65 protein-coding genes and 2 pseudogenes (2 of these 67 running past the window's edge) are annotated in these 57671 nt (G+C 38.2%); 60 read left to right on the top strand and 7 right to left on the bottom strand.

Going from position 1 to position 57671, the window contains the following annotated elements; translation table 11 throughout:
- The 32 genes from HXT29_RS03230 to HXT29_RS03075 form a co-directional block, all read left to right on the top strand.
- Nucleotides 1-89 carry the 3' portion of an S-adenosylmethionine synthetase N-terminal domain-containing protein gene (locus tag HXT29_RS03230; RefSeq protein ID WP_422118260.1) on the top strand. It extends 697 nt beyond the left edge of the window, so only the last 89 of its 786 coding nucleotides appear in the window; the start codon falls outside the window, past its left edge; it ends in the stop codon at nt 87-89.
- Nucleotides 90-103: 14 nt separating this feature from the next.
- Nucleotides 104-1339, top strand: a complete 1236-nt coding sequence (locus HXT29_RS03225) for a site-specific DNA-methyltransferase (protein ID WP_422118259.1) — start codon at nt 104-106, stop codon at nt 1337-1339.
- 98 nt (nt 1340-1437) lie between these two features.
- The gene (locus tag HXT29_RS03220) at nt 1438-2088 is read left to right on the top strand and encodes a virulence protein (RefSeq protein WP_065189400.1); all 651 of its coding nucleotides are present in this window, start codon (nt 1438-1440) and stop codon (nt 2086-2088) included.
- Entirely contained in the window at nt 2072-2236 is a 165-nt protein-coding gene (locus HXT29_RS03215) for a hypothetical protein (protein ID WP_180946780.1), read from the top strand. The genes HXT29_RS03220 and HXT29_RS03215 overlap by 17 nt, the downstream gene beginning before the upstream one ends.
- A 164-nt stretch (nt 2237-2400) precedes the next feature.
- Nucleotides 2401-2685 carry a transcriptional regulator gene (locus HXT29_RS03210; RefSeq protein ID WP_065189401.1) on the top strand — a complete coding sequence of 95 codons (285 nt, stop codon included), beginning with the start codon at nt 2401-2403 and terminating at the stop codon, nt 2683-2685.
- A gap of 148 nt (nt 2686-2833) precedes the next feature.
- Nucleotides 2834-3058, top strand: coding sequence for a DUF7678 domain-containing protein (locus tag HXT29_RS03205; protein ID WP_065189402.1), 225 nt, complete (start codon nt 2834-2836; stop codon nt 3056-3058).
- Between the two features lie 124 nt (nt 3059-3182).
- A complete protein-coding gene (locus HXT29_RS03200) occupies nt 3183-4775 on the top strand; it encodes a terminase large subunit (RefSeq protein ID WP_422118258.1) in 1593 nt (530 codons plus the stop codon).
- A gap of 11 nt (nt 4776-4786) precedes the next feature.
- Entirely contained in the window at nt 4787-6034 is a 1248-nt protein-coding gene (locus HXT29_RS03195) for a phage portal protein (protein ID WP_422118257.1), read from the top strand.
- Nucleotides 6035-6372: 338 nt separating this feature from the next.
- A complete protein-coding gene (locus HXT29_RS03190; protein WP_016815963.1) occupies nt 6373-6855 on the top strand; it encodes a DUF7689 domain-containing protein in 483 nt (160 codons plus the stop codon).
- A gap of 21 nt (nt 6856-6876) precedes the next feature.
- Nucleotides 6877-7644 carry a hypothetical protein gene (locus HXT29_RS03185; RefSeq protein ID WP_004104990.1) on the top strand — a complete coding sequence of 256 codons (768 nt, stop codon included), beginning with the start codon at nt 6877-6879 and terminating at the stop codon, nt 7642-7644.
- Nucleotides 7645-7760: 116 nt separating this feature from the next.
- Nucleotides 7761-8504: a head maturation protease, ClpP-related gene (locus HXT29_RS03180; protein ID WP_192382072.1), complete on the top strand. Its 744-nt coding sequence runs from the start codon at nt 7761-7763 to the stop codon at nt 8502-8504.
- Nucleotides 8505-8506: 2 nt separating this feature from the next.
- Nucleotides 8507-9691 (top strand): phage major capsid protein, encoded by a 1185-nt coding sequence (locus HXT29_RS03175; RefSeq protein ID WP_101888708.1) that lies wholly within the window; start codon nt 8507-8509, stop codon nt 9689-9691.
- 30 nt (nt 9692-9721) lie between these two features.
- A complete protein-coding gene (locus HXT29_RS03170) occupies nt 9722-10000 on the top strand; it encodes a head-tail connector protein (RefSeq protein WP_016815967.1) in 279 nt (92 codons plus the stop codon).
- Entirely contained in the window at nt 10001-10333 is a 333-nt protein-coding gene (locus HXT29_RS03165) for a phage head closure protein (protein WP_065189405.1), read from the top strand.
- Entirely contained in the window at nt 10330-10710 is a 381-nt protein-coding gene (locus HXT29_RS03160) for an HK97 gp10 family phage protein (protein ID WP_004104983.1), read from the top strand. The genes HXT29_RS03165 and HXT29_RS03160 overlap by 4 nt, the downstream gene beginning before the upstream one ends.
- Complete coding sequence (locus HXT29_RS03155) at nt 10703-11041, top strand: hypothetical protein (RefSeq protein ID WP_422118256.1); 339 nt, start codon at nt 10703-10705, stop codon at nt 11039-11041. Before HXT29_RS03160 ends, HXT29_RS03155 begins: the two co-directional genes overlap by 8 nt.
- Nucleotides 11025-11597: a major tail protein gene (locus tag HXT29_RS03150; protein WP_422118255.1), complete on the top strand. Its 573-nt coding sequence runs from the start codon at nt 11025-11027 to the stop codon at nt 11595-11597. The genes HXT29_RS03155 and HXT29_RS03150 overlap by 17 nt, the downstream gene beginning before the upstream one ends.
- Before the next feature lie 18 nt (nt 11598-11615).
- Nucleotides 11616-11981: a hypothetical protein gene (locus HXT29_RS03145; RefSeq protein WP_422118254.1), complete on the top strand. Its 366-nt coding sequence runs from the start codon at nt 11616-11618 to the stop codon at nt 11979-11981.
- Nucleotides 11982-12269: 288 nt separating this feature from the next.
- Entirely contained in the window at nt 12270-12926 is a 657-nt protein-coding gene (locus tag HXT29_RS03140) for a hypothetical protein (protein ID WP_032812428.1), read from the top strand.
- 491 nt (nt 12927-13417) lie between these two features.
- Nucleotides 13418-15985 (top strand): hypothetical protein, encoded by a 2568-nt coding sequence (locus HXT29_RS03135; protein ID WP_422118253.1) that lies wholly within the window; start codon nt 13418-13420, stop codon nt 15983-15985.
- A gap of 265 nt (nt 15986-16250) precedes the next feature.
- Nucleotides 16251-16649, top strand: a complete 399-nt coding sequence (locus tag HXT29_RS03130) for a hypothetical protein (RefSeq protein WP_422118252.1) — start codon at nt 16251-16253, stop codon at nt 16647-16649.
- A gap of 12 nt (nt 16650-16661) precedes the next feature.
- Nucleotides 16662-19469, top strand: a complete 2808-nt coding sequence (locus HXT29_RS03125; protein ID WP_422118460.1) for a phage tail spike protein — start codon at nt 16662-16664, stop codon at nt 19467-19469.
- A 71-nt stretch (nt 19470-19540) separates the two neighbouring features.
- Nucleotides 19541-19705: a hypothetical protein gene (locus HXT29_RS03120; protein WP_019260890.1), complete on the top strand. Its 165-nt coding sequence runs from the start codon at nt 19541-19543 to the stop codon at nt 19703-19705.
- Nucleotides 19705-20037 carry a toxin gene (locus HXT29_RS03115; RefSeq protein WP_422118251.1) on the top strand — a complete coding sequence of 111 codons (333 nt, stop codon included), beginning with the start codon at nt 19705-19707 and terminating at the stop codon, nt 20035-20037. The genes HXT29_RS03120 and HXT29_RS03115 overlap by 1 nt, the downstream gene beginning before the upstream one ends.
- Nucleotides 20038-20201: 164 nt before the next feature.
- The gene (locus HXT29_RS03110; RefSeq protein ID WP_422118250.1) at nt 20202-20621 is read left to right on the top strand and encodes a phage holin family protein; all 420 of its coding nucleotides are present in this window, start codon (nt 20202-20204) and stop codon (nt 20619-20621) included.
- Entirely contained in the window at nt 20614-21534 is a 921-nt protein-coding gene (locus HXT29_RS03105; protein ID WP_422118249.1) for a GH25 family lysozyme, read from the top strand. Before HXT29_RS03110 ends, HXT29_RS03105 begins: the two co-directional genes overlap by 8 nt.
- Before the next feature lie 149 nt (nt 21535-21683).
- On the top strand, nt 21684-22094 hold the full coding sequence (locus HXT29_RS03100; protein ID WP_421781511.1) for an RNA polymerase subunit sigma-70: 411 nt from the start codon (nt 21684-21686) through the stop codon (nt 22092-22094).
- Entirely contained in the window at nt 22081-22293 is a 213-nt protein-coding gene (locus tag HXT29_RS03095; RefSeq protein ID WP_004114729.1) for an SHOCT domain-containing protein, read from the top strand. The genes HXT29_RS03100 and HXT29_RS03095 overlap by 14 nt, the downstream gene beginning before the upstream one ends.
- Nucleotides 22294-22354: 61 nt before the next feature.
- Nucleotides 22355-23950, top strand: a complete 1596-nt coding sequence (locus tag HXT29_RS03090; protein ID WP_422118248.1) for a recombinase family protein — start codon at nt 22355-22357, stop codon at nt 23948-23950.
- The gene (locus HXT29_RS03085) at nt 23920-24324 is read left to right on the top strand and encodes a recombinase family protein (RefSeq protein WP_020757299.1); all 405 of its coding nucleotides are present in this window, start codon (nt 23920-23922) and stop codon (nt 24322-24324) included. The genes HXT29_RS03090 and HXT29_RS03085 overlap by 31 nt, the downstream gene beginning before the upstream one ends.
- A gap of 1 nt (nt 24325) precedes the next feature.
- The gene (locus HXT29_RS03080) at nt 24326-25903 is read left to right on the top strand and encodes a recombinase family protein (protein WP_422118247.1); all 1578 of its coding nucleotides are present in this window, start codon (nt 24326-24328) and stop codon (nt 25901-25903) included.
- Between the two features lie 478 nt (nt 25904-26381).
- Nucleotides 26382-26645 (top strand): hypothetical protein, encoded by a 264-nt coding sequence (locus HXT29_RS03075; RefSeq protein WP_422118246.1) that lies wholly within the window; start codon nt 26382-26384, stop codon nt 26643-26645.
- A 127-nt stretch (nt 26646-26772) separates the two neighbouring features.
- Here HXT29_RS03075 and HXT29_RS03070 read toward each other — a convergent pair whose 3' ends face one another.
- Entirely contained in the window at nt 26773-27954 is a 1182-nt protein-coding gene (locus HXT29_RS03070; RefSeq protein ID WP_061102594.1) for an alpha/beta hydrolase, read from the bottom strand.
- A 38-nt stretch (nt 27955-27992) separates the two neighbouring features.
- On the bottom strand, nt 27993-28514 hold the full coding sequence (locus HXT29_RS03065) for an HXXEE domain-containing protein (RefSeq protein WP_422118245.1): 522 nt from the start codon (nt 28512-28514) through the stop codon (nt 27993-27995).
- Between the two features lie 129 nt (nt 28515-28643).
- Here HXT29_RS03065 and HXT29_RS03060 point away from each other — a divergent pair, with 129 nt between their 5' ends.
- From HXT29_RS03060 to HXT29_RS03015, 10 genes and pseudogenes are all read left to right on the top strand, one after another.
- Nucleotides 28644-29201 carry a TetR/AcrR family transcriptional regulator gene (locus tag HXT29_RS03060; RefSeq protein WP_061102596.1) on the top strand — a complete coding sequence of 186 codons (558 nt, stop codon included), beginning with the start codon at nt 28644-28646 and terminating at the stop codon, nt 29199-29201.
- 206 nt (nt 29202-29407) lie between these two features.
- Entirely contained in the window at nt 29408-30313 is a 906-nt protein-coding gene (locus tag HXT29_RS03055) for an exonuclease domain-containing protein (RefSeq protein ID WP_422118244.1), read from the top strand.
- Between the two features lie 25 nt (nt 30314-30338).
- The gene (locus HXT29_RS03050) at nt 30339-31142 is read left to right on the top strand and encodes a KilA-N domain-containing protein (protein ID WP_004111730.1); all 804 of its coding nucleotides are present in this window, start codon (nt 30339-30341) and stop codon (nt 31140-31142) included.
- Between the two features lie 122 nt (nt 31143-31264).
- Nucleotides 31265-31699, top strand: coding sequence for a cytidine deaminase family protein (locus tag HXT29_RS03045; protein WP_004111727.1), 435 nt, complete (start codon nt 31265-31267; stop codon nt 31697-31699).
- Nucleotides 31700-31708: 9 nt separating this feature from the next.
- Complete coding sequence (locus tag HXT29_RS03040) at nt 31709-31828, top strand: CD1845 family protein (protein WP_219335409.1); 120 nt, start codon at nt 31709-31711, stop codon at nt 31826-31828.
- A gap of 26 nt (nt 31829-31854) precedes the next feature.
- Nucleotides 31855-32439 carry a DUF7010 family protein gene (locus tag HXT29_RS03035; RefSeq protein WP_004111725.1) on the top strand — a complete coding sequence of 195 codons (585 nt, stop codon included), beginning with the start codon at nt 31855-31857 and terminating at the stop codon, nt 32437-32439.
- Between the two features lie 132 nt (nt 32440-32571).
- Nucleotides 32572-32835 (top strand): integrase, encoded by a 264-nt coding sequence (locus tag HXT29_RS03030; protein WP_422118459.1) that lies wholly within the window; start codon nt 32572-32574, stop codon nt 32833-32835.
- Between the two features lie 512 nt (nt 32836-33347).
- Nucleotides 33348-33527: a hypothetical protein gene (locus HXT29_RS03025; RefSeq protein WP_422118243.1), complete on the top strand. Its 180-nt coding sequence runs from the start codon at nt 33348-33350 to the stop codon at nt 33525-33527.
- Nucleotides 33528-33710: 183 nt separating this feature from the next.
- A pseudogene (locus HXT29_RS03020) lies at nt 33711-33989 on the top strand (hypothetical protein).
- 148 nt (nt 33990-34137) lie between these two features.
- Nucleotides 34138-34749, top strand: a complete 612-nt coding sequence (locus HXT29_RS03015; protein WP_016788774.1) for a CadD family cadmium resistance transporter — start codon at nt 34138-34140, stop codon at nt 34747-34749.
- A gap of 740 nt (nt 34750-35489) precedes the next feature.
- Here HXT29_RS03015 and HXT29_RS03010 read toward each other — a convergent pair.
- Nucleotides 35490-36293, bottom strand: a complete 804-nt coding sequence (locus HXT29_RS03010; protein ID WP_421789387.1) for a sulfite exporter TauE/SafE family protein — start codon at nt 36291-36293, stop codon at nt 35490-35492.
- 129 nt (nt 36294-36422) lie between these two features.
- On the opposite strand from HXT29_RS03010, the gene HXT29_RS03005 reads away from it, so the two are divergent.
- The 8 genes and pseudogenes from HXT29_RS03005 to HXT29_RS02970 all read left to right on the top strand — a co-directional run bounded on the left by HXT29_RS03005 (nt 36423) and on the right by HXT29_RS02970 (nt 41150).
- Entirely contained in the window at nt 36423-36761 is a 339-nt protein-coding gene (locus HXT29_RS03005; protein ID WP_004573940.1) for a hypothetical protein, read from the top strand.
- A gap of 46 nt (nt 36762-36807) precedes the next feature.
- Nucleotides 36808-37299 (top strand): NUDIX hydrolase, encoded by a 492-nt coding sequence (locus HXT29_RS03000; RefSeq protein WP_004573943.1) that lies wholly within the window; start codon nt 36808-36810, stop codon nt 37297-37299.
- Nucleotides 37300-37566: 267 nt separating this feature from the next.
- Entirely contained in the window at nt 37567-37746 is a 180-nt protein-coding gene (locus HXT29_RS02995; RefSeq protein WP_004104935.1) for a hypothetical protein, read from the top strand.
- A pseudogene (locus HXT29_RS02990) lies at nt 37742-38110 on the top strand (hypothetical protein); the annotation flags it as partial. The gene HXT29_RS02995 and the pseudogene HXT29_RS02990, both read left to right, overlap by 5 nt.
- Before the next feature lie 91 nt (nt 38111-38201).
- Entirely contained in the window at nt 38202-38486 is a 285-nt protein-coding gene (locus tag HXT29_RS02985) for a hypothetical protein (RefSeq protein ID WP_004114737.1), read from the top strand.
- Between the two features lie 107 nt (nt 38487-38593).
- Nucleotides 38594-40072 carry an Lsa family ABC-F type ribosomal protection protein gene (locus HXT29_RS02980; protein WP_422118242.1) on the top strand — a complete coding sequence of 493 codons (1479 nt, stop codon included), beginning with the start codon at nt 38594-38596 and terminating at the stop codon, nt 40070-40072.
- 459 nt (nt 40073-40531) lie between these two features.
- Nucleotides 40532-41017: an NUDIX hydrolase gene (locus HXT29_RS02975; protein ID WP_422118241.1), complete on the top strand. Its 486-nt coding sequence runs from the start codon at nt 40532-40534 to the stop codon at nt 41015-41017.
- On the top strand, nt 41004-41150 hold the full coding sequence (locus tag HXT29_RS02970) for a hypothetical protein (protein WP_162720527.1): 147 nt from the start codon (nt 41004-41006) through the stop codon (nt 41148-41150). The genes HXT29_RS02975 and HXT29_RS02970 overlap by 14 nt, the downstream gene beginning before the upstream one ends.
- 236 nt (nt 41151-41386) lie before the next feature.
- Here the strand turns inward: HXT29_RS02970 and HXT29_RS02965 are convergent, their stop codons facing one another.
- Entirely contained in the window at nt 41387-41641 is a 255-nt protein-coding gene (locus HXT29_RS02965) for a type II toxin-antitoxin system Phd/YefM family antitoxin (RefSeq protein WP_004104916.1), read from the bottom strand.
- A gap of 769 nt (nt 41642-42410) precedes the next feature.
- Between HXT29_RS02965 and HXT29_RS02960 the strand changes: the two genes are divergently transcribed.
- The 7 genes from HXT29_RS02960 (at nt 42411) to HXT29_RS02930 (ending at nt 49889) form a co-directional block, all read left to right on the top strand.
- Entirely contained in the window at nt 42411-42845 is a 435-nt protein-coding gene (locus tag HXT29_RS02960; protein ID WP_174164109.1) for a hypothetical protein, read from the top strand.
- A gap of 100 nt (nt 42846-42945) precedes the next feature.
- Nucleotides 42946-45837 (top strand): ATP-binding cassette domain-containing protein, encoded by a 2892-nt coding sequence (locus tag HXT29_RS02955; protein ID WP_422118240.1) that lies wholly within the window; start codon nt 42946-42948, stop codon nt 45835-45837.
- A gap of 149 nt (nt 45838-45986) precedes the next feature.
- Nucleotides 45987-46283 (top strand): type II toxin-antitoxin system RelB/DinJ family antitoxin, encoded by a 297-nt coding sequence (locus HXT29_RS02950; RefSeq protein WP_422118239.1) that lies wholly within the window; start codon nt 45987-45989, stop codon nt 46281-46283.
- Between the two features lie 398 nt (nt 46284-46681).
- Nucleotides 46682-47326, top strand: coding sequence for a helix-turn-helix transcriptional regulator (locus HXT29_RS02945; RefSeq protein ID WP_004573989.1), 645 nt, complete (start codon nt 46682-46684; stop codon nt 47324-47326).
- A 200-nt stretch (nt 47327-47526) separates the two neighbouring features.
- Nucleotides 47527-48033 carry a GNAT family N-acetyltransferase gene (locus HXT29_RS02940; RefSeq protein WP_004573993.1) on the top strand — a complete coding sequence of 169 codons (507 nt, stop codon included), beginning with the start codon at nt 47527-47529 and terminating at the stop codon, nt 48031-48033.
- Between the two features lie 115 nt (nt 48034-48148).
- The gene (locus tag HXT29_RS02935; protein ID WP_032835260.1) at nt 48149-49108 is read left to right on the top strand and encodes a hypothetical protein; all 960 of its coding nucleotides are present in this window, start codon (nt 48149-48151) and stop codon (nt 49106-49108) included.
- Nucleotides 49109-49643: 535 nt separating this feature from the next.
- Complete coding sequence (locus HXT29_RS02930) at nt 49644-49889, top strand: hypothetical protein (RefSeq protein ID WP_004573997.1); 246 nt, start codon at nt 49644-49646, stop codon at nt 49887-49889.
- Between the two features lie 39 nt (nt 49890-49928).
- On the opposite strand, the gene HXT29_RS02925 is transcribed toward HXT29_RS02930, so the two are convergent.
- Together HXT29_RS02925 and HXT29_RS02920 are read right to left on the bottom strand one after the other, a co-directional pair.
- Entirely contained in the window at nt 49929-50150 is a 222-nt protein-coding gene (locus HXT29_RS02925; RefSeq protein WP_217428672.1) for an IS3 family transposase, read from the bottom strand.
- A 389-nt stretch (nt 50151-50539) separates the two neighbouring features.
- Nucleotides 50540-50818: a type II toxin-antitoxin system RelB/DinJ family antitoxin gene (locus HXT29_RS02920; protein WP_004573998.1), complete on the bottom strand. Its 279-nt coding sequence runs from the start codon at nt 50816-50818 to the stop codon at nt 50540-50542.
- 431 nt (nt 50819-51249) lie between these two features.
- Between HXT29_RS02920 and HXT29_RS02915 the strand changes: the two genes are divergently transcribed.
- The 3 genes from HXT29_RS02915 to HXT29_RS02905 are packed head-to-tail and all read left to right on the top strand — an operon-like array spanning nt 51250 to nt 54084.
- Entirely contained in the window at nt 51250-52359 is a 1110-nt protein-coding gene (locus HXT29_RS02915) for an ABC transporter ATP-binding protein (RefSeq protein WP_004573999.1), read from the top strand.
- 10 nt (nt 52360-52369) lie between these two features.
- Nucleotides 52370-53149 (top strand): hypothetical protein, encoded by a 780-nt coding sequence (locus tag HXT29_RS02910; RefSeq protein WP_004574000.1) that lies wholly within the window; start codon nt 52370-52372, stop codon nt 53147-53149.
- The gene (locus tag HXT29_RS02905) at nt 53146-54084 is read left to right on the top strand and encodes an ABC transporter permease (protein WP_004574001.1); all 939 of its coding nucleotides are present in this window, start codon (nt 53146-53148) and stop codon (nt 54082-54084) included. Before HXT29_RS02910 ends, HXT29_RS02905 begins: the two co-directional genes overlap by 4 nt.
- 448 nt (nt 54085-54532) lie before the next feature.
- On the opposite strand, the gene HXT29_RS02900 is transcribed toward HXT29_RS02905, so the two are convergent.
- On the bottom strand, nt 54533-57671 hold the 3' portion of the coding sequence (locus HXT29_RS02900) for an Ig-like domain-containing protein (protein WP_422118238.1). It continues 137 nt past the right edge of the window; only the last 3139 of its 3276 coding nucleotides appear in the window; the start codon falls outside the window, past its right edge; the stop codon is at nt 54533-54535.

Here is a 57671-nt window from a genome sequence, read left to right as displayed (position 1 = left end):
AACCGTATGCGCAGATTGTGAAAATTGCGAAAGGTTACATTGACTCGGTGGGTGGTTTTGAAAAGCTGGCTTGCTGGGGTCTTTTCTAACGGGAGGAAAGCTTATGGAAAAAGAAATGCAGTATTATTTGGCTGACGTAAGTGAGCTTATCCCGTATGTGAGAAACGCTCGCACACACTCTGAGGCACAAGTAGCTCAGATAGCGGCAAGTATTCGCGAGTTTGGTTTTCTATCCCCAATTCTAGTAGCGGAAGATAATACGATTCTTGCAGGCCACGGCAGGCTTGCCGCGGCATTAAAACTGGGTCTTAAAAAAGTCCCGTGCGTGAAAGAAAACCATTTAACTGAAACACAAAAGCGTGCTTATATTATTGCGGATAATAAGCTTTCACTTAACGCAGGCTGGGACAATGAGCTATTGGCTGTTGAGTTGTCGGAGCTTGAAGGCGCGGATTTTAACCTTGATCTTCTCGGGTTTGACGAGGCGGAGCTTTCCAGTATTTTCGATGCTGATAAAGACGTAAACGAAGACGATTTTGATGTTGGAAAAGAGCTTAAAGAACCGTGTTTTTCTAAAACAGGTGACATATGGACGCTTGGTAAGCATCGTATTATTTGCGGTGATGCTACTAAGTTAGAAACATATAAGACGCTTCTTGAGAATACTAAAGTGAATCTGGTGGTTACTGATCCGCCTTATAACGTGAACTATGAGGGTTCTGCTGGGAAAATCAAAAACGATAATATGGAGAATGATAAGTTTTACCAGTTTCTTTTCAACTCGTTCGTGAACATGGAGCAAGCGATGGCAGATGATGCATCTATCTACGTGTTTCATGCTGACACGGAGGGATTGAATTTTAGAAAAGCATTCCAGGACGCGGGGTTTTATCTTTCAGGTTGTTGTATTTGGAAGAAACCGTCGCTGGTGTTGGGTAGAAGCCCTTACCAGTGGCAGCATGAACCATGTTTGTATGGGTGGAAGAAAAAAGGTAAACACAAGTGGTACGCGGGTAGGAAAGAAACTTCAGTTTGGGAGTTTGAAAAGCCTAAGAAAAACGCTGATCATCCAACCATGAAACCAATAGCTCTTTTAGCGTATCCGATTAAAAACTCGAGTATGACAAACTCGCTTGTATTAGATCCGTTTGCTGGAAGTGGTAGCACGCTTATAGCCTGCGAGCAGACTGGTAGAATCTGCTACGCTATCGAGCTTGACGAGAAATATTGTGACGTGATTGTGAAACGTTATATTGAGCAGATTGGAAATGATAAGAGTGTGAAAGTTTTAAGAGGCGGTAAAGAATACTCGTTTACTGAAGTATTTACTAACAAGTAAGACTCGTATTTTATATGAAAAATAGTTTACGACCGCTTGATAAAAACCTTCTTTAGAGTGATTTATATATGTACCCGAAAAAACCTAAAGGAGGCAAAATGGAATTAAAATACGGGTTAAAAGGAAAAGATAGGCAGCCGCTTATTAAAGCTATAGAGGATTCTACAGGAGTAAAGGCTGTTTACTTAAAAACTCCAAGTATGTCTTACAAGATAGGTGTTTTCAACATTAGTAAAGATGGTACGGTCACGTGTAGTAGTGAAGAAAATTTAGATGATTTAAAAAACATGTTAGACGCTGACTATGGTATAAGTCTTCCAGTCTGCGCGTGTGATGGTACGCAATATTTTAGTGTTGAGTTTCCTAAAGATAAGGCTGATGTGGTAAAGCTTAAGAAAATACTTGATAATAAGGGCGATCTTATTAAAAAAGCGTTAGGAGTGAACAGTCTTAATATTAAGGAAGAAGATGATAAGCTTATTTTTCCTTGGTTTGAGCAGGCTAACCAACCAGGCTTGGCATCCTATGCGAAGTTTATAAACAGTCTTTGTAAAATGAGCGTGGAAATTAAACGCGTAAATAATAGTAAGCGTGAGACAGTTAACGATAAGTATGCTTTCAGATGTTTCCTTCTTAGACTCGGGTTTATAGGAGACGAGTTTAAACAAGACAGGAAAATTATGCTTTCCCGTTTAGAAGGCTCCTGCGCTTTTAGAAACGGGGGTGAGCGTAATGCTGTATGCGAGTGAAGACCAGGCGTACGAGTTGAGTGAAGACTGTACTACAGGCTCTTTGGTTGAAGAAATTTTCGCGAATTTAGAGCAAGAGAACGAGGTTTTTGTAAAAGCATGTTTTACTGTAGTAGATGATTTTTGGGTGATTATTATTTCAGCATGATTTTAGAAACATTTTAACGGTTTTTAAGAGTAAAAAAATTAGCGAAAACTGGTGGGGAAAAACGTGTAAATACCCGGTGTTTCTTGGCTTAAAAGCTTGCTATTGCGCGCTTTTAGAGTGATATATAGTATCAGCAAAAAGCACAGAAACAAAGGAGAAACCTTATGAAAAAAGAAATCTTACAAAACCTTACAAACGAAGTTAAAACATGCAGACGCTACGCGCTAAACGCAATCAAAAAAGCTGAAGAAGGGAAAATTAGTTCGGCTATCAGCATGCTCGACATTGCACAAACAGCAAAAACCTGCGCCAGTAAAGCTCACGAGGAGCTTTGGAAGGTAAGCGGAGGAAAACTCAACGATACGGAGTTTGAACTGTTTGCGGATGCTGAAACCTTGGACAAGGATATTCAAAAAGCTTATCAAGCGATTCAACAAGCAAGAAGCTAAAAGAAAGGGGGATAGTCAGCCATAGGGTTGGAAGGCTGGAGAAAAATCGTGGAATTATCCGCGATTTTTTCTCGTTTACGGCTTGCTATTATGTGCTTTTAGAGTGATATATAGTACTAACAAAAAACACAGAAAAAGGAGAAAAATCATGTGGGAACAAGATACGCTTAGGGTTGAAGATCAGGTTGTAAGCTACAGTATGAAGGTTTTTGAAGAGCCAAGCGAATATGGGATTAACCAGGGGCGAATTTCCAAGCTTACTTTGAAAAACAATAACAAGGTTATCGCAAACTATGATAGAGGCTGGGATATTATGCCAACAGGCAAGCTTGCAAACGAGGCTTTAGAAATGATCCTTGACGCAAGAAACTAAAAACTTTAAGTCTAGTTAAAAGCAGCAGGGCTTTTTAAGGCCCTGTTTCTCGTAGGAAAGATAAGAAATGATGTGGACGCAAGTAAGCGTCTTTTTTTATGCCTAAAGAAAGGAGGAGCTTAAGTTGCAAAAATACGAGGTTACTAAGTTTAAAAAAGAAGATTCAACCTATAGTAAAGAGCTTGCGGATTATGCCGTGAGTTTTATCGAATGTTTAACACACACGAAAGGCACGTGGGCTGGTAAGCCTTTTAAGCTCCTTGACTGGCAGGAGCAGATTATCAGGGACTTGTTTGGCGTGGTGAAACCGAATGGTTACCGTCAGTTTAATACTGCTTATATTGAGATACCTAAGAAAATGGGTAAAAGTGAGCTTGCCGCGGCAGTGGCACTGCTTTTATGCTGTGGGGATAATGAGGAGCGTGCCGAGGTTTATGGTTGTGCGGCGGACCGTCAGCAGGCAACGATCGTGTTTGATGTGGCGGCTGACATGGTTAGAATGTGTCCGGCTCTTAATCGTAGGGTTAAAATTTTAGCTTCGCAAAAACGTATTATTTTCCTACCAACTAACAGTTTCTACCAAGTGTTGTCGGCTGAAGCTTACTCTAAACACGGGTTTAACATTCACGGTGTCGTGTTTGATGAGCTTCACACGCAGCCAAACCGTAAACTTTTTGACGTGATGACTAAAGGCTCCGGGGATGCTCGCATGCAGCCACTGTATTTTCTGATTACCACAGCCGGTACGGATACGCATTCGATCTGCTATGAGACTCATCAGAAAGCAGTGGATATTCTCGAGGGTAGGAAAATTGATCCAACTTTTTACCCAGTGATTTATGGTGCAAAAGATTCGGATGATTGGACTGATCCGAAGGTGTGGAAGAAAGCTAATCCTTCTCTTGGGGTGACGGTTCAAATGGAGAAAGTTAAGGCTGCTTTCGAGTCAGCCCGGCAAAATCCTGGTGAAGAGAATGCTTTCCGTCAGCTTCGTCTTAACCAGTGGGTGAAACAGTCTATTCGTTGGATGCCGATGGAAAAATGGGATGCTTGCGGTTTTCAGGTAAACGAGGAAGAACTCGAGGGCAGGGTCTGCTACGGGGGTCTTGACCTTTCAAGCACCACCGACCTTACCTCCTTTGTTTTGGTCTTTCCACCAGAAGATGAGTCGGATAAGTTTCGTATCCTACCATATTTTTGGGTGCCTGAAGAAACCTTGGATATGCGCGTGAAACGGGACCATGTGCCGTATGACGTGTGGGAAAAACAAGGGTTTATTAAAACTACGGAAGGAAACGTTGTTCACTACGGGTTTATTGAAAAATTCATCGAAACATTAGGTGAACGTTTCAATATTCGTGAGATTGCTTTCGACCGTTGGGGCGCAGTGCAAATGGTGCAAAACCTTGAAAACATGGGGTTTACCGTGGTCCCGTTCGGACAAGGATTCAAGGATATGAGTCCTCCTACCAAGGAGCTTATGAAGCTTACACTCGAACAGAAAATCGCACACTCCGCTCATCCGGTGCTTCGCTGGAACATGGACAACATATTTATTAGGACAGATCCTGCAGGAAACATTAAATGCGATAAAGAAAAATCAACAGAGAAAATAGACGGTGCTATCGCAACCATCATGGCGCTTGACCGTGCTATCAGATGCGGTAACGCGAACACTCAAAGCGTGTATGACGCTCGAGGAATCCTATTCATGTAAAAGGGAGGGTCATGAACATTTTCAGTAAGATTTTTAATAGCAGAGATAAGCCTGAGAATCGTTTTAACTTGAATGCTCAAAGGTTTATTAGTGGCATGTCTTCTTCGGGTAAGAGGGTGAATGAGCGTTCGGCGATGCAGATGACGGCTGTCTACTCGTGTGTGCGTATTTTGTCTGAAGCGGTGGCGAGTCTGCCGCTTCACGTGTATGAGCGGACGAGTACGGGTACGGTTAAAGCGGTTAAACATCCTTTGTATAAGGTGCTTCATGATGAGCCGAATCTTGAAATGACAAGCTTCGTGTTTAGAGAAACCTTGATGACGCATCTACTGTTATGGGGTAATGCTTACGCGCAGATTATTCGAAACGGTAAAGGCGAGGTTTTAGGCTTATACCCTTTAATGCCTGATCGTATGAGAGTTGACCGGGATGAGAGTGGTCAAATTTTTTACGAGTATACGTTAAATGATAGTGATGTTTTAGCGGGTAAAGAAACGAGTGTGAAACTTAAACCTTTTGACGTGCTTCATATTCCCGGTCTTGGTTTTGACGGGCTTGTTGGCTATTCGCCTATTGCGATGGCAAAAAACGCTATCGGTATGGCGATAGCTACGGAAGAGTATGGTGCATCGTTTTTCGCTAACGGTGCTACACCAAGTGGAATCTTGGAATACCCCGGTACAGTGAAAGATCCTCAAAGTATGAGGGATAGTTGGAATAAGGGGTTCTCGGGTTCTAACTCGCATAAGATAGCGATTTTAGAGGAAGGCATGAAGTATACGCCTATTTCTATTTCGCCTAACGAAGCACAGTTTCTTGAAACTCGTAAGTTTCAGATTAACGAGATTGCTCGTATTTTTAGAGTCCCACCACACATGGTTGGTGATTTAGAAAAGTCGAGTTTTTCTAATATTGAGCAGCAGTCGTTGGAGTTTGTGAAATACACGCTGGATCCTTGGGTGGCGCGTTTTGAACAGTCTATTACGAGGCGGCTTTTTACTGATAAGGAGAAAGAAACTTATTATGTGAAGTTTAACGTGGATGGTCTTCTTCGAGGAGACTATCAGAGTCGTATGAATGGTTATGCTACCGCTCGTCAAAACGGTTGGATGAGCGCGAACGATATTAGACAGTTAGAAAACTTGGATAAGATTCCCGCCTGTGAGGGTGGTGACTTGTATTTGATTAACGGTAACATGCTCCCGCTTAACCGTGCTGGAGCGTTCACTGTAATTGGTAGAAATAAGTTAGGTGATTAAGATGAATTTGTGTCTTGATAATATTAATATAACATGTTATATTAATATTATTATAGTATAACTGTTTAGACAGTGGATGAATCATTTAGGCAACGAAGACATAACGAATTATCTTAACGTTAAGCGAAAAATAGAATTTAATCTCTATGGATACTTAGCTAAGATAATATCCTACACTATGAGAGTATACAACAAATTAATAATAGCAGAAAGGATGGAATAATTTATGTGACATTATAAAAAAATCATAAAATGTACAAGAATAGTGATCATTCGAGATAAAATCTGATTAATCTCAATCTTAGTTAAAGATGTTGTTTTTAAGGAGGTGCTTACAAATGATTAGAAAAAGAAAGATGTTATCAGCAATAACCACTTATGTAATGGTTGTTGGAATGTTGTTTTTCACATCCAATTCTGTTGCTTATGCGTATACTTTATCTCAACCAAAATCGTTTTATGATAGTATTTCATGGACATGGTTTTATAGCGATAAGGCTACGCCAGCATATAATTGTCTAGGATTTGCAACTGGTAGTATGACGTACGAATGGCCTAGTGACTTTGGTGATGATGGTGCTACTAAAGCGCAATTGGATAATTATCTGGCAAAGAAAGGTTATAGACCTTATAAATATGATCCATTTATTCTAGCGTATGGTCATTCTCCTGATAAAATTGTTCATTTTGCAAAGGTTACTGGTCTTAAGTGGTGCCGTGCTAAATGGGGACAATTGGAGCTGTTTAACCATGGTAGTCATGATCCTTATTACCCTAATTCTGTTTATGGTTCTTTGCAACACAAATACACTGCGAATTAGAATTCTAGGAGGTGTAATACTATGTCTAAGAAAAAAATGTATATTTCGCTAGGAACTTTACTTTTATTGGTTCTATTTGTATTTACTGGAATTTTTATTATTGGAAATAATCCAGCATCAAAGAATAGTGGGAATATAGCTCATAAATTGATGCCAGTAAACGTAGCTTATGCTGAAACGTTAGATGATATAAAGGGATCCATGAATAAGTTGATGGTGGAATTAGAAACTGAGACGAAGACTAATCCACAAGTGGCTATGCAGGCACATCCAGGAAAGTTTATTAGGAATTCTAAAAACTATCAAAGAATATTGAAACTGGGACTGAAGGCAATTAAACCTCTTTACGATGCTATTTATGATAGTAGAGATGCTGGATGCTATGAATATATTCTAGCTATGGCTATTGAAGACATAACTGGCGAAAAGTTTGTTTACAATTCTGACTATGGTTGGAAAAATTCGTTAGAGTTTAGGATGGCTTATGACGAAAAAGTAAACAATACAAGGTTTAATGTTGAAAGAATCAGTAATAATGAAACTTTGAATGATCATGACCGAACTCAGAAATTTAAGGAATTAGGGATTTTTGCAGTTTCTGATTTAATTAAAGAGTATAGGAAAAGTGATTCCAAAGTTTCTAAACCATCGATATTAGAAGCTGTTAAGGGAATTACTAGTAAGTATAAAGAACTTGCAATAACGGAAAGAACTCCAACTGAGAGTATTCTAGATGAAACACAATTATTTGATTCTCTAGTTTCCTTAAATGGAAGAGCATACAAGTAAGGTGGATTATTTAACTGTAAAGCTAGTTCTTTAGGTATTATATGAGTGTTATACGAACATGAAGCGACCAAGAAAATCTTGGTCGCTTCTTTATATAAGAGAGGAGGAAAAAGGTAATGAGGAAGTTTTGGCAGTGGAAAAACCAAAAGGAAAACAATGAGACTAATGAGAATAATGAGATTTTTGAGAGGACACTGTTTCTTAACGGTACGATTGCTGAAGAATCATGGTTTGATGATGATATTACACCACAACTTTTTAAAGACGAGTTAAACGCTGGTAGTGGAAATATTACCGTGTGGATTAACTCACCTGGCGGCGATTGTGTGGCTGCGGCACAAATCTATAACATGCTCATGGATTACAAGGGTTGTGTGACGGTCAAGATTGATGGGATTGCAGCATCGGCTGCATCAGTGATTGCGATGGCTGGAACAAAGGTTTATATGAGCCCGGTGTCAATGCTTATGATCCATAATCCTATGACGGTTGCTTTTGGCAACAGAAACGAAATGGAAAAAGCAATATCAATGCTTGATGAGGTCAAAGAGTCCATTATTAACGCTTACGAGATTAAAACAGGGCTTAACCGTGTGAAACTCTCGCATTTAATGGATTCGGAAACGTGGATGGATGCTAACAAGGCGGTAGAACTCGGGTTCGCTGACGGTGTTTTAACTAGAGGTGAAACCACTGATATTGGCATACCACAAGTTTCAACATTGTATTCGAAAGCAAGCGTGCAAAACACGTTATTGGAAAAAATATCTAAAGCCTGCCGGATAAGCGGTAAGGAAACAAACAATATTAGTGCAGACGATCTTATGGATCGTCTTTTTTTAATCAAAAATTGGAGGTAAACATGATGAACACTATTTCAAACATGGTTGAGAAACGTAACAAGGCCTGGCAGGGTGCAAAAGCTTTCCTTGAGTCTAAACGTGACAAGGACGGGCTTATTTCAGAAGAAGACGCGAAAACCTATGATGAGATGGAAGCGAAAGTGAAAGCTTACAGTATGGAAATTGAACGCTTGGAACAGATGGAAAAAATGGATAAGGAGCTTTCAAAACCAACATCTGAGGCGATTGTTGCAAAACCTATGAAAACAGGTGTGAACCTTGAAAAACAAGGTCGTGCGCGTGACGAGTATAAGCAGGCAATGCTTACAGCTCTTAGAAGTAATTTTAAACGAGTCGATAACGTGTTGCAGGAAGGCGTGGACGCTGACGGCGGGTATCTTGTGCCGGAAGAATACGATAATCGTCTGATTGAAACGTTGAAAGAAGAAAACATTATTCGCTCTCTTGCTACCACGATTACCACTAGTGGAGAGCATAAGATTAATGTTGCGATGAGTGATCCTGCAGCAGCTTGGATTGAAGAAGGCGCAAGCCTTAACTTTGGGGATTCCAAGTTTGCTCAAATCCTGCTTGACGCTCATAAGCTTCACGTTGCGGTAAAAGTTACTGAAGAACTCTTGCATGATAATGCGTTTAACCTCGAGAATCATCTTCTCACATCCTTCGGCATGGCGCTGGCTAACGCTGAGGAAGACGCTTTTCTTAACGGGGATGGTGTGGGAAAACCAACTGGTATTTTCAACAAGAAAGACGGCGGCACGTTCCTTAAAGAAACTACCAGTATTAAAACTGATGATCTGATTGATCTTGTTCACGCTTTGAGGCGACCATACCGTAAAAACGCGAGTTTTATTATGAACGATAAAACAGTCGCGAGCATACGAAAACTTAAAGACAATAACGGCGCGTACGTTTGGCAGCCTTCATACCAGGATGATGAGCCGAACAGGATTCTCGGATACCCGGTATACACGTCTGCTTACGCGCCTGAAAACATGGTGGCTTTTGGCAACTACTCGTACTACAACATTGGCGACCGTGGTTCACGCTCGTTTAAAGAACTTACCGAACTTTTCGCTGGAAACGGCATGATAGGTTTCGTCGCTAAAGAGCGTGTAGACGGCAAACTCGTGCTTAAAGAAGCAGTACAGATTCTACCTGTTAAAACAAGCGTAGCAGCTTAAAAGACGGCTAAAAGTTAAGGAGGGGTGTTGATGATAGTTACAGTCGAGGAAGCAAAAAACTATCTTAGGGTGGATAGTAAAGAAGATGATGAGCTTATCAACACCCTTATTCATTCTGCTGAAAAACTCTGCCAGGGAGTAGCTCGTAAAAACGATACTAGTTTGATTAGTGAAAACTTTGACGAGTATCGGCTCGCAGTCTTATACGCTACAGGCTACTTGTATGAGCATCGGGAAGAAGCAGACCATCACGCGCTAACTCTCACCTTACGTTCGATGCTTTTTACTGTTAGAAAAACGGGGTTTTAAATGAGAATAGGCTTATTAAACGAGCGTATTGTGCTGCTTAAAAACAGTGTAGAGGTTGATGAGGTTGGTAATCATAAGATTAAGTGGAGTAAATATTACGAGTGTTACGCTACGGTGAGTGCTGAAAGCCCATCTGAGCAGACTAATGCAGGAAACGTGTGGGATGAGTCAAAAATAGATTTTACTATCCGATATTCGAAAGAAACCGCTGTAGTCTCATCGCTTGGTTACAGGATTGTTTTCCGTGATACGGTTTATGAGATTTTAGGTGTTGACCACATGAATTATAAGAAGAAAAGCCTGAAACTTCACTGTAAGAGGTGTAAAAAGTGAGCAAAGTAAGTATTGGAAGCCTCTCTAAAGAAGTTATTAGAGAGCTTAAAACTTACGCGAAAGTTACAACCGGGAAAGTAAAAGAAGCAGTAAAAAACGCTGGTAAAACAGCAAAAGAAGAAATTAACATGACAGCTCCTAAACGAACTGGAGCGTATGCGAAAAGTTGGGCTGTTAAAACATTAAACGAAACAGGCAGCAGACTAGTTCTCGTAGTGCATTCTAGAAACAAGTATCAGCTTACACACTTGTTAGAGTACGGTCATGCTAAACGAGGCGGCGGACGCGTGGAAGCTAGAGCACACATTGCTGAGGCTGAAAGTAAAGCAGTACGAAGTTTTGAAAAAGAAATAGAGGAGGCGGTTAAAAATGGGTAATCTTTTAAACATTATGAGAGAGATAGGTTTTCCTTTCGCATACCATCATTTTGCTGAAGGAGAATCCCCTAATCCGCCTTTCCTACTGTTTTTAACGCCTGCGAGCAGTAATTTTTCTGCAGACGGGAAAACGTATTTTAAAGCAAACGAAATTCATATTGAACTATACGCGGACTATAAGAACCCCGTACTGGAAGAACAAGTTGAGGCCGTGCTTGATAGGCACGGCATTTTTTATAACAAAACAGAAGCGTTCATAGAGTCGGAACAGCTTTATGAAACACTCTACATTTTTGAAATGGAGGTAACAGAAAATGGGAAACAAGGTTAAATACAATCTTAAAAACGTGTATGCTGCAAAACTTAAAAAAGATTCGAGTGGTTTCTCCTACGATGAGCCTAAGCCGATTCCGGGGGCGGTGAGTATAAGCCTTGAGGCTGAGGGTGAATCCTCACCGTTTTACGCTGACGGGATTGTTTACTTCAGGTCGACTGCTAACAACGGTTACAGTGGCGACTTGGAAATTGCTCTTATACCTGAATGGTTTAGGACGGAAATACTGAGAGAAGAACTAGATAAAAACGGTGTGCTGGTTGAAAACGCGAAGATTAGTGAAACAGAAAAATTCGCGCTCCTGTTTGAGTTTGATGGTGACGTGAACGCGATCAGACACGTTTTATATAACTGTTCAGCAACACGACCGTCTATCGAGTCAGAAACTAAGGAAGACACTATAGAACCAGGTACGGAAACTTTGTCGCTTACGGCTGATCCTAGAGAAGATGGTTTGGTGAAATCCCGTAGCGGTGACACTACTTCAAAAGAAACCTATGAGAAATGGTATAAGAGCGTGTACGTTCCGCAAGTTAACACGGCAAACAAATAAGTTTTAAAGGGGGTAAACGTGTTAGAAAAAACAGTAAAAGTAAATGGTAAAGACGTGAAGTTTCGTTCTTCCGCCACTATTCCAAGACTGTATCGTATTAAATTCAAGCGTGATATTTTCAAAGACCTGTCAAAATTAGAGCAGTCTTTCAAAAACAACGAGGGTGTTTTTGAAATAGCAGATCTTGAAATTTTTGAAAACGTAGCTTATATCATGGCTTATCACGCGGATAATACTATTCCAGCGAGTATTGATGAGTGGCTTGACGAGTTTGAAATGTTTTCTATCTACGAGATTCTTCCTGAAATTCTAGAACTTTGGGGAGCAAACTTGGAAACTGAAGTAAAATCTAAAAAAAATTTAAAACAACAACACGGCAAATGACAACCGCGTTGTTTCTTCTTAGATGCACAGAAATCGGGATTAGTATTTGCGAACTGGATCTTTTAACTATTGGCATGGTTTTAGACATGTGGACGGAGAAAGCAAACGATAGTGTGAAATACGATAAGCTCGCAAGCCAAGCAGAGTTTGATAAGTTCTAATTTAAAGACTTGAGTATTTTTGGTATGATAATGATAAATATAGTAATAAGCACAAAAAATGGGAAAATATATTTACATTAATATCAGATTGATGTAAAATGAAAAGATTTACGAAAGGAGTATGAATATGATTTATTCAAATGAAAGAAAACTATATTTAAGTGGTTGGCTAAAGAATAATGACAATACATCATATGAGACCCCTTTAAAGTTGCAAAAATTTTTGCTGTTTTATGAAGCCTTTACGAAAGTATCTGGAGAAACACCTGATTTTAGTCATTTAAGAGGGTATAAAAAAGGTCCGGTATTTAGTAATGTTTGGGGAGATTATACTAAGGAAAGAGCAAGCTTTAATGTGGCGGCTCAGAATGCGTATGATAAAAATGTTGAAGCTATTAATGTTAAAAGGGCTGAAAAATGCGCTTTTATAGTTGGTACTATGACGGAAAAGGAATTATCTGATCTTACACATCAGATGAATCTTTGGAAATCAAAAGAAAATCGCATTGTGTCTGGTGAGTATCAAGTAGATTTAGATGAATCGGACTTCAATTATAATGATAAAAAACTGATCGATGCATTAGATGCAATGTATTCAACAAATATGGTAGAAAACTCAAAAATTATAAATTTAGATAAAAAATACTTTGTATTTTCAAAATCTGATTCGGAATTACTTACGGAGAAACATTTCGATATGATGCTTACTCTTGCGGAAAATGAAGAACTCCATAATCCAGTATTCGTCGATATTGACGAAGAAGGGAGGCTTCTGATTGATTAACGAAAAAGATGTTGTGAGGATGAAAGTGCCTTATCCGTCTATATCGGATGGGATGGCTGTGGCTTCACATATGTATATTTGTAATAAACATTCGGGTACAGTGTATGAGTATATTAAATGTCAAACACTAAAACCTTATATGCTTATTAGAAACCCAATGGTTCATTATCATGATGAGCAGCCAGATATATCTAGGAATCCATTTACGCGACCAACTAGAATAGATTGTGATAAGTTATTTCTGACAACTACAGTACATTATGATGATCGATTAAAAACATTAAATCGTCCAGATGTATGTGAGGATTTATTTAGATCTGTACGAGTAGAATTATTGAAAGACGGCTATACGAACATAAATATAAATGAAATAGAACTAAAGAACTTGAATAGATTGATTTACTGATAAATTAATCATGGAAGATTATTTCTAGCACTTACTAAATAGTAGGTGCTTTTTTCATGCCTATTTTTAGGAAGGAGGTGATGTTATGGCAAGCAGGATTAAAGGTATTACTGTTGAAATTGGTGGGGATACTACAGGCTTAGATAAGTCTTTACAACAGGTGAATTCGACTATTCGCTCAACCGAGCAGTCGCTTCGTGATGTTAATAGGCTTTTGAAACTTGATCCGACAAGCACGCAGCTTTTAAGCCAAAAGCAGGCTTTTTTGCAGAAAGAAATCCAAGAAACGTCTAATAAGCTTAACGTTTTGAAACAGGCGGATAAGCAGGCTAAAGTACAGTTGGAAAACGGTGAGCTTGGTAAAGACAAGTATGATGCGTTGCAGCGTGAGATTGTTGAGACAGAAAATAATCTTGATAGTTTAAAAGAAAAATTAAAACAGGTAGGTAGTGTTAGTTTAACCAAGCTTAGTAGCCAGTTTGATAGTACGAGTAAAAAGATAAAGAAACTAGGAGATGGTATGTCATCTCTTGGTCAAAGTTTAAGCACGAAAGTTACGCTGCCGATTGCTGCTATTGGTACTGCTGGTTTTACTGCTGCAGCAGACTTACAGGATGCTATGGGTGCGACAGAGCAGATTTACGGTAAGTCTGCTGACAGAATGCTTAGATGGTCAGGAAGTTTGAAATCCTATTATGGTATTGCTCAAGGTCAAGCTTTAGAGTATGCGAATACTATGGGCGCGATGTTGAAAAATATTGGTGGGAAAAGTGATGCTGAAGCAGCTGAGATGAGTCAGAAGCTGGTTGCTCTTGCAGGCGACTTGTCTGCTATGTTTGGTGGCACGACCGAGTCTGCTGTTCTTGCTTTAACGGGCGCGCTTAAAGGTAATAATGCGATGCTTGACAATTATGGTATGGGTGTTAACGAGGCGACTATTAAAGCTAAAGCTCTTGCTATGGGTTTGCATGATGGTAGAGGCGCGATGAGCTTGCAAGCGAAACAGGCTGCTACTTTGGCTCTTATTATGGAGCAGACTGCTGACGCTCAAGGGCAGGCTGGGCGTGAAGCTGCGGGCGCTTCGGGTTCTATGAAGATTCTAAAAACAGAGTTGCAGAATATTGCTGCGACTATTGGTAATGTTTTACTTCCTGTCATAACACCATTAATGCAGAAAATTTCAGCATGGCTTTCTAAATTTAAACAGCTTTCTCCAGAAAGCCAAAAACTTATAGTGACACTTGGGCTGATTGCTGCGGCAGTTGGCCCTTTTTTAGTGGTTCTTGGAACGTGTATTTCTAAAATAGGTGTTGCTATACAAGGGTTTTCTAAACTAGCTTTGTTTATAGGTAAAATGTTCGCAAGTTTTACTTCCGGCTCTAGTATTCTTGAAGGGTTAGGCGCTGTTTTAGGTGGAGTATCCGCGCCAATACTCGCGGTTGTTGCGGTTATTGGTGTTCTGGTAGCAGCTTTTGTAACCTTATGGAACACTAACGAAGAGTTTAGAAACAGTGTTATTGCTGTTTGGGAGAAAATTAAGGAAACTTTCACCGGTTTTGTTAATGGTGTTAAAGAAAAACTGTCAAGCCTTGGTATTGATTTTACGAGTATTGTTGAAGGGCTTAAAACAGTGTGGAATGGTTTGTGTGCTATTCTAGCTCCACTGTTTGAAGGCGCTTTAAATTTAAGTTTTACTAGTTTCAAAACCGTTCTTGATTTAATCACAGGCGTTTTAGACGTTTTTATAGGATTGTTTACCGGTAACTGGTCTCAGCTTTGGAATGGTGTAAAAGAAATTTTTACTGCTGTTTGGAACGCGGTTAAAAACACGTTCATAACAGTATTGAACACGTTAAAAAACGTTTTTAACGTGTTTTTGTCTTTCTTTGGCACTAGTTGGAACAAACTGTGGTCGAGTGTGAAAAACTTTTTCATGAACGTTTGGAATAGTATCGTATCGTTTTTCACTAACGTTTTAAACGGTATTAAAAACACTGCAACAAGTGTTTGGAATGGTATTAAAAACGCGATCATGAGCGTGGTAAACGGTATTAAAACAAGCATTTCAACAGTGTTTAATTCAGTAGCAAACATGGTTAAGTCTGTGTTTAACGGTATTAAAAACACGGTTGTGTCAATTTGGAATGGTATTAAAAACGCGATCATCACTCCGATAGAAGCGGCGAAAAACAAGGTTAAAGCAGTAATCGACGCTATAACAGGGTTTTTCTCTGGCATAAAACTTAGTCTTCCTCATATTAAACTGCCTCATTTTAGTATTAAAGGACAATTCTCTCTTACGCCACCGTCTGTACCGTATCTTGCTATCGACTGGTATAAGAAAGCAATGAACAAGCCGATGCTGTTAAACGGGGCGACTATTTTCGGTGAGAAAAACGGGCGTATGCTTGGCGGCGGTGAAAAAGGTCCGGAAGTGATTATGGGGCTTGATACTTTGCAGAATATGAGCGCGGGAGCGAACACGCAAATGCTTAATGTTATGAACCAGATTCTAGCGATTATGGACGCGTATTTCCCACAGTTTTCCAACCAGAGTATTGTGCTCGACACTGGCGAACTAGTGGGTGGTATCGCGCACAGGATGGACAGTGAGCTTTTTAAGCTTCAAACAAGAAAAACAAGGGGGTGGTAGAAGTGTATGGGATGCTAATAAACGGGTTGCATAGTTTTAACGATCTAGGGCTGGTTGCTACAAGCCGTCCACTCGTTCAACTTCCAGAACCTAAATTAGAGTATTTGCAAATACCAGGCAGGCAGAAAGTATTGATATTAGTGAAAGTCTTGCCGGTGAAGTGTTATACGAGATGCGTGAAGGCTGTTTTGAATTCATTGTTGCAAACAAAAACAAGTGGAGTGAAACATGCCATAGGGTTAAAACGTTAATCCACGGAAAGAGTGTGAAACTGTCTCTTGATGATGAACCATTGTTCTACTATCAGGGTCGAGTGTGGGTTAGTGGTTTTAAATCGGATAAAAACTATTCAACTCTCACACTCAACTATAAGCTGCAACCATATAAGTATAGTGTAGATGATTCGGATGGTGTTCACACAATATGGGGTGTGCAAGTAGATGATAAGCGGGAAATAACACTCGTTCACGATTTTGACATGACGCTGATTCCAGAATTTAACAACCTGTCATCTAACAGTATGCTACTGGATTCTAATGGTAAAAAGTATGAGATTAAAACAGGTTTTAACCGTTTCCCACAGCTTCGTTCAAAAATAAGCATGCGCTTAACATTCGTTGGAAACGGGATGGTAAATATTTCCTATAAAAGGGGGTGGTTGTGAGTGTACAGGATCATGCTTGATGATAATACGATTTACTATCCGAATGATGATAAAGCGGTACTTGATGATATTACGTTAAATTTGGAGCTTAATACTGCGGGAACGTTAACGTTTACTTGCCCTAGTCAAAACCCTTGCTATGAGCTTATTAAAAACCGGAAATCAATAGTAAGCGTGTGGCGTGACGATGAGGAGATTTTCTTCGGCGAGGTTAGAGAGCAAGTAAAAGACTTGTATGGTAGTAAGAAAGTAACTTGCGTAGGGTTGTTAACTTATTTAGCGGATAGTATTCAACCTCAGAAAGAATATCATGATCAGAGTTCCTACCAGCTTTTAGAAAAACTTTTACAAGCTCATAACAGTCAGGTAGATGATTATAAGAAAATAAGGATTGGTTTCGTCACAGTATCTGATTCGAATGATTCACTCTACAGGTTTACTAATTTTGAAACAACGCTTGAAGCGATTATGGGAAAAATGGTTGAAAAGCTTGGCGGATATGTGCGTCTTAGAAAAGAAGACGGGAAACTTTACTTAGATTACCTGCGTTTGGAGGAAATGGGTAAAGCTACAAGCCAGCATATTAGTTTCGGCTTGAACCTGCTTGAATACGCGGAAAACCTTTCAGCAGAGGATGTTACTACAGCGGTTATTCCTCTCGGCAAAGAGTTGGAAAACGAGAATGGTGAAAACGAGGTTCTTAAAAAGCATGTTGATATTACTTCAATAAACAATGGGAAAAACTATATAGTATCTCGTGAAGCGCAAAAAACATTCGGCTGGGTTTGTAAAGTTGTTAATTTCAATAATGTGACAGTTCCAACTAATCTTATGCGCAAAGCTACTAAATGGTTACAGGATAACCAGTTTGAGCATGTAGAAATAAGCCTTAGCGCGGTTGACTTATCCGAGTTAGGTTTATATTATGCGACGATTGAGTGTGGGGATAGGGTTCGTTGTCTCGCTCCACAATTTGGCATGGACCGAGTGTTTCCTGTAGTAAAACAGACTATACCGATTCAAAAACCAGGCGAAGTTAGAATCGTGCTTGCGAGCAGGATTTCTAAAGGGTATGTGCAAAACGTGTCGCATGCTGTTCAAACGTTAAAAGAAGAAGCGGTTGAAGCTAGAAAAATTGATAACGAGCGTGTTAAAGCTGCGATAGATAATATTAAAGCGCAAATGGGTAATTCTCAAAGCGGCTATAAGATAAGCGAATACGATAGTAAAGGCATGTGGGTTCGTGACCTTTACATGGATACGCCTGATAAAAACACTGCTACGAAAGTGTTACAGGTTAACATGAATGGTATTGCTGGAAGCCATAACGGTTTTTCAGGGCCTTACAGTACTGCGATGACTCTTGACGGCATGGTGTATGGTGACAGGATTATCGGACATTCGATTGACGCGGAAAAACTTTCAGTCTCTTACACTTCCCAGGTAGAAAAGCAGATTAGTAAAGCAAAAAACGAGGCTATAAAAGACACTGGTAGGCGGCTTGAAAACTATTACACGATAAGTGAAATCAACACGAAACTGAATGTTACAGACGGTAAGATTGAGGCTGGTGTTGAAAGCGTTAACCATAGTCTTAAACAGAAAAACGGTAACTATTACGGCTCGTATACTCCAAGCCAGTTTAACGCTCCTATGAGCTTGTGGCTGAATGATAGTGAAAAAATGCAGCATGTTGGTGATTTTTTCTACGACACGTCAACCGGCTACGCTTACAGGCTTATTGTTAAGCAGGAAAGTTTAGCCGTAAAATTTAATGAGAAGTCGCATACGGAATCAGCTTTTGACGATTTTGTAGACATTTTTTACAAGTATGAGGATAAAATTTACGCTATACCTGGTTTAACTGGTGAAAAAATTTCTGGCGCAACAGTGTTTGTTCCATCAAGTGAGTTTTGGCTACATTTTAGAACTAACTGGTCTCCGTTTGACAATTATGGTTTTAAGATTGATAGCATTAAAAAAGAGTATTCAGGAGAAATTTCAGGATACGTGTCTAAACTGCCTGAAGATATTAACATTATTGAGGTTAAAGATGAAAATTATCCTGAGTCTGAACACCCGTATAAAGCTGGGACAAGCAAACTATGGCATTACGTTTCAGCTGACAGTATAAGTAGTTTTAGAACGTTCGCTTGGCTGAGAGTCAAAGATAAAGACATTGAGGCTGCTAAATCCACGGCTGATAAGGCTATTTCTAAACTAACCATAGTAGAAGATTCCATATCTTCAATGGTTAAAAAAGGTGATTTTGGTAGTTTCATGCAGCAAAACTATAACAGTTTCCTTCTCGGGTTTAACCATTCGAGTAAATACGTGCAAATAACACCCGGGCAGATAGAACTTTACGATGGTGAAGTTGATGAGGATCATAAAAGAGCTGTTTTTGATAAAAACGGAAACAACTTCTACCGTAACGGCGTGTATATTGGCTATGTTGGAACCGGCGAGTGGGAAGAAGATAATTCTCACAAGGGTCTAGTTTTTCATCTTACTAACGACGGAAAGTATATGGCTTTCGCGCAGCGTAAATCAGCTGATGAAGAAACATACGCTACTATGCTGTGTTTTTCACGTTCACAAAGCATTTATAAAGAGTATGGTATTCACGCTGGATGCAACTTTTACATGCACGGTAACAAGATTATAGATCCTGTTTGGCAAGACGGTGCAGGAGTAGACGCGGATATTAACTATGTGCAGATTATTGAAATGAACCAGGATGGGAAAGCTTCAAAATGGGGTTCTAACGCTCACATGGTGTTTAAAAACGGGATACTCATGAAAGTTAAATACTATTAAAAAACGCGGAAGTGAACGCGGAAGTGAAGCGCGGAAGTGAACTTGAAAGAAGAATAAAGGGAGAATTTGTTATGGAAAAACTAATTATTCACACAAACAAAATAGTGGCTAATAAAGGCACGCGCTTAAAAGACGTGACAGAAAGTATTACAACACCTGTAGTTGATAATACGAAAATTTTATGCGAAATCAGCCACAAGCTGGATATTATTCTAAAAAAGATTGGAGGAGAGTAGTGGTAAAACCGACAATTAGCTACGCGGTAGCTGTGCAAAAATATAAGGCTGAGTTAAACGAAAAAATAGTCGAGTTGAATAAGCAAATACCAATACCTACTTACATGATAGAAGGCATTGTTGCAAGCGTATTATCTGATATGCGTTCTGCGGTGATCGCGGAAAACTCGATGGAATATGAAGCGTATGTGAAACAGTTAGAAGACTATTTTAACTCTAGAGAACGCGAACTTAACGACGAGATTTTGAAAATAAAAGCCGAAAAAGCCGAAAAAGACGAAAAAGATGAAGCGGCTGGGAAAGGTGAAGATGCTGAAGAATGTGTTAAGTAGTAGTCATGTGTTGAAAAATAATATCAGTTGAAATGCTGAAATGTTGAAATGTTAGGGCAGGTGTGGTTTAAACCATGCCTGTCCTTTTTTTATTACTTTCTACTTTTTGTTTTTTGTTTTTATAAGAGTACTGGCAAATGTTAGGAAAACTTGTAAGGAGAATTATGAGAGGATTTTGGAATAGTGCTCAACTGGCTTTCACACTAATAGGCGGCTGGCTGGGATACTTTTTAGGCGGGTGCGACGGGCTTATCCTCGCACTCGTTTTATTTGTGGTTGCAGATTATATTACAGGCGTGATGTGTGCTGTTACGGATAAGAAACTGTCTAGCAGCATTGGTTTTAAGGGCATTTTTAGAAAGGTGCTCATTTTTATGCTTGTTGGCATAGCAAACATTATAGATTTTCATGTTTTGAAGCAAGGAAGCGTGATGAGAACCGCAGTAATTTTCTTCTACCTATCTAACGAAGGATTATCTTTAACCGAAAACGCGGCTCACCTGGGGCTTCCCGTGCCTGAGAAATTAAAAAACGTTTTAGAACAATTACACGACAAGAACAGGAAGGACAATACTCATGAGTAAAAAAGGAATAGACGTATCAGAATGGCAGGGTGACATTGATTTCAACGCGGTGAAAGCATCCGGTGTTGAGTTTGTGATCATTCGAGCAGGATACGGTATCGGATGCAAAGACAAGTGGTTTGAACAGAACTATCGTAAAGCAAAAACATGCGATCTTGATGTTGGAGCCTACTGGTATTCGTACGCAAACTCTGGTTTTGAGGCGGCTGAGGAGGCTCAAAGCTGTGTGAACATGCTTTCAGGTAAGAGTTTTGAGTATCCTGTTTACTTTGATTTGGAAGAGAAAAGCCAGCTTAACCGTGGGCGAGCTTTCTGCGATTCGCTGATTACCAGTTTTTGCAATAAGCTGGAAGCTTGCGGGTATTATGCAGGTTTTTACACTTCGCTTTCAACTGCTAATAATCTTGTGTCCGCTCATGTTAGAAACCGTTACGCTTTGTGGATTGCACAGTGGAACACGCACTGCAATTATCAGGGTTCGTATGGTCTTTGGCAATACTCGTCAAGTGGCAGTGTGCCTGGAGTAGCCGGCAGAGTTGACATGGATTATGCTTACATGGATTATCCGAGCATTATTAAAAACGCTGGATTAAACGGATGTAAAAACGGCGGCTCTGACCAAGCTGCGCGCACGTCAAGTATTGATGAGGTGGCGCGAGAAGTTATTAACGGCGCTTGGGGTAACGGAAATGAGCGTAAACAGCGTTTAACTTCTGCCGGATACGATTATGCGAGTGTGCAAAATAAGGTTAATGAGCTGCTTGGTGTTAAAGCCTGTAGAAAGTCAGTTGATGAGCTTGCCCGTGAAGTAATCCGAGGTGCGTGGGGTAACGGTAGCATGCGTAAACAGCGTTTAACTCAAGCCGGATACGATTATGATACGGTACAAAAACGAGTAAACGAACTCTTGTAAAACAGTTTGAAACATGTAAAGCCCGAGGCTTGTTCCTACATTGGAGCAATCCTCGGGCTTTTTTTTTATTTTTTAAGGTTAAATTATCAAGTCAAGAGGTTAAAAAACACTGTTTTTTCTTTGCCTGTGATGTAAGGAGGCACAGGCAAATGAATATGGAAGAAAAACAGCAAGTCAAATTACTAAGAGATGAAGGTCTTAGCTATACGCAGATTGCAAACCGTATGGATGTTTCCGTTAATACGATTAAAAGCTACTGCAAACGTAATAGTCTAGGCGTAATCCAGTCTATGAAAATACAGACGGCATTATGTGAATCTTGTTCAAAACCAATCAAGCAAAACAAAGGAAGAAAAGTTAAACGTTTCTGCTCTGACGCGTGTAGAAGCGCATGGTGGAGTAAGCATACACAGTTGGTAAAAAGACAGGCAAACTATGAGTGTGCTTGTCTTAACTGCAAAAATTCTTTTATCTCTTACGGTAATAAAACCAGAAAATACTGCTGCCACGCCTGCTATATAGAACATCGTTTTGAAGGTGGACGTCATGCAAATCAGTAAGGATGTTCACGGGCTAAAGGATGTTAAAGCGAGGGCTTGGACAAAAGAGAGTATGCAGGCGGATTTTCGTTTTGAAATAGCCGAAAAACTTACCGTTTCACTCTTTAAAAAAGGGCTTATCAGCGAGCAAGAAAAAGAAAAAATAAGCCGTCTTAACAGGGAAAAATTTCACCCGTTTTACAAGGAATTATTGGGTTAAAAGCTTGATAAACACTGCTTTTAGAGTGATGAATAGTATTAGCTGAAAGTTAGGGGAAATAGTGAAAGAAATAATAAAAATAGACTCTACAATACGAAAAACCGGTTTTGAGAAAAAGACGCGGGTTGCAGCGTATGCGAGAGTTTCTAGTGATAGTGATGAGCAGCTTCTCAGTCTAGAAGTGCAAAAGGAGCATTACGAAAACTATATTAAGTCTAATCCCTGCTGGGAGTATGCGGGACTTTACTTTGACGAGGGTATTAGCGGCACGAAAATCGATAAGCGTGAAAGTCTTAAACAACTGCTTAAAGACTGTCAGAGCGGTCAAATAGACAGGATTATTACAAAGTCTATTAGTAGGCTTGCAAGAAACACGGTTGACTGTCTTGAAATAGTTAGAAAACTTACCGGTCTCGGTATTTATTTGTATTTTGAGAAAGAAAACATTGATACCGAGCATATGAGTTCGGAGCTTATGCTTTCTATCCTGAGTTCTATTGCGCAAAGCGAGTCAAGATCCATCTCGGAAAACAACATGTGGTCAATCCAAAAAAGGTTCGAAAACGGAAGCTTCGTCATTCCCTGCCCTGCGTATGGGTATAAAAACGAGAATAAGAAAATGATTATAGTTCCAGAGCAAGCCAAGGTAGTAAAAGAAATTTTCAACATGGCTCTTTCCGGCATGGGCGGAAAAGCAATAGCACGAGTATTGACCGATAAAAAGATTCCAACTAAAAAGGGCGGAAACTGGACTTCAACTACTGTGAACGCTGTTCTGACTAATAAAACATACACAGGGGATGTAATTTTTCAAAAGACATTTACGGATGATAGTTTTAACCGCCATAAAAACTGTGGCGAGAAAAAACAGTATGTTATTGAAAACCATCACGAGGCTATCATCAGTCATGAAACTTTTAATAATGTGCATGAGCTTAGACAGAAGAGAAAATTAAAACTAAATATTACCAGCGGTAGTAATAAATACCTTGCTAGATATACATTTTCAGAAAAACTTTACTGCGGTAATTGCCATAGTAGGTTAAAGAAACACGACCGGCATAAAAAAGATGGAGCCTATGTTGTTTGGTGTTGTACCAAGCACATACGTGAAATTAAATGCTGCCCTATGAAAGCTGTAAAAGAGGAGTATGTTAAATTAGCTTTTCTTCAAATGCTTAACAAGCTCAAAGCAACATCTGCTCAAATATTAACGCCTTTCATAAAAAGCTTAAGAAACGTGAATAATAAAGACGGTTTGAACAAAGTTATCGAACTCGAAGAAAAAATAGCTAAATTGCAAGAACAAGAGCAAGTACTTAGTAAGCTTTTAGCCGGTGGCTACATTGAGATGGATTCCTACTATCTGGAAAGCAATCAGCTTAAAACGGAAATGGATACTTGTCTTAAGGAAAAACTTCAGCTTTCCAACAGTTTAAACGGTAACTTAACGCACTTAAACGAGGCACAAAAACTTCAACGGTTCGTAATCGTCACAGAAGTATTTAGCGAGTTTAAGGACGAGGATTTTCTGGATTTTGTAGACGATGTCGTAGTTAAAAGCAGAACAGAATTTATTTTTCATTTGAAATGCGGATTGGAATTAGAAGAAGAGGTGAAAGAAACATGGCACACATCCCATATGGTTACCGAATAGTAGACGGTAAAGCGGTTATAGACGAAAAAGAAGCTCAAAAAGTGAGAGAACTTTTCCGTAAATTCTTAGAATTTGGAACGATTTCTGAAACGGCTCGAGCGGTGAACATTAATAAAACACACTCTGTAATTAGCAATATTTTGAAAAATAAAACGTACTTAGGAACATCGCTTTATCCAAGTCTTTTAGATGAAGAAACTTTTAATAAAGTTCAACAGTTAAGAGCCAACAATTTTAGAAAAAAACCTCGTACAACAGAGCTAAAACCTTTAATAACAACAAATGTTACGTACGAAATAGGCGTTATAGAAAAGAAATACGATGATCCTTATCGGCAAGCAGCATACGCGTACAGTCAAATCAAGGAGGTGTAAAATGAATGCCAACGTTACAATTATTCCACCAAGAAAAATAGCGGGGAATACGGTAGATAAGCATAAAGATAAGCCGAAGTTAAGAGTAGTAGCGTATTGTCGTGTCAGTACTGACAGTGAAGAACAGGCAACAAGTTATGACACGCAAGTTCAGCATTATACGGATTATATTTCAAGAAATCCTCTCTGGGAGTTTGCTGGCATTTACGCTGATGACGGTATTTCAGGAACCAGCACGAAAAAACGTGTCGGTTTCAACGACATGATCCACGATTGCATGAGTGGCAAAGTAGACATGGTTATCACTAAGTCGATTAGCCGTTTTGCGAGAAACACTATCGACTGTTTAAAATTTGTTAGACAGTTGAAAGACAAAAACATTCCGATCATTTTTGAAAAAGAAAACATCAACACCATGGAAGCAAGCGGAGAACTATTGCTTACTATCATGGCTTCTTTAGCTCAACAGGAATCCGCGTCGCTTTCTCAGAATGTGAAGCTTGGACTTAAGTTCCGCTACCAGGAAGGCAAAGTGCAAATCAACCATAACTGGTTTTTAGGATACACAAAAGACGATGAAGGGAATCTTGTAATTCTTGAACAGGAAGCAAAAGTCGTAAGAAGAATTTATAGAGAATATTTAGAAGGAGCAAGTCTTAGAGACATAGCGGAGGGCCTTGAAAAAGACGGCATTAAAAACGGTGCCGGGCATTTAAAATGGCACTTGTCTAATATTAAAACCATTTTGCAAAACGAAAAATATATTGGTGATGCTCTTTTACAAAAAACTATTACGACAGATTTTATTAACCATGTTCGTATAAAAAATGATGGAACAGAACCACAGTATTATGTAAAAGATAGCCACGCGTCTATTATTCCAAGAGATATTTTCTTTAAAGTTCAAGAAGAAATGGTAAGACGAGCCAACATGTTTAGTGGTGAGGAGAACAAAAAAAGGAGAGTTTATTCCAGTAAGTACGCTTTATCCAGCCTGTGTGTTTGTTCTAAATGTGGGGATGTTTACAGAAGAATTGCTTGGAACAACCGAGGAGTACGATCTGTTGTTTGGCGTTGTTGTACCAGATGGGAAAATGGTCCTAGTGCTTGCGATGCTCCGACAGTAAAAGAGGAAGAGCTGCAGTCTGCCATAGTGAAAGCCATAAACAAGGTGTTTAGTATATCGGATGAAGTATTAGACATGTTGAAGAATAATATTAGAGAAATTATCGCGGGCAATAACTTAAGCGAGATTGAAACGGTTGATAAAAGAATTGCAGATAAACAAGCGATACTATTAACCTTGCTTAAAGCTAAAAAAGACTACACGAAAACTGCCAACGAGATTGATGAGCTTAAAGTTAAGAAACAGCAGCTTCTTATAGAAAAAGCAGGTCAAGAAGATGCTAAAAGACGAATCAGAGAAATGGAAGATTTTCTGAAAAGTGAGAGTCGCGATATTAGTGAGTATGACGAGAAGCTGGTAAGAAAGTACATCAGGAAAATAAAAGTTTACGAGGACAGGTTCAGTATAACTTTTAAATCAGAGATTAGTGTGGATATTGAAAGGGCATCGTAAAAGCCAAAAGAATGTGAGCGTTTGAAATGTTACAAAAGTCAGCCTAGGGGTAATCCTCTCTAGGCTGTTTTTATGCTCAAGAATCAAGCTATCAAGCCAATCTTAAACTTTTTAATGATAGCTTTTTCTATCGTTAAAAAGTGCACCCACTATCCATAGTGTGCACTCAAAAAAGTGTAGCTATACTAGGAGTTCTCTCAATCCACGTCGAGACCGTCGTATTGATGTCAAAGGCTTAATAGGTGGGTGCATTTTGCCCTTGTGTAGCAGGGGTTTGCGAGGGCTATCGTTAAAAGGTTTAATGCGTGGCAGTTTTAAGCTGGGTTCTTGCGGTTTTTGAGTGCGATTTTGCTGTTTGAGGGAACATGTCAACGGTGTAGGGTCGAGTGCACAGGATGTTAACGTTAAAAAGTGCACACACTTTGCACCCACCCTGTGAAGTGGGAAAATTTATGCAGAAGGAAATGTACCGTAGCATATGTGTGAGAAAAAATATGCGAGTTTAGTGAACAGGTTTAATACGGTAGAGTCAAGGCTTAAGAAAGTCAAAGCCGGTATTGTTGAAAAGCAAGCGAGGCGCGATGAGGTTGAATATTTTATCGAGGACTTGAAAAAGCAGGACTTGTTAACAGCGTTCGATGAAAACGTCTGGCTGAGCATGGTTGACTATCTATGCGTGCATAAAGATGGAAAGGTTGAGTTTATCTTCCTTGATGGGAGCAAAACAGAATTAAAGCGTTAAGCTTATAGGAAATGTTAGAAGGCAAAATAAAAGCATATCAGCAAGCTGCTGACGTGCTTTTTTGCTGTTAAAAGAGTTACACGTTGAGTATAATAGGATAGATGTACATGAGATTCTTGAAATGAATTCAATTCTTCCTAACTTCTAAATCACGCTGTTTTAAAAATGTCAACCATTGCAGTATCACATCTAAAGCCAGTTTGGCATTTCCTAAATTGCAATGATTTCCCGCATTTTCTTTTTCAGTAAAAAGGCGAAATGTGAGAGAGTCCGCATTGGTAAGTGCGTTGATTTCTTTGCCGATCATTCGGTAATCAACGAGGTGGTCTTGGTTGGCACCAAGAATCAATACATCTTGGTCAATCATGGAGGCCACATCCATGATCTGATATTTACTCACTTTCTTCAGATAATCATAAATGCTGTCAGCTCCATAGGCGTACATTCCATGATTGACACCCCATTGAAATAATGGGTCATTCTTCCGTATCAATTTCATCATGCAAAGAATAGGGCTGAGAACGATGCGGAAATTATGTTTCAACATAAACCGAACGATACTGGCTACCTTTTTTGGTATTTGGTCGAGAACCACGTCAAGAAAGTCCGGAAAAACAGACCAAGATACAGCCCTTGTAATTCTCTTGTCAAATGCAGCAGCACGCAGGGCCAGCATAGCTCCCAAAGAAACACCAATAATAATGACGTCATTCAAGTGAAAGAAATCTAATATTGCTTTGACCGGACGTTCCCAAGCATATGTAAAGTGTTTCCCTTGAACACGAAGAACGTTGCCTTGTCCAGGACCTTCAAATAGATATACATCATACCCGTGTTCAGAAAGATATAACATCGGCAAAAACATTTCCTCAAAGCATGAATCGTTACCACCGTGTAAAAGAATGGTGCCCTTACATTGTTTTTGAGTTTTTGCAACCATGATTGGCAGCATAACATCTTCATATGGAACCTGAATTTTCTGGACACGTCCCTCATCGAAATAAGAATGGTAATACTCATAAAACAGTTCCGTGGCTTTTATATAGTATTCCTTGTTACTAGGATTTCCATCAAAAAATTCGCTCATCTGGTAATATGCAATTGCCTGAGGGATTCTGTTTTGAGAGAGTGCATGATCCCCAAGGTAAATCATTTCCTGCTTCCAGCTTGTGCTGTCTGTAATCCTTTTGGCAGCCTGCATCACATCGTTTAAATCCCCGCCATCCCAAAGAATGACGCGGTTAAGCTGAAAGTTAAAATTAGGATCAGGATTTAGGTGATACATACCTTGTTTAAATTCCAACTCCATGCAAAAGACCTCCTTAAAAATTTGCTATTTGTGGTTAATTAAACTTCCCACTCCTTGATAAAAGTTTCAAACGATTTCATACATCTATGCAAAACAGCTACCATTAAGAGCATCAAAATAGCGCCTACTACACAACTGATCCATAGTTGAGCTGTGGTAAAAGAAAGGAATTTATTTGAAACCCAAAGGATATAAAAGCAAAACGGAAGGAATGGAACTGCGGTAACCACTCCGGGTACATAGCCTTTAAATTGCAACGCCAACATACAATGCACAATCAGGTGAATGGTAAATCCAAAAAATAATCCCAGCCACAGAAAGTACCAATCAAAGATACAAGCATAGAGCGATAAAGCTGAAATAATGAAAAATTCAATCAATACACCAATGGAAAATGACGGGGTGCTTCCCAAATCGGCAAATGGAGTCTTCTTCATTTTTGTTGTTTGTATTTTTCTTTTATATTTCCGTTTCCATGCCTCCACAAAAATAATCTCCTCGAAGTCATGCAGCATAAAAATAACCGGGAACAGCCAAACAATCGTATTTATTGTATTCATAAAATTGAGCCTCCTTTATCTGTCTCACTTGTGTCACTTTCTCATTTATATTATATTCAAAAAGACATGATTGTTAATGGAAGCGTTTCAAGTGCTACAATCCCGAAAAAGTGTGACAGGAGGACCAAAATGAGTTTGGTAGAAAAGGAAAAGAATCCCATCGCTGAGCAATCCCGTCAATGGTTGATGCAGTCCTTGTTGGATCTAATGAGCCAAAAAGACTACGCTCGTATTACCGTAACAGAAATCGCCGAACATGCACTTTTATCAAGGAGAACTTTTTATCGGATTTTTGATTCGAAGGAACAGGTATTACAGCAATGCTTCTTAGAAAGATGTGAGGACTACATTACTTATTTTCAAAAAGACGAGCACTATACACTGGAGCAGATTGTGGAAGTATTTTTTACCTTTTGGGAGAAACAGATCGACTTTTTGCGTCTTTTGCAACGGAATCATCTGTTCTATTATCTGCTGGAAGAATTCAACCAGGTCTTACCTGTGATTCATGATACCGTTCGTGGAAATCAAAATTTGTACGAAAGCATCTTTGAAAAGAAAGCTGCACTGCTTGTCAGTGCTGGTGCACTTTGGAACCTTCTTTCCGAATGGATGCAAATGGAAAATCGCCCGTCTCCAAAAGAAATATCTAAAATGATGCTACAAATAATTGCATCTAATTCTTGAGTTTTTTAATAGTTAATCTGATACACTAACGTTAGTAATTGCGCGAAAAAGGCTGACAAAATCTTTATAAAAAATAGTTAAAACAGCAGGTCGAGGATTACAATCGACCTGTTTTTATGTTTAAGGCACTTAGATTTCAAGATATAATGAGTATTAGAAGATAAATTTGTAAGAGCTCATTTCAATAGGTGAAGGAGGTGCTTTTTATGTCCAATTCAAGCTCAAATTACACTAAGCAACTCATTGATGATTACTGTGTGCTGGATACCGAAACGACCGGCTTATCTGCGTATTACGATGAAATTATTGAAATTGGTATTTTAAGGGTCAGGAACAATGAAATTGTAGATCGTTATGACCAGTTGATTAAACCAAACTTTGACATAGACGATTTTATTACAGCATTAACAGGAATAACTAATGACATGCTGGAAGGTATGCCATCTATAGACAGTGTTAAAACGGATGTACTCTCGTTCATAGGTGATGACATTATCCTTGGTCATAACACCTCTTTTGATATGCGTTTTTTGAATGAAGGCTTTAAGGAACAATTGTCTAATCAGTATATGGATACGATGCAATTTGCTCGTAAACTGTATCCTGAGTTGAAGCATCACAGACTCTCCGATTTAACTGACTACTTAGGCTTACACAATAATGAACACCGTGCTTTATCAGACTGCACATCAACGAAAGAACTATATGATGCTGTAAAAGCTAGTATGGCTGAGAAGAATCTCGCTATTGAAGATTTATGGATCGCCGGCGAAAGCCACGGCGGCAAAGGAATAGATATCAAAGCCATTAAGCCTACTGAAGCGGTCATTGATGAAGATGGATTTTTCTATAATCGACATGTGGTTTTCACTGGTAAGCTTGAGAAAATGCTTCGCAAAGATGCGATGCAGATTGTAGTGAATCTCGGCGGTGTCTTAGATAATAGCGTGAATAAGCAGACGAACTATCTGATCCTTGGTGACAATGACTACAATGCAATTCTTAAAGGTGAAAAGTCATCAAAGCATAAAAAAGCAGAAAAGCTCAAGCTTGAGGGTCAAGATATAGAAATCATAGATGAGCGGACTTTCTATGATTTGCTAAATGTGTGAAGTTGGATGATTGAGAGGTGATTACGTGTCTAAAATAAATGTTGAAGGTTCAGAAATCAGCATTATTGCCATTGACAATAGAGATTATATTTCTTTAACGGATATGGTTAGAAATATTGATAACGGTTCTGCTTTGATTGAAAAGTGGCTTAGGAATAAGAATACGATAGAGTTTCTAGGTATTTGGGAAGAAATGTATAACACGAATTTTAATTCCACCGAATTCGAGGGAATTAAAAATGAAGCAGGACTTAACCGTTTTATATTATCTGTTAAGCAATGGGTGTGGAAAACCAATTCTGTCGGTATTGTTGCTAGAGCGGGAAGATATGGTGGAACTTATGCTCATAAAGATATAGCGTTTGAGTTTGCTTCTTGGGTATCGCCATACTTTAAATTATATTTAATCAAAGAATTTGAACGTCTAAAGGAAGAAGAACAGAAGAAGCTAGGATGGGATATTAAAAGAAATTTGGCAAAAATCAATTATAGAATTCACACAAATGCCATTAAGAACAAACTTGTACCAGATAAACTTTCAAAAGAAAAAATCAATTTTATTTATGCAAATGAAGCGGATATTCTTAATGTTTCTTTATTTGGAATAACAGCTAAAGAGTGGCGTGATGAAAATCCGGATTTAAAAGGCAATATTAGAGATTATGCAGATATATCTCAGCTTGTTTGCCTTTCTAATCTTGAGAATCTTAATGCTGTATTTATAAATGAAGGTATGAGTCAATCTGAAAGATTGGAGAAATTAAATGCAATAGCTATTGAACAAATGAGGATACTGTCTGAAAGTGAATCAATTAAAAAATTACAATAAGCTGCGTCGTATCATTGGGAAACAGTGGCGGTGTCTCAAGAAGAGTTTCGTATACCAGAAAACTATATTCAAATAGGAAGGCCTATGCGATAAATTCAGGTATTTTAGGAGAAAAGGAATATATGGATATTTGGGATACAATGTATGAAAAGGTGAAGACACAATTTCATCCGGAGGAAGTTTCTCCATTCGTTTACGCACATCATGTTGTATGTGCAATAGAAGCTGAAAACGGAGAAATTTTCACGGGTTTCTGCATTGAGAGCTGCAGTGGGGTTCTTAATTTGTGCGCAGAGCGCGTAGCCGCTCTTAATATGTATGTGAATAGCGGACAGACGAAGGTGAAGCGCTTCATCGCATTCCGCGACAAGGCACCTTATGGCGCGGGAAGCGGTATGCCTTGTGGGGCGTGTAGAGAGTTCTTTTATCAATTGAATGAAGAAAATGAAAAAATGGAGATTATGGAGGACTTTGAACAGCGGAAGACTGTCACATTGAAGGAGCTCATGCCAAATTGGTGGGGCAAAGATAGATATGCTGAAGCGAAAGCAAAATGACCCTCCCGCTTGTATAGACGCCCACACTGCCATTTCGGTTTCATATTTAGTCCCTATGGGTTTCCGATGATAGGAGCGACTGTGATAGCATTTATTGAATTAATAAATTATAAGATTAAGGCAGTGTAGGTAAATTTAAATTTCTGGAGGAGAAAATGGTGGATGAATTAAGAAAAGAAATTACAATTCAGCAGAAAAAAGGATTGCCATTTATCATGGCATCGGTGATTATATGGCTTCTGATAGTACTTGTGTCAATTTTAAATATCAATATGAATATGAAAAATTTATTGGTATTTTGCTGTTCATGCCCATTATTACCGCTGGCTTGGCTCATTGGTAAACTTATAAAGGTGGATATCTTTTCAAAACAAAATCCACTTGGACAATTAGGCTTCATTTTCACCTTAAATCAAATGATTTATTTATTAATCGTTATGTGGGTGTTTAGTGCGGTTCCGGAAAAGATGATTATGGTATACGCTATGGTGTTTGGAGCACATTTATTTCCCTATTCATGGTTGTATCAATCAAAGGGATATACGGTTGCTGCAATTTCCATTCCGATGATTTCCTTGATTTTAGGATGTGCATTAAACGGCACAACGGTTGCTGTTGTGGCATGTATCATTGAGATAGTATTTGCCTGTGTATTACATATGGAATTAAAGAAAATGGGAGATAACTACAACAAATCCCAGTTTGTAGAGCTTAGCAAGGATCAAGTTTCTATGAAATAGAAATCTAAATACGTTATGTGTAAATAATTAAGGCGGTAGTAATATCGTCTTTTTTGATGCCTAAAAAGGTTTCAGAATTCAAGGCTAAAGTTTCAGAGTTCAAAGCTAAGGTTTCATTGTATCCAACACGTGATGAAACTATATACGAAAACTGCCAACGAGATTGATGAGCTTAAAGTTAAGAAACAGCAGCTTCTTATAGAAAAAGCAGGTCAAGAAGATGCTAAAAGACGAATCAGAGAAATGGAAGATTTTCTGAAAAGTGAGAGTCGCGATATTAGTGAGTATGACGAGAAGCTGGTAAGAAAGTACATCAGGAAAATAAAAGTTTACGAGGACAGGTTCAGTATAACTTTTAAATCAGAGATTAGTGTGGATATTGAAAGGGCATCGTAAAAGCCAAAAGAATGTGAGCGTTTGAAATGTTACAAAAGTCAGCCTAGGGGTAATCCTCTCTAGGCTGTTTTTATGCTCAAGAATCAAGCTATCAAGCCAATCTTAAACTTTTTAATGATAGCTTTTTCTATCGTTAAAAAGTGCACCCACTATCCATAGTGTGCACTCAAAAAAGTGTAGCTATACTAGGAGTTCTCTCAATCCACGTCGAGACCGTCGTATTGATGTCAAAGGCTTAATAGGTGGGTGCAAGTTTGCCCTTGTGTAGCAGGGGTTTGCAGGGTCTATCGTTAAAAGGTTTAGCGTGTGGCGGATTTAAGCTGGGTTCTTGCGGTTTTTGAGCGCGATTTTGCTGTATGAGGGAACATGTCTACGCTTTAGGGTCGAGTGCACAGGATGTTAACGTTAAAAAGTGCACCCACTTTGCACCCAGCTGGTGAAGTGGGAAAATATAGCTCAAAAGGTAGAATGAGACCTGATTATTAGTATGTGCACGAGGAGGTTTTTAAGGAATGGACAAGCTCGTTCGTTTTTGCCGTGAAGTAGCGACATTCGGCTTGACGGTTGCCTTAATCGCGATGCTGGTTGCCTTAATATGGGATGGCACACTTGCTATTAGAATTGGTTTTACCTCTTTTGTTATTGGTGTCACAGTGATCTCGCTTAAGATTGTACTTCGAAAGACTGATTGAATTTTGTTTGGTTCAAGTCAATAGTTGAATATCTCACGTTGGGTGACTATTACTGATCTCTGTCAGTAATAGTCACTTCTTTTTATGAATCTTAAAGTCAGGCTCAATGTCCGTCCTGTTTAGCCGGTGATTAGGGGTAATCGTTAAAAGATTAACAACTGTATCAATGAACATGCACGGAAATTGCAGAACCAGGATGAGTATGAGAAAAAATATACGAGTCTAGTGAACAGGTTTAATACTGTAGAATAAAGGCTTAAGGGAGTAAAAGCTCGCATTGTTGACAAGCAAATGAGGCATGATGAAGTTGAATATTTTATCGAGGATTTGAAAAAGCAGGACTTGTTAACAGTGTTCGATGAAAACGTCTGGCTTAGCATGGTTGACCATCTAACTGTGCATCACGATGGAAAGGTTGATCTTACTTTCCTTGATGGGAGCAAAACGGAACTAAAGTGTTAAGCTTACAGGAAAAGTGTAAGGTAAAATAAAAGTATATCAGCAAGTCGCTGACGTGCTTTTTTGCTGTTAAAAGAGTTACGGGTTGAGTATCAATGGAGAGAAGAGGGTGCGTCTGTCTAAAAAATTTAACATTTTGAAAGGAGGAATAATGGAAACAATAGTATCCGCTTTATTAGTTTTTGTTTCTACATCCATTGACTACTTAGTTGTTTTGACTATTTTATTCGCTAGTCAAGGAAAGAAAGGTTTGAAATCAATTTATGTAGGGCAGTATTTAGGTACAGGACTGCTTGTACTGGCTAGTCTTATTGCCGCTTACTTTTTAAATTTTATTCCACAAGATTGGATTATCGGACTCCTTGGTCTAATTCCGCTAGGTCTTGGTATAAGAGCAATTTTTGTGGATGAAGATATTGATGAAGAAGATATCGAGGGGAAAATTACCGGAAATGGATCAAAAATCTTAGCATTTACAAGTTTAACAGTGGCAATGGGTGGAGATAATTTAGGAATTTATATCCCTTATTTTACAGGAAAGAGTTTGATTGAGATTAGTATAAGTTTAGTAATATTTGCCTTAGGGATTTTGATTCTATGCAAATTATCTCAAAATCTCGCCTCAATTTCTGCTATCGGAGAGACTGTGGAAAAGTACGAAAAAGTAATTGTACCTGTCGTGTTTATTGGACTCGGTCTCTATATATTGATTGAAAATGGAACTATTAATTATTTCATAGGTCAAGTCCTAAAAGTGGTGTAAATTCATTTCCTTCCCTTTATCTGTTATTTTTATGTTCAAACTCAAACGAGAAAAATAAGTGGTGCTTCCCACCGTCACGGCGCTTCACCGTGCTATAAGATGCAGGAGGCTGATTAGGTGGGTGCATTTTAGTCCTTGTGCAGCAAGGCTTAGTGAGGGCTATGGTTAAAAGGTTTGGCGTGTGGCGGCTTTAGGCTGAGTTCTTGTGGTTTTTGAGCGTGTTTTGGCTGTATGGGGGAAGATATCTACGCTCTAGGGTCGAGTGCACAGGATGTTAACGTACTTCGCTTGCGTTGAAAGCACACTGTGCTTTCAACTTTGAGCAAGCTCAGCGAATCGAAGTGCATTCGCGAATTATGTTATTCCTCACGGCTATTAGTAGCCGTTCGGCTGATTTGGCATGTAAAGTCCACTGGACTTTACATGCCAAATCACGCTTTGAAGGAGCTTGAAATGCGTTATACAATTTCAAGCTCTGTCAAAGCGCCCATGCAAGTCGATTCGCCACTTTGCACCCACCCTGTGAAGTGAGGATATACAGTATAGTTTGCATAATTATTTATTACGCAAAAAACATGATAATAAAATTTATACAAGCAAAAAGAGATGTTACTCAAATGGCATAATTGTAAAAAGTTACTTTATAACATTCTCCTATATCGTGGGGCTTAAATCTAAGCCCCACTTTTTATATTCAAAACTATTTTTTCAAATAAATAAAAGTCAAAGACTTTACATATTTAACGCTTATTCTTAGCTAAAATACCTGTTTTTAATATCATTTGTAAGCATACGCTGAACAAAAAAATACAAAACAATATATTGCATATAAAAGGTGAAATACTGCGCGCAATTATTGCGCCTAAGTTTACAGTAAATGTCGCAAAAATACCGATAATAATTCCTTCAGTAAAATGAGTATAATGGTAACGAGCATTAGCAATACTACCACTTATAGCTGTAGGAAGCATGACAAGCAAAGCAGTTCCTCTTGCCATAAGGTCTCCCATGCCGAGCAAAAGTTGCACGCATGGCACTATAATTCCTCCGCCACCAACGCCTAAAATACCTGAAAAAATACCAGAAACAACGCCTATAAATATAAGACATATAGCTTTTAAAAAACTAACATTAAAATCTACATTTCTTAACGGAATCCAAATTTGACTAGAACATATAACTAGTAATACAAAAAGTATAAAACACCAAGGAAATATTTTTTTAGGCAAAATATGTGAAAAATATACCCCAATTTGTGATCCGAAAACTGAACCTATTATTAGAAAAAATGCTGATAAAAATGACACTTTGCCGTTTAAACCGTAAACAATGCTTCCACAAAGCGACGTTATAATTATGGCAACAAGAGAAGTAGCAGTAGCATGACGCTGATCAAATTTCATAAAAACAGTTAATGCAGGAACTATCACCATTCCTCCACCTACACCGAACAATCCTGATAAGAAACCTGCTAATAGTCCAATGAAAACGATTAAAACAATATTCTGGAAATTATATTTGATTTTAAAAATATTTCTCAACATATATCTTTTCTTCACAAATTACCTCCTCGTACTTTATTCACTACTTTTACTATATTATGTGAAAAATAGAATATTTCTATACTAGTTCAATTGTAATTTATGTATTTATTTATCTAATTAACGTAAGTAATGGATAATAAGAAGTTTATCGCAGAGACGAAAGATGTTCGTTTAACGGTGAAACGTGCTGATACTTTTGGTGTGAGCTTTGTTAACTGTGAACAAGATATATTGAGGGTTGAGGAAGCGCAAAATGTTATAAGGCTTATTCAAACTAAAAAAGTTTCAGCTTCGAATTGGCTGAGGTGGTTTACTCAGGGTATGCCTGAAATTGTTGTGAGTTTGCCACATGATGTGGAAGTTTGCGAGGTTGAATCTGATTCTAATCAAGTGCTCATCACGGATATTGAGATTGGTAAGCTTTATGTAGAAGTGAACAATGGCTTTGTATCCACTGGAGAAAGATAAAATTCATATTTAATGAAATTGACAATCAGGCCTTATGGAGGGTTTTATGGCTGAGATTTGGGATGCGTATGATAAAGAATTTAATAAATTAAAGAATATTACATTAGTGAGAGGAGAACCAATTCCTGACGGCATGTATCATTTGGTGGGCGAAGTAATTGTTAAACATATAGATGGTACTTACCTTATTATGCAAAGAGATTTTGAAAAGAAATTCGGTGGAATGTGGGAGTTGACAGCAGGTGGTTCTGCATTGCAATATGAAACACCATTAGAATGTGCAGTAAGAGAATTAAAAGAAGAAACAGGTATTGAAGCTTCAAATATTATGGAGATCGGAAGATTTGTGCAGGATGTTTACCACTCTCTTTATGTTGAATATCTATGCGTAACCGATTGTAAGAAAAATGCAATTGCTCTTCAAAAAGGAGAAACGGTTAATTATAAGTGGGTAGATAAAAAGAGCCTTTTGGAAATGAGCCAAGACGAGTTAGTATCATCAAGGGCAATCAAACTTATTAAAACAGTAGATATATAAATTCAAGTTTGGCTGTATGGGGGAAGATATCTACGCTCTAGGGTCGAGTGCACAGGATGTTAACGTACTTCGCTTGCGTTGAAAGCACACTGTGCTTTCAACTTTGAGCAAGCTCAGCGAATCGAAGTGCATTCGCGAATTATGTTTTAATCGCTCATGCAAGTCGATTCGCCACTTTGCACCCAGGTTGTGAGGTGGTAAAATATAGTTCAAAAGGTAAAATGAAACCTGATTATTAGTATGTGCACGAGGAGGTGTTTAAGGATAATGGACAAGCTCGTTCGTTTTTGCCGTGAAGTAGCGATGTTCGGCTTGACGGTTGCCTTAATCGCGATGCTGGTTGCCTTAATATGGGATGGCACACTTGCTATTAGAATTGGTTTTACCTCTTTTGTTATTGGTGTCACAGTGATCTCGCTTAAGACTGTCCTTCGAAAGACTGATTGAATTTTGTGAGGTTGAATCTGATTCTAATCAAGTGCTCATCACAGATATTGAGATTGGTAAGCTTTATGTAGAAGTGAACAATGGCAAGGTAGAAGTTGTTAATTTGAAGGCGGATGATGTCTTTCTTAAATGTTATAATGGGTTGGCTTCAGCAACAAACGTAGAAGTAACTCATGTTTGTACGCTTGATACGTTAAATGGCATGAGTATTTTAGAAGGAACAATCACCAAGGATGCAAGCCTTGAAGTAGATTGTGAGAATGGTGTCACCGAGGTTTCAGATAAGAAGAAGGTAAATTGTAAAAACGATGGATTTGCGCATTACATGGTGCACTGTCTTAATGGGAAAGCTATTGCGAAGTAGCAGACATATAGATCAAAAAAGAAGCAATAAAACTTGATATAAGTTGGAATTAGAGCGTATATAGACATACCGATAAAGGAGGAAGCCGTATATGCTCTATGTAAAATTTGATGATTTCGAAGATGTTAGCGTCATGGGAAATGAGAAAGATCATGGAATGTTTATTCCGATTAAGGATGGGAATGTGTATGCTGAGTGCGAACGGTGCGGTGTAGTTGAAAGGATCACCTCACCATGCGAATTCATTGCTAGCACATTTAGGTCAAGAGTGAACTTCAATGAAGGTTATGAACTTTGCGAGAAGTGCTTGCAAGAGGTTGAGTTTGTTACTGTCGCTTTGAGAACTGGAAAATTACCTAATCGAGAATTGAAATGACTGAAAAGCAAAGCAGTGATAACCGTAGTAATACATGAAAAACTAAACGTTAAAAGGTGCACACACTTTGCACCCGGGCGGTAAATGATAATTTAGGGAGGCGTTTTATGTCAGTAATTAAAATTGAAAACCTCACTTTCTCATATTATGGATATGTAAAACCCATATTTAAAAATGTATCGTTTTCCTTTGATACAAACTGGAAAACGGGATTGATAGGAAGAAATGGAATCGGTAAATCAACTCTATTTAAGTTACTTTTAAATCAAGAAACTTATCAAGGTAAAATAAGCAAGGATGTTGAATTTATTAAATTTCCACCAAATATAAGCGATACTTCAAAATTAGGAATTGAGTTATATAAAGAACTAATATCAGATGATGAAGAATGGAAGTTATTTAGAGAACTCAGTTTGCTAAATGTAGATGAGAACCTTGTTTACAGAGAGTTTGAAACGCTTTCTAAAGGGGAACAAACAAAAATCCTTTTAGCTATTTTGTTTACAAGAGAAGATGGCTTTTTACTTATTGATGAACCAACAAACCATTTAGATATGGACGGAAGAAAAATTGTAAGTGAATATCTGAAAAGTAAAAAAGGATTTTTGCTTATATCTCATGATAGAGATTTTTTAGATGGTTGTATCAATCATGTTATTTCTATTAACAGGAATTCTATTGATGTCCAATCGGGAAATTTTACATCATGGTATGAAAACAAAGTGATGAAAGACCAATTTGAAATTAGTCAAAATGAGAGATTAAGAAAAGATATTAAACGATTAAAAGAGTCTGCAAGACAAAGTCAAATTTGGTCTGATAAAATTGAAAATACTAAAAATGGTGTAAAAGTATCAGGTGTAAAACCAGACAAAGGACATATAGGTCATCAATCAGCCAAGATGATGAAAAAATCTAAGAATTTGGAGAATAGACAAAACAAGGCAATAGAAGAAAAACAGAGTTTACTAAAAGATATCGAAACAAAGGAAAGTCTATTATTGCATCCATTACATCATCATAAAAATCCTCTAATATCGGTTAGCAATTTATCATCATGCTATGGAGAGAGACAGATCCTAAATAATGTAAGTTTCGAGATAAAGCAAGGCGACATAGTGGCTATATATGGGGGTAATGGTAGCGGAAAATCAACCTTGATTAAAATTTTATTAGGTATAAATCACGAGTATACAGGTGAGATAAAATTAGCAGGTAATTTAAAAATCTCGTATATTCCTCAAGACACATCTAATTTAACAGGTAGCCTAAATGAATATATTCACAAGCAAGATGTTGATGAAACATTGTGTAAAACAATTCTAAGAAAATTAGATTTTTCAAGAGAATTATTTGAAATGGATATGAAGAACTATAGTGATGGACAAAAAAAGAAAGTTTTAATTGCTGTAAGTTTATCAAAGCCAGCTCATATATTTGTTTGGGACGAACCACTGAATTATATAGATGTAATATCAAGAATACAGATTGAGGAAATTATAAAAGAAGCAAAACCTACACTCATATTTGTGGAACACGATAAGCGATTTGTAGAAGATATCGCTAATAAAATAATACAATTTTAAGTAAAATCCAAATCCCAGTTTGTAGTGCCTTAGACTTTTATCATCATACGACATTCCCCTTGTCAGCTTCTCTCCTGCAACGAACGTTAAGGCTCTTTTTTGATGCATGGTTATCATCAGGGTAGTCTTGAAACATGTGAGACTGTCGTATTGATGTCAAGGGCTTAATAGGTGGGTGCATTTTTGCCCTTATGTAGCAGGGGTTTGCAGGGTCTATCGTTAAAAGGTTTAGCGTGTGGCGGCTTTAGGCTGGCTTGGCGTGGTTTTTGAGTGTGTTTTGGTTGTTTGAGGGAACATGTCAACGCTCTAGGGTCGAGTGCAATAAGTTCAATGACTGTTGCTTGTGCACAATGTGATATACAAATGTATCAATCACTTGGGTTTTCAATTCAGATTGGGAACTTGTTTGCATTTGAACCATAAGTCACAGTCATTAGATAAAAAATGAAGGAGTAAACTATGGAACATAATTGCGGATTTATTAACGATAAAAAAGCATTTAGATATAGATCGGCAGCCATCATAGTCGAAGAAGGTTGTGTGCTATTTGCAAGAAATGATGAGGACGACTATTTCTACTCAGTTGGCGGAGCGGTTCACATGGGCGAGACATCAGAAGAAGCCGTTAAGAGAGAAGTATTTGAAGAGACAGGTCTTAATTATGAAGTCGATCATCTTGCTGTCATACACGAGAACTTCTTCATCGGCAGCTCTGGCTTAAAAGGAGTAGACTTCCATGAGCTGACATTCTACTACATGATGAAGCCCATGGGCAAAAGAGATTTTACGAGCCAAAGCACTACAGAGTCAGGTGCTAAAGAGACGATGCATTGGTTACCTATAGATGAGCTTGATAAGTGCAAGGCTTACCCGACATTTATGAAAGAATATCTTAAATCGGAGCACAGTGGAATAGAGCATATAATTTCAGATGAAAGATATTAATGAATCCCGCTATTATGGTAAGAGATCGTTACATGGAAAATTTGATTTAAAAGACAAGCCAGTCTCTGATGTTCTTAAAGTACAAGGTATTGATAAAGCAGGTAATGTTGCTGTAGGCTATAAGGAAAAGTAGTAATATTTTCACTCAAGAATCAAGCTATTAAGCAAATCTTAAACCTTTAACGATAGCTTTTTTAATAATCGTTAACATAATAATGATAGTTATTAGGAATAGTTATTCCAGTAGTGCGTCAATATTTCGTTTTGAGTATAGAAGTCTGCGCACTTCCATAGTGTCGTCGATGACAACGTAAAAAACAGAAAAGTTGCGTACGTTAATCCTGTAGTAGGGGTGTTCTCGTGTTGTGATTAATCTCTTCTCCTTACGCTATCAAAGACGTCAGCTTTAGAAAGACGCGTAGAAGTGTTTGCGGCAAAAGTATCTGCTTCATCGAGTTTTCTTTCAATGTCGTTAGTGAGGGCAGAGTATTGTTTGATGCTCATGAGAACCATAGTTCCATAACCATTTTTTGTAAGGAATACTGGTGTGTTTGAATTTATAACTGTTTCTTCTACTTCTGGGAATTTATTTCTTAAATCGGAAACTGGGCGAATATTAATCATTTTATCAACCTCCTTTTATCAAAAAAGTATCATAATATTATCAAGATTACAATTATATTAGTGGCTTGGCACTTAAAAAGTGTAGCTTATTCGGAGTTCTCTCAATCCATACAGAATCAGTAGCACTCCTTTACAAATCGCACTGAATCAAGATATCGTTTTGATGATACCTATTTGCGTACAGTCTAGTTGCTGCGTTTTAGGCTTTGTGTAGCAAAGCTTAGCGAGGGCTATCGTTAAAAGGTTTAATGCGAAGCGGCTTTAAGCTGGGTTCTTGTGGTTTTTGAGCGTGATTTTGCTGTCGAGTAGTTGTGCGATTTAGTTGCTTATGTTTTGGGGAACAAAATGGTATAAAAATTGTAAAAAAGTTCCCTACATTATTTGATTTCTCACAGTAAAGGCTTGCTAGTTATTCCAAAAAATAAGGTTTCTGAGTTTAAGAAGTTGTTTGTTGAGTATTATGAAGATGAAGATTTGCAGGTGATTGCTTCGTTTATGAGGGAATATTGTTGGAAGCATTAAACGTGCATGATGATATTGATTCTTCTGGTTCTTCTGTTTCGTGAACCTTGCTGTTTATGAAGAGTATAGTTTGCTAGTAAATGAAGAGATTAGCGTTGATAATCTAGACAAATTAGTACGAAAAAGTAATATATTTATTAAGATTATTACAGTAATCAGAGTGAATGGTAGATCTTGTTTACTTAATAGTCTGTTTTATGATCATTTGATACAGAGTCGTGTTAACGAAAAGGAGGCTAGTAGTGTTATGAGAAGTAAAACTATTTTTTGTAAAAACATTTTTCAAAGTTGTCTTGTTATGCTTCTGCTGCTAGGTTCTCTCTTTTCTCTTGCTGGATGTGCTGATGATGAGGAGAAGGCGGAGCTTGCGTCGTATCATTGGGAAACGGTAGCGGTATCTCAAGAAGAGTTTCGTATACCAGAAAACTATGTGAACAAAGATGAGTTGTATCTCTTTGTGTCGCGGGATATTCTTGATTCTCATTATGATTTGTCTAAAGTCACTCTTGGAGATAAGCCCATCAAATTATTTGACTCATCGTTCAATTTACCTGGTCCAGGACTTAAAGCTTTATTTTTGGTTGGAAAATTTGATTTAAAAGACAAGTCAAGTTCTAATGTTCTTAAAGTACCAGGGATTAATAAAACAGGTAATGTTGCCGTAGGTTATAAGAAGAAATAGTAATATTTTGCACTTGATTTGAAGCGTTTCCCTGATGATGAATTAGTTAATGAAACTTGTAGATTAGAGGGTTTGGAATGAATATGTATGTTGGAGGTATATGTTAAATAGGGTTGTGTCTCGTTATGATTCGTTCGTTGCGAATCATCAACGTGCAAAAGGTACTTTAGTATATTTTATAGTTCTTATGCCGCAGGTGTTATCAGTTTTTATTACTGGTTTGATACAGCTTGCTGGAATGTTGTTGCTTATTTATACAATGGGATCATTGCATTCTGCTTCGACGCTGCTTGAAGGGTTTGTTGCGTTTAAGTTGGCATTATCTTTCTCCTTACAAGCATTGGGTTTTATTGCTAAAGATCGTTGTGAGATGCTTCTTATCGCTTTGTTTCGTCAGCTTACTTTCCATCGTTTTGTACGTTTATCTGTTCAGAATAATGATGATGAAACATTGCAGTCTTCGGCATTAACATATCCAAATCAGATAAGTCAGATAGCTTATGGTGTTGATTTCGTGTTATCAATATTGCAGTTTATTATTCTTTTTGCTATCTGTGTTGTTCAATATCACGAGAATAGTATTGTAGCGGTTTTACTATTAGTTCTCTTATGTGTTGGTAATTTGTTTCTTATACGTTGGATTGGCGTATTGTGGAAGAAATATGTGGATTTAGAAGGTAAACGTCGTAATCTTCTCAGTAAAATTATTGATAAACTTCCTCACGCTTCAAGAGTGTATCGTTATAATGTTGGTATTACTGCGATTGAAGATGCACGTAAAGCAGAAGAAAGAGTGCTTTATAAGCGTATATTTCCTCAATTATTGAGTAATATTGTTGAGCAAGGTGGGTTGACATTACTGCTTGCTGGTGTTGTTCTTGTTCATGTAACTATTTTTCCAAATGCGTTGTTTAATGTTGGAATTCTTTTTGCGATTAAATATTTGTATGGCGCCATGCAGAATAATATTGTGAATTATCGCGTGATTCGGCTTGCTCTTCCAATGGACAAGGATTTAGTGCAATTAGAGCAAAATGCTATGAATAATACTCTCGCGGATGCTACTAATATTTCTGATTCTGTTGTGTTTGATAATAAGTTCGCTCTTTTGTCTAAAGAAGCTGGCTCGGCGTTGAATGCGTATGAGTCTATTGTTAGCAGTAGTAAAATATTGGTGCCTTGTAATCCTATTATGTCGCAGGGGCTTATTGAAGCTTGGTTTGATATTGCGAGCGATGATACTCGTCAGAAGTACGAAAACTTCTTGCGTTTATTTAATGTGTCGCGTGAGGTTGCGGATAGGTTTTTGCATAATCCTGAAACGTTATCTGTTGGTGAGCGTCAACGCGTGGTGTTGGCTATGGCGTTTGCTCAAGACGTGGAATATTTGGTGCTTGATGACGTGTTTTCTGTGTTAAATCCAGAGCTTCGAGAAACAGTTTCACAAGCTATGCTAAGTTCTCAAGTTCATCATATTGTTTTATTTGCACGTAATCCAGAGTATATTCCTTGTGTGTTTTATGGTAACAACTCTAAGCAAGTCACGCATAGTGTGGTTGAAGAAAATCATTTGCAGAATACTGGTAGTGATAAAACTATGCAAGCGGATTGTGTGGAATCGAAAATTCCTACAGGTGCAGAATCACGTGGTAAGTTCATTAGAACTGTGCGCGAATTGTTCTCTGCTAGTATTATTTGTTTGCCGATAGCAACAGTACTCATAGTTCTTGCTGAGTTAATGTTTGTAGAGAATATTGCTACGAACACCAACTTAAATATGCTTCAGTCTTCTGCATTGTTTGCAAGCTTGCTTATTGTCGTTGGTATTATTGCTCTTAATTTTCCTGTATATGCTGTGCCAATTGTGCGGCTTACAAAACTGCATAATCGTTTGATTATGCGTTTGCATAAGTATTCAAATATTGATAATAAAGGTGATGTTTTAGGTAGACTTGGGGATGATTTTTCTGACTTACAGATGAGTATTCCGAGTGCTATTGCACACGTTATTTTTATTATTGTTCAAACAGTAATAGTTCTTGCTATGACAATTGCTGCAGTACTGCAGTACGTATACATAATGATTATTATGGTGCCGTTATCTTGTCTAATATGGTATGCCGGTTCTCGATTACTTAATACGGCTGCGGATAAACAAGCACAATATCGCGATAAGTTCTTAGGAGCATTATCGTCGTTATTATCAACGCGAAGTTTACCGCAAGGTGCTATTTTTGATAGTTCGCGCAAGTATCATTATGCTTCGTTAGAAAATAAGTATTGGCAGCGTATGCGTCGTTTTATCAATATTTACACAGTGAGAAATTGCATGATGCAAAGTCTCTCTTTAATATTGGAATTTTCAATACTTTATATGCTTACAGTATCATCAATGAATTTTGCTTCTGCTAGTGCTGTGTTGTATTTTGTGGTAATGCTGTCGTCAAGCTTGGAAAATGTGATTGAAACTTTGCAAGATTCAGGAGTTTTGACCCAGACTGCTCAACGAGTTTTCAGCTTGGAAAATTATGAGCGTAAGCAGCAAGCGTATAAGAGGAATGAATTAGCATACCAGAATCTTAGTAAGACCATTGCTGATAGTGATATTTCTTCAGTTGCTATTATTGGCGCTAGTGGTGCTGGTAAATCAGTATTGTTGCGAGATTGGTTTGATTATAACAATACTCAGAATTGTCTGCTGATTGAAGATTACTTATTTGATGATGACGGTGCTATTGTTGCTCCAGATTTCACGTCGCTCACAAAGTGTATTGGTGCTCAACAGCGAACTGTTATTATGTTGGATGAGACGTTCAAAAGTGTAACTGATGCTGATGGCTGTAGTGAACGTGAAATAATTGTGCGAGCTATTAGATGTGCTAAAACGAGGAATAACAAGCTTGTAGTTGTGTTGCACGCGCAAACTAATTGTGATGTATTCGATAAGGTAATTAATTTTGATGAATATTATAAGAATCCAAAAGTACTGTGAGTTGCGTTCGTTGAGACGTTACTGATGGTGGATTGTTGGGCTTGAATTCATATTGTAATTGCATACTGTATACGTTTGTGAAGCAACAAGTGGAATGTGTCGCGATATGCGATACAGTATTTATGATTTGTGTATGGAGGTTGGTTGATATGGCAGTTACTAAAAGTGCGAATGTGAATGTGAGAATACAAGAAAATATTAAGCAGCAGGCTGAGCAGATTTTGGAAACGATTGGAATTTCTAGGGCTACGGCTATTGACATGTTTTACCGTCAAATCATTCTTAATAAGGGAATTCCGTTTCCGCTTACTATTCCAACGCCTCTTCCGGCACAAGATGATATGGATGAGAAAACGTTTAATGCTTTGATAGCTAAAGGCTATAATCAGGCGGTTCAAGGTGATAGTTATCCGATAGATGATGTTTTTGAGGAGCTTGAACGATGATAGGAAACCGTGAGGTAAGCTTGGTTTTAGAAAATTAAACTTTTTAACGATAGCTTTTTCTATCGTTAAAAAGTTTAGTATGCGACGGCTTTAGGCTGGCTTGGAGCGGTTTTTTTTGAGCGTGTTTTGGCTGTTTCTTACTCGAGTGCCTATTGATTTAGTTGCTTGTGTTTTGGGGAACAAACCGTCGCAATGGTCGTAAAAAAGTTCCCTACATTATTTGATTTCTTATGCTGTTACAGTTGGTAACTATAGTGTTTCATCTTGTTTCTTTTTCCGTTGTAAATTATTTGTTAGTTTGTAATTAGGCGGTATCTAAATCAAATGTTTCAATACTAATTTGGTTTCCGTCAAGTAATTTCATGATGTGTAATAAGTGATTTGAAAGGAGTTGTGTTATGAGTAGCGTTATATCTTTGGGAGAAAAAATTAGAAAGGCTCGTCTAGAAGCTGGGTTGACGCAGGAGGAGCTTTCGGAATTATTGATGGTATCTCGTGCTGCTGTAGCAAAATGGGAAACGAATCGGGGTTTGCCGGATATCGAGAATCTGAAATTTATTGCATCTGCTCTAAGCGTGAGCGTTGATTATCTTTTGGATGAGAACAATAGCGTTGATTTTTCTATTACTAAGAAGCCTATTAATCTCAATAAATATTGTTTCGACGGTAGGGTGAGCAGTTTTAAGAAGTCGAAAATTAAAGAGCAGATTGTCTTAGATGAATATCCTGACTCAGAAATCAATATGCTAACTGTTGTTAAAACTTATAACAGTTCATCTGAGAAGATAGTGGATAATTTTGTTGGATGGTTTTCTACTCTCCTTGGAGGATTGCCATTGTTTGGCATATATGATTTCAGTAAAGCTGTCTCCACTCTTGGGGCTGATCAGTATTATTTGGTGGATAAAAAAGATAAGCAGTATTTCGTGCTTATAACTGATGAGTATATTATTAGCAGAATTATGGGAGTGGCGTTTAATAGTAAAAAGTTCCGTATTGGAGATAAGGAATTTATGAAAGTTGGTTTTCTTCGTAATAAGTAGTAAATAGGTGGAAAGAAAAATTTTATGGATTCGAAAAGCCTGCACTTATTGGAAAAATAAAAAAATTTTTCTTTAATAAGGTTTGTATGTGTGGTTTTTTTAAATAGTAATACTATTAAGGCTAAACAGCCTGGTATGGATTCTAATTTTAATAGAATCGTATTCTTATTAGAATTGCATATTAAGAATAAGGAGAACTTATGAAATTAATTAGACCAGATAGTAAATATATTCAAGGTTATATAGAAGCAAATGAAGAAGATGAAATTTTTAGGCCGAATGCAGAAAGACGTTTTAGAAATTATGACACAATTATAGAGAGTTCTTATAACTATGAACATGGTATAAATCTGCCTGAAAATTATGTTAGAGCTACTACATTTTGGCTGATAGATAATGAAAAATTTATTGGTGAAATTAATATTAGGCATGAATTAAATTCTTTTTTAATTAACTATGGTGGTCACATAGGGTACGAAATTAGGCAATCTGAATGTATGAAGGGTTATGGAACAAAAATGCTTTCTATGGCACTTACATATTGTAAAGAGACTCTGAATCTACATAAAGTTTTGATTACATGTGATGATGACAATATTGGATCGATAAAAGTTATAGAAAATAATGGTGGAATTTTGGAGAACAAAGTGAAAAATAGCTTATCAAGAGGAAATGTTACGACAAGAAGGTATTGGATTAATATATAGGAAAAAGATTAAATTTTATCTATACTGACCACTCAATCGTGGCTTAGGACAATTTTTAGACATTTTGTATAATCAAAGCACTATATTCCGTGATTGCATTTTCTGGAGAAAGATGATGAGTGAGACGAATGTAAGGCCAGTGCTTTTCAAGCATGCTTTTTGGGGTCATGTGATTACAGAAACTGTTGCTAGCGTTTGCACGCTTATTATTGCGCTGCTTGTACAGCAGTTCGTAGGGCACCGCGTACTAGGTTGGGAAACTGTGGTCATACTCGCGTTGAGTGTTGTGGTGTTTTCGCTGCTAAGTGCAGCGTATCTGCAGTGGGATAGGCATCGCAGACCAGATGACGGATCTGGTGATTTACTCATAGGAATCATCGATTTTGTGCTCAGGCTGCTGGTGACTTCTGGTATTGCTTTATTGCTTGTTTCCAATATCACGTTGCTAAGCATTATTATTGGTGCAGCGATTACTAGTGTGTTGCTGTTTGTTTTTGAAAAGCCTTGGCAGCCAGGTATGACGGATGCGCAATTACAGGAAGCTTCAAAGAAATCGGTTGAGCTTGGCGTTCAAATGCTTGAAGAAGAACGCGTAAAGCGCGCCGAGGTGAGAAACAAGATTGCATTACAGCATGCGAGCGCAGGTAAAACAGACACTCCTAGAGGTACGTCTCTAACATTCTCATCGTTAATCGTTGCGAATATGCTGATGGAAGCAGTATATGCTGTTGTTACATTTTTGCTTGCATTGATGCTGCAATGGTGGATGCTTTGTACTATCGCTGGCTGGAGCACGCTACTCGTCATATTCTTTGGCAATATGCTATTTTCTTGCGCGGCGGCTGCGATTATGGTTCTGATGGGCGCATTGAAGGCTGATCAACAGAAATGCCTAACAAAAAGTTGGCCTTTCTTAGTTATTGTTGTACTGCTTCGACTGCTGATCTTTGGTGTTCTCGCTTGGCTTCTTACACCGAGTTTGGCATGGGTGAGCGTAGTTGTTGGCATTGTGCTTACCAATATTGTTCTCGTTATCAAGTGGCACCCACGGAGAAGAACCGCAGTGGCCGCATAAGATTTTATAAGACTGTTTTCTTCTCTTTTAAGCAAAAGGTTCTACGTAACCCGTTATATCTTTCCTTTTTCCTTGCTATTAGTATTTATAGTTTTTGTTTAAAAAACTTAACAGCCATTTTATAAACAAATGTAACAGTTTTTTACGTGTTATATCTTGGCAATGTTGTATTAAAAAAGAGCCGCATGTTTCGCATATCTCCATCGTGTTTTATTTGCACTGGTTTTACCATTCTTAACCATCTTGTTGCTACATACACTACCAATGGGATTATTGCAAGAGTTCATCATTTAATTACAACAGTAGATTAGGTTAGTTTCATTAGAGTATTCTAATTGTAGTCTATTTGCATAATTTAGTATTTGGGGGAATAACCCTATTTCTATTTGTTACAAGTAAAACTTAGAACACCTTATACATTTTATGTGTTATCAAAAATAACAACAACAATTGTATGGCAAAAAATTATTGGATAGAATGAGTATTAAACCTATTTGGTGTGCGACTCCGTGGAGTAAGTGAGGAGAATATTCTTATGTACAAGGTTCTTATGTTCGTGCTGAAGTTGGTTCTGTTTACAGCTGTGAATTTTATGTTCCTTTACTTGTCGATGGTGGTATTCGGCCATGATTTTGGTGTGATGTTCAAAACGTATGGGAATGCGCTCGGTCCGCTTATGTTCATGCTTGCTTTGATGACAACGATGTCGTTGCCTAATGAAGGAACCATTTTTGAGGATAAGCGGCAAAAAAGTGTGTCTAAAAACCCGAGTTATCGTTGAAATACCACGGAAAACTCGCTGTTATTAAGCTAAAAAAGCTTAACATTCAGCATTACTTGACATTGAAAACAAAAGGGGCTTAGGACAATTTTTAGACATTTTGTGCAACCATAGCACGATGTTCCATAATTGTCTTTTAAGCCCCATTTTAATTCTGTGATTGTTGTAAAAATCAATATAAGTATGAATAGCTTGACGTAATTCTTCTGTACTATCCCAGCTACTGCGACTTAGATAACAAATTGCGAAAAAGTTATGCAATGAGAACGTTATTTGCAATTTTTATATTGCGAGCATGCTGTTAGCGATTAAGCCCTCACTTTGGTGTAAATTCATTTCCTTCCCTTTATCTGCTATTTTTATGTTCAAACTCAAACGAGAAAATAAGCGGGGCTTCCTACCATCACGGTGCTTGATCGTATTATCTGATGTAGTAATGCGAACATAAAAATCGTGTATGACAGTCGAAAAATCCCATTCGTGCAATTGTGTTGCAATATGCGATACAGTATTTTATGGTGTGTGTATGGAGGTTGGTTGATATGGCAGTTACTAAAAGTGCGAATGTGAGTGTGAGAATATCATCCTCTAGTAAATAAACAAGTAACCAGTCTGGCTTGATGTGGCATTCGTGAACTTAACGTTGTACATCAGTCTTGCAACAACGCTTTCTTAAGGTCTTCCATAGAGGAATACGATGGTACGTTAGGGTCTCTGGAAATTCTTCTAGCTTCTTCCATAGCAGCCAGTGATTCAGTGTTATATTGTGACTGCTTAATTATGAATGGGAAACCGCCTTCCATTATGGAAGTTCGTAAGAAAATATTGATAGCATCAGTGACGGAAATTCCGAAGCTGTCAAATAAGTCTTCAGCACTTTGTTTTACACTTGGTTCAATACGTATGTTGATGTTTGCAGTTTTAGACATATTATTACTTCCAACTACTTATAATGTATTGCAAATGTTAAACAAATGTTTTGTGGTTGCTTATATTTGAGTTTTTGACGTAATGCTCATATAATTTTCCACGTAAAGCACATTTAAGTTTATGAGGTGTTGCGCTATGACTGCCCAAATGATCGCTAGTCTTAAGAACGGTTTGAAAGGCATATAAAAGCACATAAAACAGCTTAAGATACATATTCTTTAGCAGTATTAAACACGCATTGCACATGATGTTTGTCATTATGTTTGCACGTGCGCGTTGGTTTTTACACGTTTTTTGCATGTTTTTGCGCGTTCTTATCGTTTCTTGTAAGCAAGCGTTATCTTTTTATCTAACTGATTTTCATTGTTGAAATTTATTCAATAATAGTAAGAATTAAGCTTTAATAACAAGTAAGAACGAAGCAATAATAATGAATAATAATATAGAAAACGCAACTGATAGTCGCGATAACAATAATAAGCAGTCAACTAGCAACTTAATATTGTGTATTGATAATGTAACAAGATCTTATTCTCGTGGATTCGGTCATAAGAAAACAACTCGCCAAGTTTTACATAACGTATCTTTTGATATTCATTCTGGTGAAATATTTTGCTTGCTTGGTCCGAATGGTGCAGGTAAAACAACTACTGTGAAAATTGTTGGTACGTTGTTAGCTCCTGATAGTGGTAGTGTTCGTATTGCTAGTATTGATGCTGTGAGTAATCCTCGAGAAGCACGTAAGCACGTGTCGTTACTTCTTGGAGGTGAGCGAGGATTTTATCAAAGGCTAAGTGCATTAGATAATCTTCGTTATTTTGCGGATCTTTCCGCTGTTCCATATAGGGAGCAAGGTAAGCGTATTCATGATGCTCTTGAGCAAGTTGATTTACTTGATAAAGCTCATGATGCTGTTCAAACTTTTTCAAGGGGAATGTGGCAGCGATTGCATATTGCTCGATCGCTGGTTGCTAGAACGGATCTTATGCTTTTAGATGAGCCTACCACTGGTTTGGATCCTGAAAATGCTAGGAAAGTACGTGAAATTATTCATGCTTTACGAGATCAAGGAATAGCGATTTTGCTAACTACGCATGAGATGAGTGAGGCTGAAAAATTAGCTGATACTATTGCTGTAATAAATCACGGTAATATTATCGCTCAGGGAAGTGTGCAGCAGTTGGCTTCTTTGCAGCATATTGATCATGTAACAATGTACGCGTATGACGGTGAACTATCAAGCGGAACTCCTAGTGTTAAGGAAGAATTGCAAAAACTTGACGGAGTGTTGTGGTGTGATGTTTTTGAATCACACGGAGTGTTAAATATTACTATCGCGTGGAGCAAAACAGTATCTCAAGAACGAAATATTAAAATTCCTGTTGATGGGATTACGCGTTTAGGTGATCGCGTTGCAAGTTTGGAAGAAACGTATTTTGCTATTGTGCAAAATGATAATATTTCTGCATCAAATACTTCTACTTCTACTTCTGCTGCTACGCTGTCTTCCTCGCCGTCCTTGCTCCCATTAAGTAAGTAGGAGGCTTAATATGAATACTTCTACTCATTCATACGCTTCTGTGATTCGTGGCATGTGGTTTCAGCTTAAAAGTTTAGCGAAAACAACGTTTTTCTTGCAAAATGCGATACTTGCTCCAGTATGTTTTGCGTTGATGAAAATTGTTGCCTACTATGGTTTTTCTCATGATTGTACCAACTGCCTTAATAATATTTGGGTTGATTCTTCTATAGCTGGATTATGGTCTGCTACAACTACTGCTGTTGGAATTATTGGATACCAGCGTTATTTAGGAACATTACAATATTTAACTTTAAGTGTCATCTCACCTGCTGCAGTGTTTCTTCCTATTGTAGGATCCGCAGCTTTACTTGGGTGCATTGGTATGCCGCTTGCGATTATTACCGTTGCTGTTTTCTGCCATGGGTTCTTTATGATAACATTCACGCAGTTAGTTGGATACTTACTTTCTATGCTTGCTTGCGTAGCTTCTGCTGCATTATTATCTGGAATTTTTGTATTATGCCGTAAAGCTACAGTTTATGAAGGTTTGATTTTAATTCCTGTATGGATGCTTTGCGGAATAGTAATCCCTGTAGAATCAATGTCATTGCCAGTTCGCGTTATTGCGTTTATTCATCCGCTTACGTCTGCAGTGTGGGTGGCTCATGCGCAATCGTTTAATGCTACTACTGTGTTAGCGATTGTGTTATGTGTTGTATTATCTAGCGTTTTGCTTGTTATTGCAGGTTTTATGTTACGTCATGCTATTCGACTTGCAACGCTTAATGGAAGTTTGAACATAATATGATACGAAATAATAATCAGGTTGAAACTATGCGAAATAAAATTATTCAAAATAGTAAGTGCGCTAGATTGCATCAATATAATCAATATTCACAGTATGGTCACGTGAGCGTGTTATCTAGTATACGAACTGGTGCAAGAGTGAGTATACAGAGTATACCTAGCTTAAATAGTTGGAATACTGCTGTTATTCGTATGATTATTGAGCCTCTTTTATCCACGTTCTTATACGTTTTTCTAGCTGGAGCTGTAAGCGGAGGATTCAATGGAGCAGCTAGTGTAGCGACTAGCGCTGGTTTTAATCATAGTTTGATTGCTTCAACTCTTGCTGCTGTGATGGGTGCGTGTTCTATTTCCACAAGTATGACTGTGTCAGAAGCACTAGCATGGGATCGTTTTGAAGGCACAACACCATTCGTGCTTACAAGCGCGAAAGTTGCATTACCATTATGGTTCGGTCGTATTATTGCGCTCGTGACTATTTCTTTAGTGAGTGATGCTGTGACTTTGTTTATAACAATGCTTGTAGTAAGCCCAAGTGCTTTCTTTGTGATTAATATGAGTGTGTTGATGCTGTTGTTCCTTATTGTTCCTGTTGCTTCTACGGGATTTGGTATCGCTATAGCTGCTATAAGCATGATGATGAATGATGTTTATACTATTTCTAACGCGCTTAGTGCAATACTTCCTATTGTTTGTGGTGTGATTGCTCCAATTAGCGTATTTCCTAAGATGATGCAATACGTGTTATACGTGATTCCAGTAACTCATGTTACTCAAGCATCTCGTAGTATAGTTGATGGTTCTGTAAATGTTGGCGTATCGCTACTTGTGATTCTTGTTGTTGGCATGTTATGGGCAATTGTTGGTGTGATTATATGGAATGTTGGTGTTGCGGTTCAACAGCATAAAGGTACTTTAACAAATATAGGGTTTTAAGTAATAAATATGGGATTTAGTTAATTAAATAAGGATTTTATTAGCGGGTATAGGGGGTGGGTGATACTAAAAGCATATTGATTATTGCGTAAGATTGTTCAGCAAACTATTAAGCCAATCTTAAACCTTTTAACGATAGCTTTTCCTATCGTTAAAAAGTGCACACACTTTGCACCCATCTGTTTATGTGCGGAAATGTTGTTTAAGAACAATTTTTATATTGCAATTCTGTCAAAAATTGTTTTTTATTGATTTTATTATCGCTTATTTGAATATATTCAAAGATGGTTCTTCTTAAATAAGATATGTTTTGAATCACAATACAAGAGTTTATATGTGTAAGTGAGCAGCGATATAGAAAAAGGAGCTGGGTTTGTGGCTCAGCTCCTTTTTCTTAATTATTTTCAATTATTAGTTTACTTTTGTTTAATTTTGTAGGTGAACTTTTTTACTCGCGATTCTTCTTGCGAGAGAAGAATGCTGCTGCAGCTCCCAGTACACCAATCATTGCGCTGATCAATCCTACTCGTTCCACTTCAGCACCAGTCTTTACTAATTGGGACGAATGCTTTGCAGGAACCTTGTTGCCAGACTTAGTAGATACGTTGGAACCTGAAGCACCAGTGGATGCATTACCAGCTTTGCCGTTGCCAGCATTACCGGTTTCAGCGTTACCAGCGTTGTTAGACGTGGAATCGTTACCCGAATCAGATTCAGAACCATTGCTGTTTCCAGTCTCAGAACCAGAACCGGAACCAGAATCAGAACCGGAATCAGAACCGGAATCAGAACCTGTTCCAGAACCAGAATTTCCGCCGTTGTTTCCGGCTTTACCAGTGGCGCTATCGGAAGCGGTGTTACCCTTCTTATCTTTAGCGGTTACCTCACTGCCGTCTTTGACTTTGTTTGCTGGGATAGTGACTTTACCAGTGTTTTCGTCAACGGTTACGCCTTCTGGAGTGTTTTCACCCTTCCACTTGCCGTCATTGCCTTTCTTGACAGTGATGGTCTTCGGGTTGGTTTCACCTTCTGGCGTATAAGTGATTTCCAGAGTATCAGTACCGGCTGCTGGTGTTACGTCAACGGAACCATCATTTTGAGGCGTGACGGTTGGAGCAGTTGGTTTTGCTGCTGGTGTTTCACCGGTTACGGTCGTGTTGACTGGGTCTCCGGTTACGCCATCCTTGCTTGGAGTGAGTGTGAGGGTGGTGTTCGGGTCTTGCTTATCAATATCGACAGTGAAGTTTCCGTCGTTTCCAGCGGTTACCTTACCAACTTCTTTACCGTTCTTGCTGATAGTGACTGTTGCGCCTGGAGTGGTTTTACCACTCACGGTTGTCTTGTTGTTACCAGTCTTGTTTTCAGCTTTCGGATTGCTGACAGTTGGTTTCACGGTTATGGTTAGCTTTGCGGTGCCGGTTTTTCCTGCCGAGTCTTTTACCGTGAAGGTTATAGTATGTGTGCCAACTTCCTTCGGCTGCATATTCTTAACTGTAAGATCAAAATCCTTTTCTTTATCAGTATTAGTTGTTTGACTTGATTTTATTCGAGATGAGAGTTCGTTAAGTTCAAGACCTAAACCTTGCATCAAAGCTTGTGCATTAGGTACTTCTTCAACCTTCACATCATCTTTAGCAACAATGTGAATCTTCAGATCTTGCCCAACTGCTACAGACAATGAATCGGCAGTAGCAGTAATTGTTGGGTTTTGAGTATCCTTAGGCGCAGTAGCTTGTTTTTTCTCACTTTTTTCTGAAGTTAGTTCAAATCCTTGAATTGTTACTTTAGGAGTCTTTTTATCAGGCTTCTTTACAGTCGTTGTTGCATATACGTCGCCTGCAGGAATTTCACCATCAACAGTAATCTCCGCTTTACCATTCTTAATTGTTGTAGTAGAGCCGATTTCCTTTTTATCTTTATCAAACAGTTTAACTGTTGTAGTAGTGCCTTCAGGAATGCCGCTTCCAACAGATACTGTTACTTTCTGCCCTTTCTTTCCAGCAAGATTAGTCAGATCAGTGTCGATAACTGGCTTCTGTGGTTTAACATTGATGGTTACTTTTGTTATACTCGTGGAATTATCGGAGTATGTTCCCTTAATACTAGAGGTAAATACGCCAACTGTCTTAGTGTTTGGAGCAGTGCCGTTCCACTTTAAGGATGGCTTCTCTTTAAGCTTGCCTCCGTCTGTAATGTCGACAAGTTTGTCGATTTCTGTCAATTGCGGTAATGTTCCACCAACGGTAGTATCAATGGTTTTACCGGTAAGAGGATGTTCTTTAGCAAGTTTTGTCTTTTTAGCAACTTTGACTTTAATCTTGCGCGTTGTGACGTTGCCAGAACCATCCTCGGAAGTAATAATTACTTCCTTGCCACTCATTTTTTTAGTAACAGTGATGCTGTCTGATGAAAGCGGATTACTTTTGCTTCCAGCGCCTTGCTTGGTTATAGGAGTGTCCGTTAAACCAGAAATGCTAAACTTCTCAATATAACCCTTGTCATCGGTGGTAGTGAAGCTTAGTTTATCGCCTTCCTTGAGTTCAATGGTCTGGTTGTCAGTTATTTCAGTGCCATTGTAATAAATTTTTGGTGCTTTGTTGTCGGCTTTATTGCGCTTTAATTTACCATCTTTGTCTTCATCGTTGTTTGGGTCTCTGCCAGAAATAACTGTGTATGCAGAACTTGTGGTTGCTCCCCAAGAACCGCTGTTTGCCCATGTCCATGCGTTTTGAATGTTTGCATACTTGTCGTTATAATTGTCTGCGTTTTTATTAATAGCTCCTGGACGAAGCTTTAATTCTGCATGCATATGATACGCAACATCGTCATACGGTTTAGCAACTGTTATACCTAAACCGTAATTTTTGTTATACTGCGGATTGTAAAAAGCATACGTTGTTTGATCTCCAGCCATTCGACTAATGAGTGCTTCATTTGCGTTTCCATGGAAGATTTGATCTAAATCGTCATAAAGTTTATTACCAGGATTAAGTCCTATACCTACCTGATAAAGAGCATAACCATCTTTGCCAAAATGCTGATCAGTTTGTCTCATGTTAGGTACAGAGAATGACAGAGAATCATCTTTTTCAAAAGCTTCCGGATCTTGCGACAGAATGTGACCTTCTTTTTTCGGTCTGTATGCATCGTATCTAAGATTAATAACCGTATCAGATTTATATAGTCCATTTGAATCCAAGTCTGCAATTGCATATGGTACCTGCCATAAGTACCATTGCTTGCTAGATTTAGATATCATTGACTTAGCATTGTTGTTGAAGAAAATATCGAAAACAAGATAGTCAGAGTTGCCACGTGTTTCCACATGCGCATACATAGCTGTTTTATCATTAACGGTTTTCCAAGAAGAATCAGATCCTTCCTCGTCTGATTTTATTTCTGTTGCATTGCTGTTTCTACCGCGTAATCTTCTGAATTCAAGAATATTTGGATACTGCAACCAAGGTTTCTTGTCGCCTAGTGGAACATATTCACGATCTTGATACACAGAACCTGTGCTATTCGTAAGCTTTTTAGCTGTTGAAGTGTACGTTGGTGTAGTAATTGTGGTTGCTGTAACAGCCATG

Source organism: Gardnerella sp. DNF00550 (genome assembly GCF_049262685.1).
GTDB lineage: Bacteria > Actinomycetota > Actinomycetes > Actinomycetales > Bifidobacteriaceae > Bifidobacterium > Bifidobacterium leopoldii.
The sequence above is the reverse complement of the archived record's forward strand: the minus strand, read 5'-3'. Positions and strand labels throughout refer to the sequence as shown.

Coding starts and splice junctions, on each gene's coding strand:
- HXT29_RS03225 (WP_422118259.1), top strand. CDS start 104: ATGGAAAAAGAAATGCAGTATTATTTGGCTGACGTAAGTGAGCTTATC.
- HXT29_RS03220 (WP_065189400.1), top strand. CDS start 1,438: ATGGAATTAAAATACGGGTTAAAAGGAAAAGATAGGCAGCCGCTTATT.
- HXT29_RS03215 (WP_180946780.1), top strand. CDS start 2,072: ATGCTGTATGCGAGTGAAGACCAGGCGTACGAGTTGAGTGAAGACTGT.
- HXT29_RS03210 (WP_065189401.1), top strand. CDS start 2,401: ATGAAAAAAGAAATCTTACAAAACCTTACAAACGAAGTTAAAACATGC.
- HXT29_RS03205 (WP_065189402.1), top strand. CDS start 2,834: ATGTGGGAACAAGATACGCTTAGGGTTGAAGATCAGGTTGTAAGCTAC.
- HXT29_RS03195 (WP_422118257.1), top strand. CDS start 4,787: ATGAACATTTTCAGTAAGATTTTTAATAGCAGAGATAAGCCTGAGAAT.
- HXT29_RS03190 (WP_016815963.1), top strand. CDS start 6,373: ATGATTAGAAAAAGAAAGATGTTATCAGCAATAACCACTTATGTAATG.
- HXT29_RS03185 (WP_004104990.1), top strand. CDS start 6,877: ATGTCTAAGAAAAAAATGTATATTTCGCTAGGAACTTTACTTTTATTG.
- HXT29_RS03180 (WP_192382072.1), top strand. CDS start 7,761: ATGAGGAAGTTTTGGCAGTGGAAAAACCAAAAGGAAAACAATGAGACT.
- HXT29_RS03175 (WP_101888708.1), top strand. CDS start 8,507: ATGATGAACACTATTTCAAACATGGTTGAGAAACGTAACAAGGCCTGG.
- HXT29_RS03170 (WP_016815967.1), top strand. CDS start 9,722: ATGATAGTTACAGTCGAGGAAGCAAAAAACTATCTTAGGGTGGATAGT.
- HXT29_RS03165 (WP_065189405.1), top strand. CDS start 10,001: ATGAGAATAGGCTTATTAAACGAGCGTATTGTGCTGCTTAAAAACAGT.
- HXT29_RS03155 (WP_422118256.1), top strand. CDS start 10,703: ATGGGTAATCTTTTAAACATTATGAGAGAGATAGGTTTTCCTTTCGCA.
- HXT29_RS03150 (WP_422118255.1), top strand. CDS start 11,025: ATGGGAAACAAGGTTAAATACAATCTTAAAAACGTGTATGCTGCAAAA.
- HXT29_RS03140 (WP_032812428.1), top strand. CDS start 12,270: ATGATTTATTCAAATGAAAGAAAACTATATTTAAGTGGTTGGCTAAAG.
- HXT29_RS03135 (WP_422118253.1), top strand. CDS start 13,418: ATGGCAAGCAGGATTAAAGGTATTACTGTTGAAATTGGTGGGGATACT.
- HXT29_RS03125 (WP_422118460.1), top strand. CDS start 16,662: ATGCTTGATGATAATACGATTTACTATCCGAATGATGATAAAGCGGTA.
- HXT29_RS03120 (WP_019260890.1), top strand. CDS start 19,541: ATGGAAAAACTAATTATTCACACAAACAAAATAGTGGCTAATAAAGGC.
- HXT29_RS03110 (WP_422118250.1), top strand. CDS start 20,202: ATGAGAGGATTTTGGAATAGTGCTCAACTGGCTTTCACACTAATAGGC.
- HXT29_RS03105 (WP_422118249.1), top strand. CDS start 20,614: ATGAGTAAAAAAGGAATAGACGTATCAGAATGGCAGGGTGACATTGAT.
- HXT29_RS03100 (WP_421781511.1), top strand. CDS start 21,684: ATGAATATGGAAGAAAAACAGCAAGTCAAATTACTAAGAGATGAAGGT.
- HXT29_RS03095 (WP_004114729.1), top strand. CDS start 22,081: ATGCAAATCAGTAAGGATGTTCACGGGCTAAAGGATGTTAAAGCGAGG.
- HXT29_RS03085 (WP_020757299.1), top strand. CDS start 23,920: ATGGCACACATCCCATATGGTTACCGAATAGTAGACGGTAAAGCGGTT.
- HXT29_RS03080 (WP_422118247.1), top strand. CDS start 24,326: ATGAATGCCAACGTTACAATTATTCCACCAAGAAAAATAGCGGGGAAT.
- HXT29_RS03075 (WP_422118246.1), top strand. CDS start 26,382: ATGTGTGAGAAAAAATATGCGAGTTTAGTGAACAGGTTTAATACGGTA.
- HXT29_RS03070 (WP_061102594.1), bottom strand. CDS start 27,954: ATGGAGTTGGAATTTAAACAAGGTATGTATCACCTAAATCCTGATCCT.
- HXT29_RS03065 (WP_422118245.1), bottom strand. CDS start 28,514: ATGAATACAATAAATACGATTGTTTGGCTGTTCCCGGTTATTTTTATG.
- HXT29_RS03060 (WP_061102596.1), top strand. CDS start 28,644: ATGAGTTTGGTAGAAAAGGAAAAGAATCCCATCGCTGAGCAATCCCGT.
- HXT29_RS03055 (WP_422118244.1), top strand. CDS start 29,408: ATGTCCAATTCAAGCTCAAATTACACTAAGCAACTCATTGATGATTAC.
- HXT29_RS03045 (WP_004111727.1), top strand. CDS start 31,265: ATGGATATTTGGGATACAATGTATGAAAAGGTGAAGACACAATTTCAT.
- HXT29_RS03035 (WP_004111725.1), top strand. CDS start 31,855: ATGGTGGATGAATTAAGAAAAGAAATTACAATTCAGCAGAAAAAAGGA.
- HXT29_RS03030 (WP_422118459.1), top strand. CDS start 32,572: ATGAAACTATATACGAAAACTGCCAACGAGATTGATGAGCTTAAAGTT.
- HXT29_RS03025 (WP_422118243.1), top strand. CDS start 33,348: ATGGACAAGCTCGTTCGTTTTTGCCGTGAAGTAGCGACATTCGGCTTG.
- HXT29_RS03015 (WP_016788774.1), top strand. CDS start 34,138: ATGGAAACAATAGTATCCGCTTTATTAGTTTTTGTTTCTACATCCATT.
- HXT29_RS03010 (WP_421789387.1), bottom strand. CDS start 36,293: ATGTTGAGAAATATTTTTAAAATCAAATATAATTTCCAGAATATTGTT.
- HXT29_RS03005 (WP_004573940.1), top strand. CDS start 36,423: ATGGATAATAAGAAGTTTATCGCAGAGACGAAAGATGTTCGTTTAACG.
- HXT29_RS03000 (WP_004573943.1), top strand. CDS start 36,808: ATGGCTGAGATTTGGGATGCGTATGATAAAGAATTTAATAAATTAAAG.
- HXT29_RS02995 (WP_004104935.1), top strand. CDS start 37,567: ATGGACAAGCTCGTTCGTTTTTGCCGTGAAGTAGCGATGTTCGGCTTG.
- HXT29_RS02985 (WP_004114737.1), top strand. CDS start 38,202: ATGCTCTATGTAAAATTTGATGATTTCGAAGATGTTAGCGTCATGGGA.
- HXT29_RS02980 (WP_422118242.1), top strand. CDS start 38,594: ATGTCAGTAATTAAAATTGAAAACCTCACTTTCTCATATTATGGATAT.
- HXT29_RS02975 (WP_422118241.1), top strand. CDS start 40,532: ATGGAACATAATTGCGGATTTATTAACGATAAAAAAGCATTTAGATAT.
- HXT29_RS02970 (WP_162720527.1), top strand. CDS start 41,004: ATGAAAGATATTAATGAATCCCGCTATTATGGTAAGAGATCGTTACAT.
- HXT29_RS02965 (WP_004104916.1), bottom strand. CDS start 41,641: ATGATTAATATTCGCCCAGTTTCCGATTTAAGAAATAAATTCCCAGAA.
- HXT29_RS02960 (WP_174164109.1), top strand. CDS start 42,411: ATGAGAAGTAAAACTATTTTTTGTAAAAACATTTTTCAAAGTTGTCTT.
- HXT29_RS02955 (WP_422118240.1), top strand. CDS start 42,946: ATGTTAAATAGGGTTGTGTCTCGTTATGATTCGTTCGTTGCGAATCAT.
- HXT29_RS02950 (WP_422118239.1), top strand. CDS start 45,987: ATGGCAGTTACTAAAAGTGCGAATGTGAATGTGAGAATACAAGAAAAT.
- HXT29_RS02945 (WP_004573989.1), top strand. CDS start 46,682: ATGAGTAGCGTTATATCTTTGGGAGAAAAAATTAGAAAGGCTCGTCTA.
- HXT29_RS02940 (WP_004573993.1), top strand. CDS start 47,527: ATGAAATTAATTAGACCAGATAGTAAATATATTCAAGGTTATATAGAA.
- HXT29_RS02935 (WP_032835260.1), top strand. CDS start 48,149: ATGAGTGAGACGAATGTAAGGCCAGTGCTTTTCAAGCATGCTTTTTGG.
- HXT29_RS02930 (WP_004573997.1), top strand. CDS start 49,644: ATGTACAAGGTTCTTATGTTCGTGCTGAAGTTGGTTCTGTTTACAGCT.
- HXT29_RS02920 (WP_004573998.1), bottom strand. CDS start 50,818: ATGTCTAAAACTGCAAACATCAACATACGTATTGAACCAAGTGTAAAA.
- HXT29_RS02915 (WP_004573999.1), top strand. CDS start 51,250: ATGAATAATAATATAGAAAACGCAACTGATAGTCGCGATAACAATAAT.
- HXT29_RS02910 (WP_004574000.1), top strand. CDS start 52,370: ATGAATACTTCTACTCATTCATACGCTTCTGTGATTCGTGGCATGTGG.
- HXT29_RS02905 (WP_004574001.1), top strand. CDS start 53,146: ATGATACGAAATAATAATCAGGTTGAAACTATGCGAAATAAAATTATT.